This is a genomic window from Oceanobacter sp. 5_MG-2023, assembly GCF_030548165.1.
In the GTDB taxonomy this organism is placed as follows: Bacteria; Pseudomonadota; Gammaproteobacteria; order Pseudomonadales; family Oceanobacteraceae; genus Oceanobacter.
In genome coordinates, this window is record NZ_JAUORS010000027.1 from 1 (window position 1) to 43,138 (window position 43,138).

Here is a 43,138-nt window from a genome sequence, read left to right on the forward strand (position 1 = left end):
GACTCGTCATTTCGCTGCATTCGTCGCCTTGCCCTGAACAACGGCAACACTCGCGCAGAGCCGTGCAGGATTAAATATATGTCCCCACAGCATTCACAGAACAAGGGCGTTCCATGAAGTATCTCGTACTACTTGCCGGCCTGTTGATAACGATGGCAACCCGGGCAGAGCTGGTTATCTTGCAATACCATCACGTTTCCACCAGCACACCGGCTGCCACCAGTATCAGCCCGGCGGATTTCAAACGGCATTTGCTATTGTTGGCGTCACTGAACAAAACCATTGTCGATTTGCCAAGCGCCATTCAGACCTTGCGCCAAGGTGGCACTCTGCCGGACAACGCCGTTGCCATTACCTTTGATGATGCCTACGAATCTATTTATCACAACGCCTTCCCGTTGCTGGCCCAACGTCGCTGGCCTTTCACTGTTTTTGTGAACCCGGGAACGATCGATGCAGAACACGAGGGGATCATGCCCTGGCAACAGTTGCGCGAGATGCAACAGCAAGGGGCGACCATTGCCAATCACACCCAGGACCACCCTTATCTGATTCAGCGCCCGGATAACCTGACGCTGGATGCATGGCTGACCCAGCAAGTCGATAACGCCGAACAACGAATCAAGCAGGAAATGGGGCAATCCAACCGCTTGCTGGCCTACCCTTATGGTGAGTATTCACTGGCAATCGCGGAGTGGCTCCAAGATCACGATTACCTGGCATTTGGGCAACATTCCGGGGCTGTATCCAGCCAATCATTCTGGCAAGCGATTCCACGCTACCCGGTCGCGGGTGCCTATGCCGACCCTGATACGCTCAATAACAAACTCCAGACCCTGGCATTACCCGTTGCCAGCAACTCTCTGGTCGACCCGGCACTGGGGAGCGATAACCCGCCAGAGCTGCGGCTAACCCTGCACTCCCAGGATCTTGATCCTGACCATTTGCGCTGTTTTGCCAGCGGTGAAGGCCAGATTGATCACCAGGTCGATGTCACTGGCACCACCATCACCCTGACAACCCAAGCCACCCAACCCATTACCCAGGGCCGCAGCCGCTACAACTGCACCGCCCCCAGCCTCAGCAAACCCGGCTATTTTTACTGGTATTCGCAATTATGGATCAATACGAGCGTAGAAAACCGTTGAGGTGGTACTGATCCAATGTTTGCTCACGCAGGCGACAATCCGCCAGATGAAATGCCATCAGACGCCGAAAACCGGGGCCATGATCAAAATGCCGGATATGGCAAAGCTCATGTACCACCACCAGTTCAATCAGCGGTTCGGGCATATGAATCAGCGCCATATTCAGATTGATATACCCCTTGCGAGACAAGCTGCCCCAGCGGGTCCGCATTTTTTTCACCCGTAGCACCGGCCTCTCAACCCCATACTGCTGAAACCGGGGCCACCAGCAATCCAGCAGATCACTGAAGGTGCTGCGCGCCTGCTGCTTGAGCCAGTCATCCATCAGCGCCTGCCGCTGCCCTGCGGGCATGGCAGGCACAAGCAGCTGGTCATCACACACTTGCGGGATGGCCACATCGGTCTCCACCAGCGTCAGGGTGCGCCCCAGGTACTTCAGCACACATTCATTGCGACTCTGGTTTTCTTTCCACTCTCGACGACGCTGAATCAGCCAGGCTTGATGACCGTCGAGAAAACGGTTTACCTGGGCTTTACTGGCACCCAACGGAATACGCAGGTCGATTTCACCTGCCGGGTTCAGCACCAGTCGTAAACTTTTGCGTTTCATCGCCTGAATATGGAGTACAACATCCTCTCCATCCAGCGGAACAAGCAATTGTTGTTTGTAGCCTTTCATAAGCCTGCTAGCATTGGCTCCGACTTCAGGAGCACCCAAATGAATGATCTAAATAATATCCCAGCCATGACCGAGAACGAACTGGAAACTCTCGGGGTATTGCTGGAAGACGAAGCAGAACGCCAGGACAGTTTCGATTTTTTCGCCGTCCACGGCCTGATTACCTCGTTTTTGGCAGGGCCGATTGAGTTCGATATCCAGCGAGTCTGGGACTGTGCCTTTGACGAAAAACTGGGCTTCAGCAGCGCTGAAAAAGCCACCGTCACCGAGCTGCTTGGCAAAATGACTGCGGAAATCCAGGGCTGGCTCGATTCCGGCCAGGATTTCCCTGTACCTTGTGAGTTGACTCTGTCGGATGAAGAAGACGAGCCACCCATCGAAGGTTGGGCTATTGGTTTTATGACCGGTGTCATGCTGCACGAAGAGGACTGGTACCAGCGCGATGAAGAAAACGTCGCCGAGAGCCTGTTCCCGATCATGTACGCTTCTGGCCTGTTCGCAGACGAAGAAGAAATGGCCGACATCGATGATGACATCGAGCTGTCCGACCAGGTCTGTGGCGGTATTCCAGCAGCCGTCATCGACCTGTATCTGTTTTTCCATAGCCAGGGCTGAACCACAGGCAGCGTTATGCACCTGAGCCTGCCAGAACACAAAAAACCCGAAGCCTTTGCAGGCTTCGGGTTTTTCTTTGTCGCTTGGCAGCAGTCAGGCTCAAGTATTGTCCCTGAGCCACACCTCAACCCGGCGATTTTTCATTTTCCCTTCTGCCCGATTCACAGAAGCAACCGGTAAATACTCACCATACCCAACCGAGAGTTCAGGATAAATGCCGTTACGTACCAGTTCACGACGTACCGCCATGGCCCTCAGTTTGGACAACAGCTTGGAGCGTTTCTCGGTGCGTTTCTTGTCACCAAAGCCGATCAGCATCACTTCGGCATCGTTGCGGCCTTTCTGCTGCAGGTAATTAACCAGCCGCTCAATATCCTTCAGCGCTTTATTGTCCAGCGATGCGCTCCCGGCCCGAAAACGGAAATTAATCGTCAAACGCTTGGCATCATTGGTTATTTCACGAAAATCAGACGGTAACTCACTATAAAACTCCGGCACGACTTCTTTCAGTTCCTGTGAAATAAAACCAGAATCCGCGACCACCTGCTGTGCTTCATTGAGCTGAACAAAGCTCATAAACTCAACGACATACGGATTTTCCGGCACATCATCCGTGTACATGAACAAACGCCGGGACAAGGCATAATCTTCAGTGGCAACAGTCAGCTTGTTGGGTTTCAGTGCCTTGGCGCTGCCATCCGATACGGCCAGCAATTTGGCAGCACGGACCGATGACAAACCGACAAAACCGATTCCGTTATCATCCGCAGAGACCTCATCAGACAATACCGCATTGGATTCAAAACGCTTGGCCGATGCAATCAACGGCGTATTACCCAGCACCATGGATTTAAAACTGTCCCAGGTACCCGAGTTTTCATCACGGGCATACACATGAATGGCGCCAGGACGGCCGCCCACCTGCGACCAGTCGGTATAGCCTCCGGAGAAAATCTCGGAGATTTCATCAACACTGAGTTCACTGACCGGATTGGATGGGTGCACCACAATCGCCAAACCATCAATGCCGATGATATGTTCTGCCGATGGCCTGCTCATATCAGCGATGTGTTTTAACAGGCTGGCTTCCTTGGCCTTGATCGGACGGGATGAGGCGGCAATTTCTGATGAACCACTCGCAATCCCCTTGAAGCCGGTACCGGAACCATGTGCGGCGACGTCTATCGTCAAACGGGTACCAAGATCAGGCAAAAAACCACTGACCACTTTTTCATTATTAAACCGGGTATTACGAATTTGAACGTCTGTCGCCCCTTTTTCTTCCAGGTATTTTTTAGCCAGATTAGGTCCAAGTTCATCACCAATGGTATTGGAGCCCTGGATACCAAACAGACGTACTTCACCATTTTTTGGCAGGCCAGTGAAAGGAGATAAAATCCCGGCATTGGCGCTTGAAAAACCCAGAATGGCAAGCAGAGTCAAACAAACACGAATCGTAGTCATAATTCTGATTTCTGGTCGAGAGTTCGGCGCGAGTCTATGAATATTAAGTGACACTTTAGTTACAAAGTTGCCAACCTGACAGATCATTGCATGATGATATCGGCAGGAAATTGCGCACTTCCCGATCTGGTGGGGTCTTTTGGGGGTACAGCTGTTGGTGATTTGCGGCTTGTCCTATGGAATCAGGATTATGTCGCTGTTGCTCCGGGCCAGCCACCCGGACCAGCAGACTCGATCCAGCAGACCTGATGATGCATCAATCATCATCAGGTCATGATCAGTGTTGCCCGGCACATTGTGGCGACTCAGGTACAGCCGTCTGTGCCTGCCATTCCTGTGGCGAATACAAATGCAGCGCCAGAGCATGTACCGGATTTTGCAAAATATCAGCCACCAGGCCATACACCAGCTGATGCCGGGCCACCGGGCGCTTGCCCTCAAAAGCGTCGGATACCATCACCAGTTTGTAGTGGGACGTCGTCGCCGGGCCTGCGTGCATATGGCTTTCGTTCATCAATTCGAGATGAGATGGCGACAGTGATGCCATCTGCTCAACGATATACTCTTCTGGATACTCTTCAGGCTTCATAAAAACTCCGGTTACTCGCTCGGTAATGTCTGCGTATAATCCGCCGCCCCGAGGCATAACTCAAGCCCAGCCCTCTCTCCCGAGTGACCCGGAGCACTGCATGCACGAAAACGATAGTAACAACACCCAGAACCTGATCGACAGATATTATCAGGAAGAACAAGAGCGCCGTTTGCAAGAAAAAACCCAAGCTGAAATCAGCGTCAAGATCGAGCCAGCCGATCTTGCCATGCTGAATATGATTGCCCGTCGCTTCAACAAAAGCCGCGATGAAATCAGCCGCGACATCATGTCGACGGCGCTGATCGACCTGTTCAGCCATCTTGACGCTGGTGAACGCAAGTTACTGGCCCGCGATGCCGATGAAGCCACGCGCCAACTGGCAGAAGAAATTGCCGAAGAAAACGGCGTAACCGACGTGGATATCCGTCAGGGGCAATGGACCACGCATGAGAAACACTTCGTCAAACTGGAGCGTAAACGTGCCCGCGAGCAAGAAAAGCAGCAAGAATTATTAGCCAATGCCGAGCAAGTTCTGGCACAACAGCCAGTCGATACGCTTTCTGCAGAGGGTACGAATCCCTCCGATGAAGCAGAAGCAACATCAGTGTTTGCAGAAGCCTAGCGATTCCAGGGCGGCGCTTTCAGCGCCGCGCTATCACTCTATTTGCGCCAGAGACGCAATTCACGAAATTCTCCGGGGCCTGCTTCCATCCACAGCACCTCGGCCTGATCTGAAAAAACAAACTTATTGCCAACCAGGAAACCGGCGCGACGACGACCAGAAACCGTTGCCGAGGCCTGACGGCCCTGACGTTTGGCACTTCGAGCGAAATCTTCTTGCAAGACATCCATACATTGTCTCCAACTTGACCAATTCCACAGGAATTTTTCGACCACAGTCAGGTTATCGAGCAAATATGACATTCAAATAACGCCCAATTGCTCTCGGGCGGTTGCTCTCACCGGGCCGATCGATACAATGTGCCGCCCTAATTTATTCAGGTCAACCGGATTACACACAATGGCAGTCCAATGGTTCCCAGGGCATATGAACAAAGCCCGCAAGAAGATCAGTGAAGCCATGCCGGATATCGATCTGGTGATCGAGGTCATGGATGCACGTTTGCCGTTCTCCAGCACCAATCCCATGGTGGACGAGCTGTGTCGCAACAAGCCCGTTATCAAGCTGCTGAACAAGCAGGACCTGGCCGATCCTGATATCACCCGGGCCTGGGTCGACTATTTCAGCCAACAGGAAAACACCCAGGCATTGCCATTGGTTGCCGAAGACAAGTCGCAACTCAAGCGGCTGTTGGCCTTGTGTCAAAAAATGGGCCGTGTGCGTTCCGGACGTAACCAGGCCATGCGCCTGATGGTGATGGGTATCCCCAACGTCGGTAAATCCACTCTGATCAATGGCCTCGCAGGACGCTATATTGCCCGTACCGGCAATGAACCGGCAGTGACCAAGTCCAATCAGTTGATTGATTTGAAAAACGGCATGGTGCTCTCTGATACGCCAGGGATTCTCTGGCCCAAATTTGAAAATGAAAACAGTGGTTATCGCCTGGCTGCCAGTGGTGCCGTCAAGGATACTGCCATCGAATATCAGGATATTGCCAACCACACGCTGGGATTTTTATTGCTGCAATACCCTGACCTGCTGATGCAACGCTACAAGCTCAAGGAAAAACCCGCGTCAGCAGCCGAGGCACTGGAACACATTGGTCGCAAGCGTGGTTGTTTACGTCCGGGTGGCGTGATTGATTTGCACAAGGCAGCAGAGCTGGTACTACACGAATTACGTTCCGGTAAATTGGGGCGTATTTCTCTCGAAACACCGGAGATGGTCGCCATCGAACAAGCCTCAATCGAAGCTCGCCAACGCGAAGAACAGGAACGGCAAGAAGAAGCACAACGCTTGCAGCAAGAGCGGCGCCAGCGTCGGCCCCGTCCGGCATCCCATCCAGACGATGACGCGGAGTCGTAAGCCGTCACAAAGGAAAGGGGCTGGCGACTTGATCAATACCAAGCCAACCAAACCAGCCAAACCGATACAGCCGCGCCCGGCGCCGTGATTGATCGGCTCCCCGCCCGACTGAGCCAAGGGGCTAAAAGAGGTTCAACGGCAGTTTGAGATAGGACACACCGTTATCTTCTGCATCGGGCAGTGCCCCGGCGCGAATATTAATCTGCAACGATGGCAAAATCAGCCGTGGCATCGCCAACCCCGCATCTCTCGCGGTGCGCAAGGCCACAAATGCTGCCTGACTGATACCATCCCGAATATGAATATTGTGCTGGCGCTGCTCGGCGACCGTTGCCGAACTCATCGCTGGCCGTCCATCCGGGGGATAATCATGGCACAAATACAAGCGCACCCCATCGCCCAGGGCAAACAGTCGCTGGATCGAGTGATAAAGGGTATCGCTATCCCCTCCCGGAAAGTCACAGCGCGCCGTGCCGGTATCCGGTGCAAACAGCGTATCGCCAATAAAAGCCACCTGCTCATCCACCACATAACTGACGCAGGCGGGAGTATGCCCCGGAGTTGCCAACACCCGGATCTGGTGATCACCCAGTGTCAGGGTGTCGCCATCAGCAACCAGCACGTCAAACTGGTGCCCATCCGCAACAAACGTCGCAGGCTCATTGAATATCTTGCTGAACGTTCCCTGCACCTGCTTGATAGGCTGTCCAATCACAATTCTGGCCCCTGTCTGGCGGCGCAGATAATCTGCCGCCGACAAATGATCAGCATGGGCATGGGTTTCCAGCACATATACCAGGCGGCTGTTTTTCTCTGCCAGACGGTCCAGCACCGCATCGATAAAACCGGTACCGGTTCGGCCGGATTTCTGATCAAAATCCATCACCGGATCGACAATCAGCGATAGCTGCTGCTCGGTGTCTTCCAACCAATGGGTATAAGTAGATGTATCCTGATGGTAGAAACTCTGGATTTGCATGGCAACCTCCGCCTTATCTTGATCATTTCAAAACAACCCAACTATATTAGAATATTCTTATTTAGCAATATTTAATATACACTGCATCAGGTGACTTCCAGCAGCCTGATGAGATTGCGGTTATGCCTTCTTCTTTCGACACTCAACGCCAACCCGCCGTCCGTCTGCTCAAGGCGCTCGCCAATGAACATCGGCTGGCCATTCTCTGTTTACTCAGACAGGGGGAAATTTCCGTGGCCGACCTCGGGCGTCAGCTGCCACTCAGTCAATCGGCCCTGTCGCAGCATCTTGCCTGGCTCCGGGGAGAACATCTGGTGGTCAGCCGCCGCGAAGCCCAGTGCGTTTTTTATTGCCTTGCTGATCACAAGGTGGTTCGCGTTATTCGTTTGTTAAACGAGCTCTACGGAGAGAATACAAACCATGTTTAGTACCCTGCGCCACTACCAACGCGAGTGGTTCTCGGCGGATCTGACAGCGGGTCTGGTCGTTGCGATTTTACTGATTCCCCAGGGCATCGCCTATGCCTTTCTGGCGGGATTGCCGCCTCAGGCGGGTTTGTACGCTGCGCTGCTGCCCTTGTTTATTTATGCCGTGCTCGGCACCAGCCCCAGCCTTGCGGTTGGCCCAGCGGCCATTGTGTCCTTGATGACGCTGGAAGCCCTGCAACAGCTGTCGACGCCGGGCGGGGCTGAGTTCAGTCAGCTGGCTGCAGCTTTGGCGGCATTAACCGGGCTGTTTTTATTGCTGTTTTATCTGATTGGTCTGGGTCGCTGGACAACGTTTATCAGCCACTCGGTCATTTCCGGCTTTTCCAGCGCGGCTGCCATAGTCATTATTATTAACCAGAGCAAATCCCTGACCGGCATGTCAGTTCCCCGGCAGGACAGCCTGGCCGATACTCTTTGGTACGTACTGCAACATCTCGGGCAGGCCATTCCTGCAGTGGTTGTATTGTCTGTAGCAGCCATTCTGTTGCTCAAGTTATGGCCGCTTCTGTGCCGGGTATTGATTGCTGAACACTGGAAAATGTTACGTGAATTACTTGGCCGCAGCGGTCCTCTGGTACTGATTGTACTGGGCATTACGCTGGTGCCTGCGCTGCATTTACCCGCAGATATTGTAGGTGATATTCCTTCCGGTTTACCGGTATTGACGCTGCCTCAACAACTGACGATTGACCAATGGCAATCCTTGATTCCTTCTGCCTTGCTGATTGCGCTTATCGGTTATCTGGAAAGCCTGTCTGTGGCCACCGCCATGGCACGACGCGTCAAAACCTCCGGGCTGGATGCCAACCGCGAACTGTTGGCGCTAGGTATTGCCAACCTCGGGGCAGCGGTTTCACAAGCCTATCCGGTGGCGGGCGGATTTGGCCGCAGCATGGTGAATCAGGCGGCAGGTGCCCGCAGCCAATTGGCGGGGCTGATCACACTGGCCGGTATCGTACTGGTACTGGTGGTCGCCACCAGCTGGTTCACGGTGCTGCCCAAGGCGTTACTGGGTGCCATTATTGTGGTCGCGGTATTACCGCTGATCAACTTTCAGGATGGCTTGCATGCCTGGCGCTTTCAGAAAAGTGACGGCGTGGTCTGGCTGATGACATTTCTGGCGGTGTTGGCGACCAATGCAGAAATCGGTATTTCCCTTGGTATTTTACTGTCTCTGATCTTGTATTTACGCCGTTCCAGTGAGCCTCATATCGCCGAAATCGGTCGTTATAAAAACAGTGATCACTTCCGTAATATCCAGCGCCATGATGTCAGCACCTCACCACATGTATTGATGATTCGGGTTGATGAAAACCTGTATTTTGCCAACAGTCATTACCTGAATACTTTTATTATTCGTCGCCTCGAACAGTCGCCGGATATCCGCCACGTTGTGCTGGTAGGCAGTGCCATCAACCATATCGATTTTAACGGTTACGAAGGTCTGCTGGAGCTGCACGAGCAGCTGCAATCACTCAATATCCTGTTGCATATGGCGGAGTTCAAAGGGCCGGTGATGGACCTGTTGGAAAACACCGACTGGCTGGAGCGTATTCAGCCCGGACAAGTTTTTTTTACCGCCAGTGAAGCATTAAAGGAGCTGGGCCATGTCTGACCACACCAACTCACACTCTGAATCACACCCCGAGTCACATCCGGATCGGCTGCCACCATCGTTACCAGACCATCCGGTGAATAACCCGGCGCCCCCTGACCGTCCAATCTATACGGTCTCCAGCCATCGCTCTGGCCCCCGTTTTCGGGTGCGATACCGGGAGGGTACACCGCCAGCACCGGGGTGCCGATTGTGCTCTCCCGAGCGCCAGTCATAAAGCCAGTGCCAGAATGGGCTGTTGCCAATACACGCCTTAACTTTTGTGCTGAAATGTTTATCATCCCATCACACTCTTCTGCTGGCTGTTTTTTCCATGATGATACTGATCGCTGTCGTTGGCATTGCCATTATCGCCGCACTTTCTGCCTACGCCTGGCGCCTGACCCGTCAGGTCAAACGTATTGAGGCTGAACAACAGGCCGAAGCGGCTGCCGCAGAACAACAGCTGCGTGATTACCAGCACAGCCTGGTGCAGGATGTACGCTTTCTGGCGCGAGCAGTCTTGAGCGAACAATGTGATATCACCGAAGGGGTCTTACGCTTGCACCACACCATTAAAGGCCTCGATCCCACGGTCTGGCAGCATGAGAACCTGGCTGTATTACGTATGTTTCACGAGCAAGTGGCTGATATGCCGATCCTTGATGCCTATAAAAAACTCCCTCCCAAACAACAGTTCGCCATCGACAAGCGTCGCCTGACCCTGGAAGACGAACATAAGGCGGCGATTGAACATGCGCTGAAATGGCTGGTCGAATTCCGCTTTCCCGGTTTGACCTTGCTGCATTAAGACCGGGACGCTGCCATATACGCCATCATATCGGGGAAGTATTCCGCAGCCTGAAGCGGTTCCGCCGGTGGGCGGCAATCCGGGATATATTGTGATGTGCGGACAGTGGCGCTGCAGCAGAACCATCGACCAGCCTTCAACCGCTAATGACATGACTGACAATACACCCATGGATATCCAACATACCGTCAAGGAGTCTGTATGACTTTTCGCACCGCACTGATAGCCCCGCTGTTGTTGACCTGCTTACCCGTCCTGGCCGACTGGCAAGTCGACAATGATTCAGTGGTCGCCTTCCAGACCACCAAGAATATTAACAAGGTAGAAAATCATCACTTCAAACACGTGTCCGGGGTCGTTAGCAGCACCGGCGCTGCCACTATCAATATCGACCTGAGCAGTGTTGCCACCGGTATCGATATTCGTGACAGCCGCATGCAATCCATGCTGTTTGATACCAGCCGGTTTGCCACTGCCGTGCTGCAGGCCACGGTTCCTGCCAAGGTCATGACCTCGCTGGAACAGGGCAAACCAACACGCTTTACTCTGTCTGGCTCCCTGTCGTTACACGGCAAACAGGCGACGGTCACTACCGAGGTACTTGCCACTCCCGCAGCGGATGCCTCTTTGGTTGTCAGCAGCCTGGCGCCTGTCTTGATTGATGCCGCCGAGTTCGGGCTTGAGGGCGGTATCGAAGCATTACGCAATATCGCCAAACTGACATCCATTACCCAGGTCGTACCGGTAGAATTCACTCTGATCCTGAAGCCGCAGTAACCCGCCTGGCCGACCGTGTCAGGCGTATCGCTTACTGTTTGTACGCCTGACTTCACCAACCGTGGCGCGCGATCCAAACACGCAGCCACACCGGATGAAATTTGTTAAACTATCATCCTTCTGTTTCTATTATTGCTGGTAACTGTCTTTGATTCTGGTTTTTGACTCTGGTGTTGGTGGCCTTGGTGTTGTCAGGGAGATACACCAGTTACGCCCCGACCTGACAGTGCACTATCTGATGGATACGGCAGCCTTCCCTTACGGCATCCAGAATGATCAAATCCTGACCCGGCGGATTATCGCCTTGTGTCAGCAAGCAGTGGCAGCCCTGCCGGTCAAGTTGCTGGTTATCGCCTGTAATACCGCCAGCACGTTGGCGCTCGATTCATTACGGGCAGTACTGGATATTCCGGTAGTGGGTGTGGTTCCAGCCATCAAGACAGCGGCAGAGCAATCAGCCAATGGCGTGATCGGTTTGCTGGCAACACCGGCCACCATCAGTCGCTCTTATACCGACAAGCTGATAAACGATTTTGCCGCTCATTGTGATGTCAGGCGGCTGGGCAGTCGCCAACTGGTTGAATGGGCTGAAAGCCTGGTTCGTGCACCGGATCAATATCATCAAGGCTTGTCAGAGCGCATCCAACAACACCTGTCAGGCTGGATAGAACAAACACCCAGGCCCAGTCATATTGTGCTGGGCTGTACTCATTTCCCGCTGCTACGGCCGTATCTGAGTAAGCTTTGGCCAACGATTATCTGGGTTGACTCCGGTGCAGCCATTGCTCGACGAGTCAATCACTTACTCGGAGCCGCCCCTGCTGATACCAGGCTCGGACAGCTCTATCTGTATCAAACGAATGGCATCGCCGACGCCCGATATTTGAGCCAGTTCTGGTCCGCTGCCGCGTTGCCAGAGAGTATCAACCCTGATTGGGTAAAACTGAATTTGCCAGAAACCACTGGCAATACAGTCAACATAAGCTGTACAAGCAACCCTCTTGTATGAGTATTTTTTAATTTGAGTATAGTGCTCAGGTATTTTGGAAATCTGGATAAAACATGTCAAAACTCGAACACCTTTACAGTGAGGTTCTAACCGACCTGGGAGAGGACATCACCCGTGAAGGCTTGCTGGATACGCCCAAGCGCGCAGCCAAAGCCATGCAATTTCTGACCAGTGGTTATAACGCCAGTCTCGAAGAAGTAATCAACGGCGCGGTGTTCACCAGTGATAATGACGAGATGGTCGCGGTACAGGGCATCGAGTTTTACTCATTGTGTGAACACCATATGCTGCCCTTTATCGGACGCTGTCATATCGGCTATCTACCCAACGGCAAGGTACTCGGCCTATCCAAGTTTGCCCGAATAGTAGACCTCTTTGCCCGTCGCCTGCAGATCCAGGAAAACATGACCAAACAGATTGCTGAAGCCGTCGAAGAAGTGACTGGCTGCCGTGGTGTTGGCGTCATTCTGGAAGCACAACATATGTGTATGATGATGCGCGGTGTGCAAAAACAGAATTCATCCATGCGCACATCTGTTATGAAAGGGGACTTTCGCAGCAATCCGGCCACCCGTAGCGAGTTTATGCGTTTGGTCGGGATGTAACCCGATGACTTCGTGAGCTGCCAGTCTTTTTATACAGGGTATAAAATACCTGGCGCTCCGACAGACTGCTGATCAGATCTGAACGCGCTGCTCCGTAACGCTGCCCGACTCTTTACCAGAGTCCAGATGCTGGTCAGACAGCTTCATACCCACCCAACACCAGCAACCTCCCCCATAGCCATTCCCGCACTCCCTCTGTCATATCCGTATACCTGCATACTTTCTGATAACCATCAGACAGCCATTTAGTAGCCGTCTAATAGTAGCCGTCTAGCAGCCGCTGATTGCTACTTCCAGAAACACATTATTCGGCTTTCTGTACCCAGCCAATGACCACGGTGTCACCCTCTGTAACAGCTACCAATAAAGCCATGTCTCTCCCCTATTTATCATTGCGATCCAGTATTACTGAGCGTAGATTCAAGGAAGGAAAAGGAGAAAAGAACCAACAAAAGAGGTAATGGATTATGAAAAATACCTGGTTAGTCACCACCTTGGTGTCGTTGCTTTCAGCGACCAGTCTGACGACTCATGCCCTGACGACTCCGCTTCCAGAGCGGTTACTGTCATTAAATGGCCACCATACCCTGCAACTGGCTGATTCATTATCCCGGGATTATTTTTATATCCGCGATGCCTATACCAGCGCTCTCTATCATGCCCCTTCCCGCACCGGTATACAGCGCCTTGAACTGACGGTTCAATCCGAGCGAATCAGCGGTCGTGGGGTTGGCTTGTCACTGTACGATACCATTGCCATCACGTCGGAATGGGAACAGATGGCCACACTGGAAGCACGCCTGAATGCGCTGGTCAAAATGATGGATACCCGTCTGATACAGGGTGACCGTATTGTTATTGAGTACACCCCCGGCCGTGGCTCGGAAGTAATGGTCAAGAATGAATATATGGGTATTATCCGTGGACAGGACTGGTTTCAGGCGCTGATCCAGGCCTCGATGGCACCCGCTGTTCCCGCTGTTCTTGTTGATGCTCCTGCGTTGCAAGTACAGCCACCACAAACCAGTAACAGTATCTCAGCAGTGTTTTTGTAGGGGGCTTTTTGTAAGTCTGGTTTCGGGTGTTGACCTTGATTATGTGACACGTCAACACATCGTAACCAGCAGATATAAAAAAAGCGGCTTGCGCCGCTTTTTTTATATCAAACCCAAGTAATCAGAACTTGTAACCAGCACCAACAAAATAAACCAGCGGATCAATTTCTACATCAAGGCCATCAGCTGCACCGCCTTTGATTTTTGTATCGATATCCATTTTCCAAGCCGCAGCATTCACCAGCCAATGATCATTCAGGGCATAGTCAACACCTACGGAGTAAGTCAAACCCCAGCTGGTTTCCAGCCCTTTGGTACCAAGATCCGCATCATCTTCTTCATCAAAGAAGAAGGTATGGTTAACACCCAGGCCCACATAGGGTTGCAGTTTGGAATCGGCTCCCATTGGGTAATATTGTACAGAAACAGTAGGTGGCAAGTGTTTGGTTGTCGCAATCGTAGCGCCATCAATAGCACCACCATCACCTTCGACTTCGTGTTCAAAAGGCGTCGCTGCCAGCAGTTCCACACCGATCTGGGAGGTCACCATATAAACACCGGTCAAACCCAATTGGGTATCTGACAAGACATCCAGTTCACTGCCTGCAACAAGACCACTGCTATCGGCATTACCGTCTTTCGGAGAAACCGTCACAGCACCCGCCTTGACGATAATGTCACCCGCTTCGTAGGCCATAGCCGGGATAGCAGATACTGCAACAACAGTAGCCAGCAGAGTTTTGATCAGTTTCATTTTGCACTCCTTGATTCCGTGCTTTTGGTAGATGAGTGCAGGGTACCCGGCTTGATCTGCACAATTTTGATGCAAATCAAGCATTTAATGCCCCAAAATAAAGACACCAGACAATCTTGTGATAGGTCAATTTGTGTCAACCCTACAAGCTGTCCAACAGCGCTATGGCATGCTTCTTTCATTCAAAGGCAGCAAAAAAACGTTAGCTGAGATACAGTTAGCCATCCCTGATATTATTGTCACCGGATTCAGGCTGAAGTGTGACTACCATCGTGAGTGACACTGCCGTCTGACATGATCAGACCCTCTTCATTGAGGCTGATCCACTGGCCATCGTTTTCCTGTCCACCATGTGAACAACATCCGGAGAAAATCATGGAGTTGACGTTTGATTGAGCAGTTTTCTGCGGCATTCGCTACCCGGATCGGAAGACGATTGCTTTCATACTTGCTATTGGCCAATTTCCTTATCGCCACCTTGTCTTATGGCTGGATGCTGATCGACGACTACCAGCATGGTACGCAACGCCTGCAAAATAACCTGGTCAAGCTGGAGGACAGTTATCACGACAGTCTTGTCATCAGCCTCTGGAATTTCAATTCCGAGCAGCTGCGCACACAGCTGAAAGGCATGCTCAACTTTGACGGCGTTGAGTACATCATGGTCGACAGTACCGACTTTGGTTACGTCGAAACTGGCCTCAAGCCAAACAAGGTTGATATTCGCCACCAATTCAATCTCTATTACGAAGATCAGGACAATAACCGCACCTTTCTGGCAACCCTGACCATTCTGGGCAGTTATGCACAGCTCTACCAACAACTGGAAACCCGCGCATTGAATATGCTGCTGGTACTGCTCTGCCAGACCATTACCATATCCCTGGTATTACTGCTGCTGATCCACCACCTGATTACCCGTCATATTCGCTCATTGTCAGAGTGGGCCAATGCCTTTTCCATTCAAACACCCGATCACCCAGTCACACTTGAGCACCGCACCACCAATACCATGCACAAGCAAGATGAGCTGGACGCCCTGGCCTCTGCCATCGAGAAAATGCGTCTGTCATTACTCAATGACATGCACCTGCGTGACCAGGCCAGAATGGAATTGGAAGATACCCACAATCACCTCAATATGGCGATTGAGAACACCACCATGGGCTTCTGCCGCTATCTGGTTCGTGAAGATCACATGGAAACCAACCGCAACTTTTGTTACCAGCTACGAACCGATCAAGAAACCCTGAACGGTATGGAAAACCCGTTACATGCTATTTTGGAACGTATGAATTCAGACACCAGTGCAGAGCAACGGGAACGTATTTACCAGTTACTGCAAGGACGGATCAAACGGGTCCAGGGCAAATTTTCCATTCTCAAATTCAATGGTCAGGAAGGTGTATTCGATATCAGCTTTCAGGCCATCCGTTTTCATAACAACCGCCCGAACGAAGTGCTGATCTGCAGCGTTGACCACACCAGTGAATATTATGCTCACAAGCAATTGCAAGATCTGAATCTGCGTATGGAAGCCTCTTTACGCCAGCAACAAGACGAATTCCAGCATATGGCAATGGTGCAAAGCAGCGACCTTGAACGCTTGCAGCGGGAATGTGATCACTTGCGCCATCAGGTAACCAACCGGCAACGACCCTCATTACTGGCACTGGTTGCTCCCACACTGGAACAAGCCTCCCAGGCGACAGAGCCAGATCTGGCGATACCACTGGCGCTGGCAACGCGATCATTTAATGTATTGACCGGGCCAGCCAAACAATCGGTAGATCTGGTGCAGTTTATCCAGCATCACTTGTCACAATCCCGATTATCTGTCGCCCTGACCACACCGCTCTCGCTGATTATCGACGTCAAACTGGTACTGATTGAATTCCTGCTCGATCACTTGCTGGTCATGCCCGCCAAAGATAACGCCATCGATCCAGCCCTGACGCTCTCATTACAAGAGCAGGCCCTGACCCTGACGGTGGTACTTGGCAGTCATGCCGATAAACCCCTGCCACTACTCTGGACCCCGTTGTTACGGAATATTTGTGAAGAAATCGTCAATATGGAAGTCAATGGCCACATTCTCTGGAGCGATGACCAGAGCTCGGTGACGGCTGTTATTAAATTACAACTGGAAGACCTTTGATCTGTTACTCAGGCAGCCAGCCGTCAGCAACACATGAATTCTGTTGCTGAACAGCGCTGCAAAACGTACATTCCATTTCCCCATTTCCAGATAAGAGGCAGCTGTGTCCTACCCACATTTTATTGCTGTTGATGCCAGTTCCTACGAAGAAGAAGCACATCCTATTGCGATTGCCTGGTCAATGGCCGATGGCATGATCAAAACCACCCTGCTCCAGCCCGATGATGGTTGGGATGACTGGGATTACGCCCTCGAGGACATTCACGGCATCAGCCAGGATACGCTCTATCAGCGCGGCGAAACCACCTGGGCCGTCGTGCGAGAGCTGGAAAACGATCTGGAACAAACCTTCCTGATGACCGACGATCCCGAGCGCATAGAACCCTTGCTGGCCAAAATCTATGAGGCCTGCAACCGTGAACTCAGTATCGAAGTCGGTAATCATGGTGAAGACATCACCGATCAAGCCGCTCTGGCAGAAGCCACAGAACAGCTGTTTCATCACCAGCTCACCTGTGATGAACGGGTGCTGATCATGCTGCAACTATGGGCTCAACAACATGGCATGATTGAAAAGTTACCGGTACAGGATCTGGAAGAAGACTGACACAGGCGTGTCAGTTCTGGTAAGCCGTATCGATCAACCGCACCGCGAGCCACCGTTATCTGGTGAATCGCAAGGCACGGTCAATCAAGTGACCACTCAGCCTATGATGATTGTTAACGCCGGAAAGACGTTAACAATGGGTCGATATTTGTAACAGCCTAATGAACGCAACACTCCTGTGCAGCAAGCGTCTTTTCCTGCTCTGGCAGGCTTTCTACCAAGCCGTCAATATCATCCGCCAGCAAGCCATTCTGGTTGATTTTGCCTTCCCACTGCTGACGCAGGGTCTGTGCAACCCGCACCATTTCTCGTAATGATGGCTCCACTTCTTCCCAGCGGCGGGTTTTCAAACCACAGTCCGGGTTGACCCACAGATGACGCAAAGGAACCACTCTTGCCGCCGCTCGCAGTATCGAGGCCATGGCACCGGCATAAGGTACATTCGGGCTATGGATGTCATAAACCCCCGGGCCAATACCATTGTGATACGGATGCTGTGCCAGACCATCCAGTAATTTACTCGCTGACCGGGCGGTTTCCAGCGTGATCACATCCGCATCCATGGCTTCAATCGCAGGCAGGATGTCATCAAAATCGGCGTAACACATATGGGTATGAATCTGGGTGTCGGCCGCCACATCGGTAGTGGCATAACGGAAACTGTTCACCGCCCAGGCCAGATAGCCAGCCCGATCAGCCTGTTTCAACGGCAGAGCCTCACGTAATGCCGGTTCATCCACCTGAATCATGCCAATACCCGCCGACTCCAGTTCGGCAATCTCAGTCCGCAACGCCGCAGCCAATTGATAAGCAGTTTGTGACAAGGGCTGGTCGTCCCGTACAAAGGACCATTTCAGCAGGGTCACAGGGCCGGTCAACATGCCTTTTACCGGGCGAGTGCTCAGACTGGCAGCATAACGGCTCCACTCGACCGTCATTGCTTGCGGGCGTTCGATATCCCCAAAAATCAGCGGTGGCTTGACACAACGAGAGCCATAACTCTGCACCCAGCCATGACTGGATACCGCAACACCCTCCAGCAACTCACCAAAGTATTCCACCATGTCGTTACGTTCTGCTTCGCCATGCACCAATACATCCAGACCAATATTTTCCTGGATACGGATGCAGTACTCCACCTCAGCCAGCAAACCCGAATGATACTCAGCAGGACTGATCTCTCCCTGACGGAAACGGCGGCGCAGCTGACGGATTTCCGTTGTTTGAGGGAAAGACCCAATCGTGGTGGTTGGCAACAACGGCAACTGCCAGCGCGCCTGTTGGCGCTCAGCCCGCTGCTCATATGGCAAATCGCGTTGCCACTCCTGGCTGGCTGCCGTTTGTGCAACCAGCTTGACTGCCGGCTTGTGCACAATGGCCGATTCGCGACGACCAGTAATTCGGGACGCTTGCTGGAGCCAGACAGCGCTGCTCAGGGTAGCCTCCGTGTTCAAGGCATCGGCTAGCAACCGCCCTTCTCCCAGCTTCTGCTGGGCAAAAGCCAACCAGGGCAGTACTGCCGGAGTGATGCGGCCGCTAGCAGACTCCTCTTTCACATCATAAGGAACGTGCAACAAGGAACAGGACGTTGATACCCAAAGACGGTCATCCAGCCGTGTTGTGATCGGTTTTAACAATTGATAACAGGCATCCAGATCGGTACGCCAAATATTACGCCCGGAAATCGCACCAACCGACAACACCTTGTAAGGCCCAAGCTGGTCGACCAGGGTATCGAGATTTTCAGTTCCAGCCACCTGATCGATATGTAACCCTTGTACCGGCAACGACAAGGCCAGTGCCCGGTTACTGTCGAGGCCACCAAAATAGCTTGCCAGCAATACATTCACGCCACTAAAACGCAGACTATGGTAAGCCGGTTCAAAGGCCTGACGCCAATCGTCCGGTAGATCCAGCGCCAGAATCGGCTCATCCAGCTGCACCCAGTCGATGTCTTGCTCACGTAACAAGCGGAACAACTCGCTGTATACCGGCAACAGTTTTGGCAGCAGAGCCAGACGGTCCACTTCCTTTTCACTTTTGGCCAGGAAGAGATACGTCAACGGACCAATAATGACCGGCTTAACGTTATTCGACCGTGATTTGGCTGCTGCGATCTCTTCCAGCAACCATTCAGGCTGCAGATTAAACGTATCGTCGGCGTGGCATTCCGGTACCAGATAATGGTAATTGGTATCGAACCACTTGGTCATCTCAGCGGCATGGCAAGGTGTGCCAGAGGGCGCGCGACCCCGCGCAGCCAGAAACATCTGATCAATCAGGTTATCGGTGGTTTTGACCCGTTCTGGTAAATGCCCCAGCAGAACCGAGGTATTCAGTACCTGATCGTACAAGGCAAAATCACCAACGGTCAGAAAATCAACACCAGCGTCCAATTGACGTTGCCAGTTGGACTCACGAATCTCCGCCGCCAGCGTCAACAACTCTGGCTGACTGATATCGCCCGCCCAATAGCTTTCCAAACCACGTTTGAGCTGACGTTGATCGCCAATACGAGGAAACCCAAGAATATGAAACTTTGTCATGCTTTTTCTCTACATCATGAAATTATCACGCATTGTTGCAAACTTCATACATGAGAAAAAACGAAAAATATTGTACTTACATTGAGAAATATTAATTCAAAAGACAACGATGGCCAGTCGCAAAGCAAGACCCACGCAGTGCTCAAAACCTGGAGTCGTCAGGTCAGGTCAGAGAGGAAGAGAGGAAGAGAGGAAGAGAGGAAAAGAACAGAAAAGCACTCACCGTGCACACCACCAGCATGCACGGTAAATATATCCATAAGCCGAAGAAAATTACGCCACCCGACGCTCTTGCTTCTGCAAACTATCCATGGTGCCGACCAGCAACGCCAACAACATCGCCACCACAACAACAGCGATCAATACCGCCAACACACCAGGGTTCAGCGTCGCCTGATACTTCAAGAGTGACAATTCACTCGCAGGGGCCGCAATATAACTGATGTGCATCGCTGCCATACCGGTGTAGTGCATGCCACAGACAGCCACCGCCATAATGATGGAACTGATGCTTCTCATCATAAAGGTATGGATATTAAACGACAGCCAGAATGCGCAAATCGCAGCCCCAACCGCAATCAGAACCGAGGCACCCACCAAGGCAGGGTCATAAATCATGTCACCTGGCATAACCATCGCTTCCATACCGGTGTAATGCATTGAAGCGACACCCAACCCGGTAACCAGCCCGGCACCCAGCAATCGAGGCAAACTGTCCGGATTACGCCCGACAATAAGCAACCCCAGACCAACAACAACAACAGCCAATAGCAGGGATACCAGCGTCATACCCAGCTCATACCCATAATTGGCATCGGTGTCGAAAGCCAACATGCCAACAAAATGCATCGCCCAGACACCACCACCACCCAAGGCAAGAGCCGCTCCCACCACCCAGAACAGCACGCTTTCCTTTTGTGATGTAATCATGCCCTGCACAAGTCTTAATGCTGTATATGATCCCAATACAGAAATGCAGAACGAGAGCAAAACCATTGCCCAGTTGTATTCAGAAGCCATTAATATCACCTCAAAATCAGATAAGCGTACGCATTTTCCAGCGCACACTGATCCCATATAAAAATTTGGAAAAACACAGCCAAACCATCCTCTGGCCGCATTTAAATTGATAGAATTATCATCAATGAATAACTTCTGCATAAAGTTTGAACAAGGAGTACAAACAAGCAAAAGATCATAATCATCTGATGGATAGCTGGCAATATAGTCTATTTTTGATACAAATCAACTTCAATGACGTGAAATATCCGAAAAACCCAATAGTTTTCTATTGACTTTATTGTAAATTAACAAAACGTTACAGATAATTAACAAATAATAGCTTACAATAATTAGTTAAAAATAAAACTTATACAAAAACAATACATGCTGAAAAACCATCAATAATCCACAACAACAACAACAACAACAACAACAACAACAACAACAACAACAACAACAACAACAACAACAACAACAACAACAACAGGAATGCATTAAACCAACCTGGTTAAAAATCATTTAATAAGTGTTATATCAATATAAAAATCAATCACTCCGAAAAACAGAAAACCAATCGGCCACCCACGACAACATCCGAATAAACAATAACGCTGTGAAATGGCACGCTTCGGCCACCCCAAGCGAGCCGTGCAGGATTAAATAGATATCCCCTAAAGCGAAGCCGCCAGAATACTCGCCGTACGGATTGCCCGCTTGGCATCCAGCTCACCGGCAAACTCAGCCCCGCCCACCAGATGAACACCGCAGGAACCATCCACCAACAGGGCTTGCAAATCATGGTAAAGCTGATTCACCGATTCCTGCCCGGTACACACCACAACATGATCCACTTCCAACACACGTTCTTCGGTCTCCTCTCCCTTCACGATGCGGATATGCAACCCCTGATCGTCAATACGGTCGTACTGCACCCCGGCAATCATTTCGACCTGCTTCATTTTCATCGTCGCCCGGTGTACCCAGCCCGTGGTTTTGTTCAGTCCCTTGCCCAGCGCGGATGACTTGCGTTGCAGCAGGTAGACCTGGCGCGGTGACGCTTCAACATCAGGAGTCACCAGACCACCCCGCACCTGACTGCGAACATCCACTCCCCACTCCGAGCGCCAGTGTTCGGCATTTAATGTCGTTGACTCTCCTTCCTGAGTCAGATATTCAGCCACATCAAAACCAATTCCCCCGGCTCCCATAATGGCCACCCGAGCGCCAACTGTTACTGCATTACTCAACAACTGCTGGTACGTCATCACACTGGCATGGTCGATACCATCAACCTGAGGCAGACGAGGTTCAACACCAGTGGCCACCACCACTTCATCAAAACCGGACTGACGTAACCCGTCGGCACTGACACGTGTCGAAAGACGCAAATCAATGCCCAGTTTGGTAATCATGGTCTGGTAATAACGAATGGTTTCCTGAAATTCTTCTTTACCCGGAATACGCGATGCCAGATTAAACTGCCCGCCGATAAAGTCCCGCCCTTCAAACAGCGTTACTTGATGGCCACGCTGGGCCGCCACCACCGCACACGCCAATCCCGCCGGGCCGGCCCCAACAACCGCCACCCGCTTCACCGTCGTGGCAGGTTGCCAAACCAGTCCCGTTTCATGACAAGCCCGTGGATTCACCAAACAGCTGGCGCGTTTATTGGCAAAGGTATGATCCAGACACGCCTGATTACAGGCAATACAGGTATTGATCTCATCTTCACGGCCCTGCTCGGCTTTAATAACCCATTCCGGGTCCGCCAGAAACGGTCGCGCCATGGCCACCATATCCGCCTGACCTTGCGCCACAATGGCCTCTGCCGTGGCTGGCATATTGATACGGTTGGACGCCACCACCGGAATCGATACCGCCTGCTTGACCTGCGCAGTCGCCTCGACAAAAGCCCCCCGAGGCACCGACGTTACAATGGTCGGTACCCGGGCTTCATGCCAGCCAATCCCGGTATTAAGCAGGTTCACCCCGGCTTTCTCCAACTCGAGAGCCAATTCGATAATCTCTTCTGCAGTAGAGCCACCATCCACCAGATCCAGCATCGACAGCCGGAACATCACAATAAAATGGTCCCCGGCCTGCGCCCGGATTTCACGGATCACTTCCAGCGCAAAGCGCATGCGGTTGTGATAACTACCGCCCCACTCATCCGTACGCTGGTTGGTACGCTGATTCAGCATCTGGGTAATAAAATAACCTTCCGACCCCATCACTTCGACGCCGTCATAACCCGCTTGCTGAGCCAGACTGGCCGCCCGACCAAAGTGTTTGATCGTGGTACGGATCTGGCTGGCGCTCAGTTCACGCGGTTTAAAAGGAGTAATCGGCGACTGAATGGCACTGGGAGCCACACTGAATGGCGTATAGCCATAACGCCCGGCATGGAGGATTTGCATCAGAATCTTGCCATCATGCCGATGCACCGCCGCCGTTACCTTGCGGTGAAACGGCACCTGCCAGGCACTGATCAACTTGGAACCAAACGGCAACAAATCACCCGCCCGGTTAGGAGCAAAACCACCGGTCACAATCAGCCCAACGCCGCCTTTGGCCCGCTCTTCAAAATACGCTGCCAACTCAGAGAAGTGCCAGGGCCGGTCTTCCAGACCCGTGTGCATGGACCCCATCACTACCCGGTTTTTAAGTTGTGTAAAACCAAGATCAAGGGGCTGAAAAAGATGAGGATAGCGGCTCATGGATGCATGCTCTGATTATTATCGTTACCTTCAGTGTAGTGGCTGGCAGCCAGCAAACAATAACCAGACAGAGCAAATAAGAAACCCAATGGAACATTAATCCCTTAATACCAATAGACTTATAACATCAAGCAGGTGGCCATCATCATCAGGGGTTAGATGGAGGAATTATGAGGTTATACAGAGCCACCCACTCTCAGCATATTCAGTTCGGTGGCTTTTTGAGCTTCGTAACGCCCCAGCTCCAGGACGCAGGCGACGATGTCGACCCATTGTTATTGCTTGGATTGGTCATCGACAACTGGTTACTGTCGATCAGGGCAATGGGGCGCTGAAACAGTCCGCCAGTTGGCAGTGATACACCAGATCAGAGAGGCTTTCGGCCAGTTCGGTGTCGATATAGCTGTCGTGCGGCAGGGCCAGTAAGTCGGTATCCAGCGCTTGCAACACCGGCTCCGGGGTAATAAGGCATAAAATCCAGCGCCACGGCGTGGTTTTCCATGGCGCTGCGGAAGAAGCGGTCGTGGGGATTATGTGGCTTATGGGGAGGCCCGGTCATGGGCGCAGGCCGGCTCAGATGTGCAGGTGCGCGCAAGTATAGCGGATATCGGGTTGCGCTCACCCATCGGGTACCACGCCGAGCGCAGGAGCTGCTTACGTTTCCCCTAACGAACCAGAACCCACAGCCCCGCCACAATAAAGAAAATGGCCGTCACATAACGAACAGTATTCATTGGCAACCGCTGCAACAAGGCCTGACCAAACCAAATCACAGGCACATTGGCGATCAACATACCCAGTGTGGTTCCGAGTGTCACCGGTAAGGGCTGTTGCCATTCCGCTGCGAGTAATACCGTCGCGATCTGGGTTTTATCCCCCAGCTCTGCCAGCGAAAACAGTATCAGCGTGGCAACAAATGCACCCAGGGCCAGAAAGCGGGATTCATCTTCATCGTCTTTGTCAGGTACCAGAATCCACAATCCCATCACCACAAAACTGCCAGACAACAGACCGTCGACCCAGCCATTGCTTAGCCATATTGCCAGGCCGTCCCCCAGCCAACTCCCAAACCAGGCCGACAAGCCATGATTTACCAGAGTCGCCAGAATAATCGCCAGTACAATGGCCCATTTATTACGGAATTTGAGTGTCAGAAACAGCGTCAGCAGTTGGGTTTTATCGCCGATTTCAGCCAGTGCAACCGCGACAGAAGAGGATAAAAAAGCCGAGGAAAACAGCTCGGAAAAGAAAAACGACTCGGGCGTTGTGATCATCTAACGTTACCGGGCGGCAAGACACCAAAGACAAATCCTGGCAGCCACCCATGGAACCAGTATTCGTCTCAGGTCTTGTCCAGCACAGTGTACTTCCGGTGCCATGAGCATGAGGCTCAAGTATGTTGACACAGGATACGAACGTGATTGTTTGTAACAAACAACTAACGCCCGTCAGACTACTCCCCCAAGAGAGGCTGCAATCTAACGCGGAAGGCCGATATTGTCAAAAATATGGGCGAGTCCGGCTTAGTAGCCCATGGTGCGGGATGCACGCTGGCGAGAGTGCTCTGGCTCTGGCAACGCATTAACAAACATATCTATGCAATCGAGGGTTTTCAGTACCGCCAGCAAGTTGGATAAGCTGACACTGTCGGTGCCACCTTCCAGTCGTTTGATCGTCGAACGGCTGACCCTTGCTTCACGCGCTAATTGCTCCTGACTGAGGTTGACCATCAACCTGGCTGCCCGCACCCGCACACCCACTTCGGCCAACAGGTCCGGCATATCCAACTCTTGAAAGTTCATAACAAAACGCGCCCTTAATCTCTGTAATGCCCTGGCTCACCGCCCATGGCAATCACGGTTAAATACAGCCGAATACATCAGGAAACCAGCAGGTTTCTCTGTTCGTCTGTCTGATTCATATAATGTAGGTATAGCTGAAACCTGAAGATTCTCCAGAAAATCGCAGGGCGCAGTACAAATCGTGCTATTGAACAAACGCCAAGGTAAACTCACGGCCCGATATTCAGCTGCTGGAACCTCCATGGCCATCAAGGCAACCATTTGTAAAATCGAGCTGGCTGTATCCGATATGGATCGCCACCATTATCAGACGTACAACCTGACCGTGGCGCAGCACCCTTCTGAGACACTGACCCGTTTAATGACCCGCATTGCGGTATTTGCTTTGAATGCCAGCGATACGCTGGAATTTACCCGTGGACTCAGCACTGATGACGAACCGGAACTGTGGGAAAAAGACTACAGTGATCAAACCCTGCTCTGGATTGAATTGGGACAGCCAGACGAAAAACGCATCCGTAAAGCCTGCCAGAAAGCCCAGCAAGTGCGTATTTATGAATACCATGGTCGTACCGCTCTGCCCTGGTGGGACAGCCTCAAAAATAGCTGCGCCCGCTTTGACAACCTCAGCGTTTACAACCTCGATGCCGATGCTATCGCACAACTGACTTTACTCTACGACCGCACCATGCGCCTGCAAGCCAGTATCCAGGACGCTACCCTGTGGCTCGGTAACGACCAGGGCAGTATCGAAATACAACCACAGCGATTACATCCGCACGATAGCTGACTGTTACGAGCCAGCGCATCGCGGGAACGGATGTCCCCACTAGCTACCAACGCTGTTCATCAACCAGCCGATCAACAGTACCTGCGGCACCGTGATCAACGGCAAAAACAGCGCGATCTTCCAGCTCCGTGTCGTGTCTTTAAGCGACATGATCTCGGTGTAATCCGTTGCAGCACCCGCCATCAGAAAGGTAAAACTGTTACCTGGTGCTGCAGCACGTGTCACCAGATCGGCAGCGATTGGGCTGGAGCCTTCCGAGCACACTTCAATCACGGTGGCCGCCAGCAAGGTCATAAACATCCCGGCGGCCGTTGCGCCAAACCAGGTATTAAAGCTTTCTTCCGGCACAAAGGCCCGCACCAGCGCAACCAGCACCACGCCCAGAAATACCCAGCGCAACACCGACCGCGATTCTTTTAATCCTTGCCAGAACATGGCTGCCAGGCCTGGCAAGCTCCAGTCTTCATCGCGCCAGACCTGCTTCAATATGGCTTTGGCATTTACTGGCTGTGGCTCTTGATGGTGGGGATTGGCAGGTAACACACCCTTCACGACCAGCCGATCAAATATCAGCCCGCTGATCCAGGCAATCACTAACGACGCGGCGATAAAGGTTAATGTCCATTGCAGGCCGATCAGGCCAACCAGAATGAGCGTCAGGGTTAATGAGTTCCATGGGCTGGCAATCAAAAATGCCATTACCTGACCAATACTGGCGCCGCGCTCATACAACTTCATACCAATCATCAAAATGCCGTGATTACAGAGATCGAGCATCAGCCCGGCCAGAGTGGCGCGAAAAATACCCTGCTGCGTCCCTGCCTGTCCCAGTACCGACATCACCAGCTCACGCGGAATCCTCCCGAGCAGACCAACAAAGACAGATGCCGAAATAATCCCCCACCACATGGCGTTGACCATTTCGAATGAGGTGTGCATCAGGGTGGATACCCAGGTTAATCCGACATCGCCCAGTGACAACCAGCCCAGATAACCGGCAACGACAAACAGGCCGCTGCCCCACAATACCCAGTCAAACGAGGCACTCGGGGCACAGCAATCGGCGCCATCTGTCGATTCATCACCGCCGCCACAGCAACTGGAAGATGTGGCCCTGGCCGCTGTTGCAGCCGCCGCAGGTACAAACACAACAGGGCCAGCCGCCACTGCCGGGGCACCACCACAGCAACTGCCTGCCGATACTGCAGCAGGTTCGGTATTGGCTATACCCGATTCACTTAAACAAGATGACTTGCTACTGTCACTGCTACCGCAACAGCGCCCGGATTCACTCATTGTCGACTCCACCATGCCATATATTCAAATGACTATTATTCGCAGCCTGTATAGTGCCGAAAAAGTTAGCCTGAACACAATACTTTCGTCGGGGATACAGCAAGGGAATGGATTTGAACAGAACATACAAGTTCTGCCAGAGCAGCGGCAAATCGATAATTGCCGCGGTGCTTTGATTCTGAGGTGGCTGGCCACTGGCCAGCCACCAACAACTAACAACCAACAACCAACAACCAACAACCAACAACCAACAACTGACAATAACTACAAACTGACCACGACCGCATCAGCGCTGCGTTTGGCCTTGTTGCGAGCTTGTTCCTCTGACTCAGCCCGAGCCAACGCCACACCGAGACGTCGCTTGCCCTGTACTTCCGGTTTGCCAAACAGACGCAGCTGGGTATCGGCTTCCATCATGGCGGTAAACAGGTTGCCGTATTGCATCGTACCTGACTGCCCCTCCACCAGCACTACCGCTGATGCCGACGGCCCGAACTGGCGAATCGACGGAATCGGCAATCCGAGAATCGCCCGAGCGTGCAAGGCAAACTCTGACAGGTCTTGTGAAATCAGCGTTACCAGCCCGGTATCGTGTGGGCGTGGTGAGACCTCACTGAAAATCACCTCGTCACCTTTCACAAACAATTCAACGCCATACAGCCCCCAACCACCCAGCTCACTGGTCACCGTGGTCGCAATGGCTTGCGCCTGTTGTAACGCGGCAGCGGTCATTTGCTGTGGCTGCCAGGATTCCTGGTAGTCGCCGTCTTGCTGGCGATGCCCAATCGGCTCACAGAAACTGGTCAATGTACCGCCTGCACCATCACTATGACGGATAGTTAACAAGGTGATTTCAAAGTCAAAATCGACAAAGCCTTCAACAATCACCTTGCCCTGCCCGGCACGCCCACCTTCCTGGGCATAACGCCAGGCCGCAGCCAGCTCGTCGGCCGTGCGGACAAAACTTTGTCCTTTACCTGAGGAGCTCATGATGGGCTTGATCAGACAGGGTAAACCGATCGTTTCCACCGCGGCGTAAAATTCACTTTCTGAGGCAGCAAAACGATAACTTGATGTGGGCACCCCCAAGGTTTCTGCCGCCAGACAACGGATACCTTCCCGGTTCATGGTCAGCTGGGTTGCCCGCGCCGTCGGCACTACGTGAAAACCTTCGCTTTCCAGTTCGGCCAGGGTTGCCGTTGCAATGGCTTCGATTTCCGGCACGATCAGAGCCGGTTGCTCCTGCTGGATCACCGCACGCAAGGCCTGACCATCAAGCATATTGATCACATGACAGCGATCTGCAACCTGCATCGCCGGCGCATTGGCGTAACGATCAACGGCAATCACTTCACAACCCAGGCGCTGCAGTTCAATCACCACTTCCTTGCCGAGCTCGCCCGAGCCACACAACAGCACCCGGGTTGCTGTCGCAGAAAAAGGAGTACCGATAACCGGTGGATTCAGGGCAGCAGTCACATCAGACATAATCAGATTCTCTAGCAGATTATCAGGCAAACAGGCCAGCAAGAGAGCTGCCACAGCAGCCGTCACTCATGGCAATAAAAAACAAACCAAACAACAATGAATAAAATCGACACATCAGGGTGCCGTATGCAAAAGACTCAGGAAGGGGGCGTGATAACAAATACGTTGCCGGATGCTTGCTCTCGCTGTTGACACAGGGCCAGCACATCACGCTTTTCAGGATTGGTCATTCGTCCCCAGCGACTGATTTCCAGTCCGGTACGATAACAGCCCTGACAAATGTCCTGGTTATCCAGCACACACACGTGCACACAAGGGGATTTGACCGGTAAACCAGTTCCGGCAGATGGCGTCGTATCCGTAGACAAGTACGGCCTCCAGCAGCAGTCAGCAAAACGTGAATGCTACCTGCTGGGCCAGATCAGAACAAGACGATTGAATTACACGTCTTCAGGATCTTCTGCGGTGGCGGGCGCCACGCTCCCCAAAGCGATGTTCGAGGAGAAATAACGGTTCATCATTTCAGCGGTGATATAGGCCGTCAGCCCCCAGATCTGGAAACGCTCATACATCCAGGTAGGCATACGGATCCCTTCACGATGAAAATAATCAGAGGGCGGTTGATTAAAAAAGGTCAGCGGCACATGGAACAAGCAATCCAGCTCACGAGGGTCGGCTGTCAATGCCACATCATGTGGGATAACGGCCAATACCGGTGTCACCAGAAAGCCGAACTTGGAGACTACCTGATCCAGTATACCCACCACTTTGACATGCTCTGGAGCCAGCCCGACTTCTTCGTGAGCTTCACGCAGTGCCGTCGCGATCAGATCAGTATCTACCTCATCCCGTTTGCCTCCAGGAAAAGCCACTTCACCCTGATGGGTTGGCATGCCCTGTGCGCGACGGGTTAATAATAATGATGGCTGATGGGGATGATCGGTAACAGCAACCAGAACCGCTGCTTCACGCAGACCGGCACGGGAGAAGTGTCGGGGTTCATGGTCCTGCCACTCCTGGGATAATCGTAAAAAAAGGTCGTATTGATTCATGTTTAACAGTTTAGTAGGGCGATCTTGTAATCGCCAAAAAAAGAGCCAGAAATTATTCCAGCACCGGACAACCGGCTAAAGCAGATTATATGCCAAAACATTCCCTATGATGAGTAAATATAGTCATTTTTTAAAAAATCAACTAGACGTCAGTCCAAACCGATGGGCACCTGATCACTCAGTATCCCGCTCCTTCACTGCGGCAGAGATACCGGAAGAAATACCGGACAACCACCGCAGCGGGATGCGCGGTTTCCGCAGCCGGGCAGGAATGAACAAGGTATACTCACGACAAGTGTCTGATTGACCGGCCAGACCATCACCAGAGCATCGGCAAATCACAATGAGGACGGGATGAAATACTGCAGCGAGTGCGCCAATATCATCGAGCGACGCATCCCCGAAGGGGACAACCATGAACGCGATGTATGCAGCGTTTGCGATACCATATTCTACAGCAACCCCCGGATTGTCGCTGGCACATTACCTGTGTATCAAGGCAAGATTTTGCTCTGCAAACGCGCTATTGAACCCCGGTTGGGCTACTGGACCTTGCCCGGTGGTTTTATGGAAAACGACGAAGGTACCGAGCAGGCAGCCTTGCGGGAAACCTGGGAAGAAGCCTACGCCAAGGTTAATATCACGTCGCTGTTCAGCATGATTTCCGTCACCCATATCAGTCAGGTGCATCTGTTTTTTCTGGCAGATTTACCTACGCCCGAGTTTTCATCCGGCCCGGAAAGTCTGGAAGTTGCCCTATTCGCTCCCGAAGATATTCCCTGGCAGTCGCTGGCATTCGCTACCGTCGAACAGACATTACGACGCTATCTCGACAATCCACATCCAGCTCAACCACACATTTTCAATATCAGCCGCAACCGGCTGAGCAGCGAGCCGGAGTAATCCGGCACCTTGGCGCAAGAGTCAGGGTAATTCAGACTCATCCACCAGCCTGACCAGATCAAATGCCGGCTCTTCGTACGGGTGTGCCAGCCGCAAGGCTGCCAGCACCGCCCGGACAGAATCGTCGGCAGAGACCAGTTCAACCCGGTATTCATCAACCCGGGTCAACTGCCCGGACTGGCCGAGATAAGGGTTAGCCGCAGTGGACGGACAAAATTGCCCGGTTCCCAGCACTTGCCAGCAACATTGGCTGTATTCCCCCAACTGGCCACCACCAGCGGCAAACACCGCTTGCTTCACCGATGCCAGATGGCTGACTGGCACGTAAAACCCCACTTTGTACATATACTTCTCCTGTCGGTTTCAACTCAGCTATCGGTCAGTTGCTCCAACCCCGTCAAGATGATGAGTGCCTGTTCACGGCTGTCGCCACAAAAATCGGCTTCCGCCTGAAACTGCCCGCACACCTGCGGCCGTTCCGGTGAAGCAAAGATACGGCAGAGATTATCATCTGCCAGCTGAATACAACGTTCCCCTGCCCGTTTGCCATCAGGCATACCGGGGATCGGCGCACTGATCGACGGTGCGATACAGCAAGCTCCACAACCAAGTCGACATTCCAAATACCATGCTCCTATCAACAACGATCAACAATCAGACCAACACATTACCAGGCCACTCAACCAGGCCACTCAAGCTCATACCATCCGGAAACGATACGCCACACTGACTCCCATACCAGAGGTCGAGGCAATTCACACAACGCAACAAAGCGCGGCAGCAACACCCGGCATGGCCGTTTCATACCCTTGCCATCCAGCGCCCTGTGGTTTAGCCTTCCGGCACTATTTATGTATCCAGGACGTCAATCCATGAAGGCTATTGCTTTTCGCCCGGTTTGTACGCTAGCGCTGCTGGCTTCCAGTCAACTGGCCTTTGCAGCAGACAGCAGTGAGGACGACCACACCAACTTTCGGGTTGGTCTGGCAGCCACTACGCTGGATATTGATCCTGGGGCGGATTACTTCACGGATGCTGGCGACACAGGCATGTCGCTGTTTGCTGAATACCCCCAGTCGGATCACACCGCCACACGTTTTTTAGTCTACCGCATACATCAGGATGGCAAGGATGTTACCGGCTTTGAGACCCAATTAATGTGGGGGTGGGGTTTGTCCCAACCCGGCTTTCGTCTTTATACCGGCCCGGCCTGGCACCGTGAAAAGATTGCCTTGCAGGGTAACAACGGCCGCCGAACCGGCGTATTTAATGGCTGGGGCTGGCAAATCGGCACCGGCTATCAGCTCGGGGCTGTCACGCTCGATATTGCCGGTACTTTCCGTGACGACCAGGATTATCGCAACCAGAATCGACGCACAGGCGCTTCCGGGCAACGCCCGAACGTCTGGCTGACCAGTGCCCTGATCAGCTATCGCTTTTAATTCAGATCCGTTTACTTGAAGCGCTTGGCCCCAGGCGCTTGCCATTTGGGAATGTTATGACCAACCCTGTCACCGTCCGCTATATGTCCCGCTCCGAAATTGAAAGCCTGATGTACAGCCTGACGGCTGATTCCGATAATGAGCAGGCCCAGTTGTTTGAGGCCATTACTCGCCGGTTACTGGAAATTCTGGAGTCAGAGAATCGCTAGCGAGCCTCTGATTCCATCCAATACTTACTCTTTGCCTTTGCCTTTGACACCCAGTCGCTGTTCCAGCTGCTGACACAGTATTTTCAGTGCCTTGATTCTGGCAAAACGTTTGCTGTTGGCTTCAATCAGGTGCCATGGTGCAACCTCGGTACTGGTGCGCTCCACCATATCATTTACTGCCTGCTCATAATCAACCCAGCGCTCCCGGTTACGGTAGTCTTCGTCAGTAATCTTATGGCGCTTGTAGCTGATGGTTTCGCGTTCCTTGAAACGCTTGAGCTGTTCGTCCGCATCGATATGCAGCCAGAATTTCACCACGACCGTTCCGTGCTCAACCAGCTGTGATTCAAAATCATTGATCTCACTGTAGGCCCGCAACCATTCAGATCGGCTGGCCAGGCCCTCTACCCGTTCAACCAGTACTCGCCCATACCAGCTGCGATCGTACATGGTTACTCGTCCATCACGGGGAATATGACGCCAGAACCGCCAGAGATAATGATGGGCGTTTTCTTCATCCGTTGGAGCCGCAATCGGTATGATCTGATAATTACGGGCATCCAGCGCAGGGACAATACGGCGAATCAGACCGCCTTTGCCTGCGGCATCCCATCCTTCCAGCACAATCACCATGGAGACCTGCTGCTCATAGGCTCGCCGTGCCAGTAACGACAACTTGCCTTGCCAGTGCTCCAGCTTCTGACGATAGGTGCTTTTGTCGAGTGACTGATCCATATCCAGATTCCCCAGCAGGGTTTTCTGACGGTGAATCAGTGCCACAGTCTCGCTGTTTTCGTCGTCCTGGGCGGCATCGCTATGGGCATGTAACGTCAGATGCTGCTGTATCCGCTCCAGCAAATGGTTGGCCACCGTGATATCGCGATAGTTGGGGTCCGCGCTTTCAATCACCACCCAGGGGGCTTCGGCGGTGCTGGTCTGGCGCAGGGTATGTTCTGCCGTTGAGCGAAAGTCGTCATACAGGGCCAGGTGAAGCTTGTCTTTTTCAGTAACACGCCAGGCCGTTGCCGGGTCCGATGCCAGTTGCTGCAAGCGCAATTGCTGCTGGTCTTTCGACAAATGCAGCCAGAGCTTGATAACCAGTGCGCCATCCTCAACCAACATACGCTCAAAGATGCGAATGTGCGCCAGATAACCATCCAGCTCAATGTCGTTCAGAGTCTTGTCGACCCGCAAGGCAATCGGGTCGCTGTACCAGGAGCCGATATACAGCCCGATACGACCCTTCTGCGGCAGAGCCTGCCAGAAGCGCCAGTAATCCGGACGTTCGCGCTCATCCTGGGTTTTATCATCAAATGCCAGCGTGCGCAGATAACGAGGATCCAGCCATTCGTTCAGACGATTGACCAACACCCCCTTGCCGGCACCATCACTGCCGGAGACCAGCACAATAACCGGAAAATCGGCCTGGCTCAGTGTCCGCTGCATTTCCAGTAACTGGGTGCGTAATTCCGGAACCCGTTTATCAAATTCCTCACGAGACAGTGCCTGCCCCAGTTCTGCAACCTCAAACATAGTCTCTCCATTCCAGTGTCTATCGAGCGAATAGTGTGCGCGCAATCCAGGCAAGCACAATGTCTTATTTTTGCAGCATTCAGCAGAACTGCAATGATCAGCATCAGCAGCCGATAACGACGATGAACCCGGGTTGGCACTGGTTACAGTGATATTTTCAGCGCGGAAAAATCATTGCAAGGCAGAACAGGACGACCGCAGAACGAGACAGCCAGGCATAAAAAAGCCCCGGTTGGGCCAAATCCAACCGAGGCAATCTTCTTCCTGAGCACAGAAGACGTGAAGCTTATTCGTCAGAACCCAACACACCAAAGATTTGCAGCAGGCTGACGAACAAGTTGTACAAAGAGACATACAAAGAAACGGTTGCCATGATGTAGTTGGTTTCACCACCATGCAGAATATTACTGGTTTCGTAAGCAATCAGGCCGCTCATCAGAATGACAAACATGCCAGAGACCGCCAGTGACAAGGCCGGCAACTCAAACAGGAAAGCACCCAATGCCAGCACAAACGCCATGATAATACCGACCATCAGGGTTTTTCCCCAACCGGACAGGTCTTTACCAGTCGACAGCACCCAGCCAGACATACCAAAGAAAATCAGACCGGTTGTACCCAGTGCACTCATGATAATGCCGCTACCACCAGGAATGCTGGCGTACATCGACAGAATAGGTCCCAGGGTGTAACCCATAAACCCGGTCAGGGCGAACACAGACAAGATACCGACCGCGCTTTCCTTGGTTTTGTGTACCAGGAACAGCAAACCAAAATAACCAACCAGCGTCAGAATAAAGCCAGGGTGTGGCCAGCCCATCGACATGGAGGTACCCGCCACCGCCGCACTGAACAACAGCGTCATGGACAGCAGCATATAGGTATTACGCAGAACCTTGCGGCCAGCAGCCTGATCCTGAAAATCTTCCATCGGTACAGCGGTAGCGTCAGCTCGCGATGGTTTGGTGTAATAATCTGGACGACTCATACAGTTTCTCCTGATGAATACTAGTTAGAGCGTGTTTGGAGCGGTTTTCATTGTAGAAAGCATTGTACGGAGCAGCAATAAAAAATAATATTCGAATTATCTTTTACTCATTGCTCGGTTTTTTCGATCTATGCACCGCATAAACTACAAGCATTTACAGTACTTTCATAGTGTTGCGACGGAAGGCAGCATTCAGCTGGCAGCGATACGGCTGAGCGTCACTCCTCAAACCATCAGCGGCCAGTTAAAAATACTGGAAGATGACCTCGGCGTCGCCCTGTTTGCCAAGTCTGGCCGTGGCCTGGAATTGACCGACGCCGGTCGGGTGGCACTGGATTACAGCCGACAAATATTCCAGCTCGGGGATGAGTTACAAGAAGTGATGAATCTTGGCATCACCGAACGGCCTTCCGAATTTCGAGTGGGTATTGTCGATGCGTTACCCAAATCCATCGCTCACCGGCTGCTGAGCCCGGCCATGTTGTTGCCCGGCACCATGCGGATTGTCTGCCATGAAGAACAAATGTCGTCGCTATTGGGAGAATTGGCGGTACACCGGCTGGATTTGATATTGGCCGACAGCCCAATTCCTCCGGGTATGAACATCCGCTGCTTTAACCACCTGCTCGGTCGCAGCCGACTAGCCTGCTTCGCCACCCCGGAGCTGGTACAACAGCAGCAAGGTAAACGGACTTTTCCCGATATGCTGAACGAAGCCCCGGTTCTGCTGCCCACCGACACCGCCTCCGGCTTACGTACCGACCTGCTGAGCTGGTTTAACCATACCGGTATCGCCGTCAGAATTGCCGGAGAATTTGACGACTCGGCACTGTTAAAAGCCTTTGGTAGCCAGGGTCATGGCTACTTTTTTGCGCCCGATGTCATTCGCGAAGAAATTTGCGCCAAATACCAGGTGCGCTGCGTCGGCACAGTCAAAGAACTGATGCAGGAGTTTTATGCAATTTCAGCAGAACGCCGTATCAGTCATCAGGCGGTCGCTGCCATCACCCGGCAAACACCGCTCGGTGAAATCGGCTGAGATACCAGAATAATCAATACTCTACTCTGCTACCAGGACTTCCGCCCGCCAGTTGCCTGTCTCACCGCCCAGAGTGTGGGCCAGGCGTGGCAACAGCGCTTCCATCCGTGCTTTCAGGGTATAAGGCGGGTTGATCAGAATCATGCCGGAAGCGGTCATGCCCCGCTCCTCGGTATCCGCCGCAATGCCCAGTTCAAACAACTGGATATTACGTATCCTCGAAGACTGGAATGCCCGTTCCAACTGGTCGATACGGTGCCGTTCCACAACCGGATACCACAACGCATAGGTTGCCGTTGCCATGCGGCGGTACGCTGCGACCAGGGTCTCAACCACAGTGTGATAATCGGTTTTGATTTCATACGGTGGGTCCATCAATACCAGACCGCGCTTGATATGGGTCGGTAACAGCGCGATCAACCCTGCGAATCCGTCTTCTCCCCGTACCTGAACACGGCGATCCCGTTGCATCATTTGTTCCAGAATAGCCAGATCCTGAGGATGTAGTTCATACAAGAATGCCCGGTCCTGCGGCCGTAAATAATGCTGCCCAAACCAGGGAGAACCCGGATAGACAGGTTCTTCTGCGGCTTGCTGGCACTGACCGACCGCGTCCAGATAAGCACCCAGCTCAGGCCAGTCGGCTGCCGCCAAGCGGCCAATTCCAGTGCGATATTCTTCATTTTTTATCGCTTCGACTGATTCCAGCAAATAAACACCAGCCGCTGCATGGGTATCGATATAAACAAACGGCTTGTCCTTGCGCTGCAGATACTCCAGCACTTCAACCTGAATCAGATGTTTGAGTACATCGGCAAAATTACCCGCATGAAACGAATGGCGATAACTGAGCATAAACACTCCGGTTGGTTAACAATCACTGCGTCCTGCTCCGTTACAAGCAAACGCCATAGTCATAAAACAAGAATGCCGCGGCCTCCATAAGAAACCGCGGCATTTAGCAGATCAGACCCCGATCAAGGACGGTCGTCGACCTCTTCTTCTGTTTCCGGTGGAATCAGATCTTCACGGCTGAGTTTCATCAACACCAGAATATTCACCGCGACATAGATCGACGAATAAGTACCCACCAACACACCGATCATCAGTGCCAGGGCAAAGTTATGGATCAGCTCGCCCCCGACTACCAGCAACGCCAGCAGTACCAATGCCGTCGTGATCGATGTCATCAGCGTCCGGTCCAGCGTCTGGTTCAGGGATTCGTTCATGATACCCAGAGCATCACTGCGGCGCAGAATGCGGAAATTTTCCCGAATCCGGTCAGCCACCACAATGGTATCGTTCAAGGAATAACCAATCACCGCCAGCACTGCTGCCAGTACCGTCAGGTCAAACTCCCACTGGAACAGCGAGAACAGCCCCAGAATGATCATCACATCATGGAACAGGGCAAATACTGCCCCCACCGAGAATTTGAACTGAAAGCGGGCCGCAACGTAAATCATTACAACCGTCAGAGCCAGCAGTAATGCCAGCCCGCCCTGATCACGCAATTCTTCACCGACATTAGCCCCCACAAACTCACTACGCTTCAGGGTCAGGGAATTACCCTCTGCGGAAGCCTGCAGTATATCCAGCACCTCGTTACCGAGATTGTCCCGGAAGGCTTCTGACATCCGCACCAGAATGTCGGTCTCAGAACCAAAGTTCTGCACCGTCACACCACTGTAGCCGGCCTCATCCAGTGCCGCGGAAATATCATCCAGCGGCTGAGGCGTTGCATACTGGACTTCCAGCAAGGTACCGCCGGTAAAATCCAGGCCAAAGTTCAAGCCCTGTACTGCCAATGAACCAATCGATACCACCAGCAACAAGCCGGACAGCACCATGGCTCCCATACGCAAGCGCATAAAATCGAAGGATTTTTTCATCAGACCTTACCTCCGATAGACAGGGACTCAAGACGGCGGCCACCATAAATAGCGTTGGCCAGTGCCCGCGTCAGCATGATAGCGGTAAACATGGAAGTGATGATCCCGAACGACAGGGTTACGGCAAAACCCTTCACCGGCCCAGTGCCTGCGGCAAACAGAATGACCGCCACAATCAGCGTGGTCAGGTTGGCATCAAGAATTGTTACAAAAGCCCGGTTATAGCCTTCATGAATGGCTTGCTGCGGTGATCGTCCAGCCCGTAATTCTTCACGAATACGAGAGAAAATCAGCACATTGGCATCCACCGCCATACCCACCGTCAAGACGATACCGGCAATCCCCGGCAAGGTCAGCGTCGCACCGACAATGCTCATCATGGCAATCAATACGACTACGTTTGCCATCAGCGCCACATTGGCAATCATGCCAAACGCCCGGTAGTACACCACCATCAGTACCAGCACCATAGCCAGGCCAAGAATGACCGAGTTAACACCCATCTCGATATTTTCTTTACCCAGGCTTGGGCCAACCGTGCGTTCTTCAACGAAGTACATCGGTGCCGCCAGTGCCCCTGCCCGTAACAGCAAGGCCAGTTCAGAGGCTTCGGCAGACTCCAGGCCGGTAATCCGGAAACTGGAACCCAGCGTGCTCTGAATGGTTGCCAGAGAAATAATTGATTTCTCGACCACCTGGATGGTTTTTGTCATTTCGACACCATCGACCATTTCATAACTGGTTTGTGGCTTGCGCTCAACAAACAGCACGGCCATACGACGCTTGATCGACTTGCGGGTCACCTGGGTCATGATCGCGCCACCCTTGGAGTCCAGGTCGATATTCACTTGCGGGAAGCCGTTTTCATCAAAGGATGACTGTGCATTGGTCACATGATCACCCGTGGCAATCACGGTCTTTTCCAAACGCGCAGTACGGAACTGATCCGTGCGGAACAAATATTCTTCTGTTGTAAACCGGTTGGCACCCGGATCGGCTTCAAGACGGAACTCCAGGTTGGCAGCCTTGCCAAGAATTTTCTTCGCTTCGGCAGTATCCTGAACACCCGGCAACTCCACCACAATACGGTTACGACCCTGACGTTGTACCAGTGGCTCGGCAACCCCCAGCTCATTCACCCGATTACGTAATGTGGTCAGGTTTTGCTTGAGGGCGTAATCTTCCATTTCCTTGATTTTCTGTTCGCTGATGGTCAGTTCCAGACCATACTGATCAGCAACTTTGATTTCTTCGCGCCAGAATTCCGGGTACTCACGAATCAGAAAGCTGTTTGCCTCATCCCGAACAGCGACATCCACAAACTGCAGTACCAGCTTGTCGCCATTCACCAGCACCCGGCGATACTTGATCCCCTCTTCGCGCAAACGGGTGCGTAATTCTTCACGATAATTTTTTACACGGCTCGCCAGGTAGTCATCCATGTCCACTTCCATCAGGAAATGCACACCACCACTCAGATCCAGCCCCAGTGTCATCGGGCCAGCCCCCAGCGACAGCAACCAGTCAGGGGTTGTCGGAGCCAGGTTCAGCGCCACGATATAGTCATCACCCAGTTCCCGTTGTACCAGGTCCTTGGCAGCCAACTGCTGACCCGAACTGCCAATCCGGAACAACGCACTGCTGCCATTCACTTCATCGCCCAGTACATCAACACTGTTGTCTGCCAGGATAGTACGGACTCGGGACATCAGGCTGGCGGACATTTCGGCACCGGCACGGGTAGGTGTGACCTGTACAGCCGGGTCCGGCGGATACAGGTTAGGTGCGGCATAAACCGCCGCAAGCGCCAATACCACCAGTATCAGCAAGTTTTTCCAGAGGGGATACTTATTGAGCATAATCTGCCCTTATGAAAACTCGATTCGGATGTGCCAGCAGTTGTAACACCACCACTGACAGCATCAGGAAAGATCAGCCCAAAACGTCTTTGATCGTGCCTTTTGGCAGCACCATGGTGACGGCTACTTTTTGTACCGGCAATTCAATGCCGTTCGCCACTTCCATGACCACAAAATCTTCTGTGACCTTGGTTACTTTACCCAGCATGCCACCAGCCATAACCACTTCATCGCCCTTGGTCAGGTTGGTAATCAGGTTTTTGTGTTCTTTCTGACGCTTGCTTTGTGGACGCCATAGCAAGAAGTAGAAAATCAGCAGGAAACCACCCAGGAACACCAGCTGACCAGTAATACCCATTGGTGCTTCCGCACCTTCTGCCATCGCAAACCCGGAAAAGGTCAACGCCATCACAGCAAACAAAGCTTTCATGAAATACATTCTCCAAAAACAACCGACGCTCCCAACAGGGTAAAGCGACATGATTTTTATGATGTGCGCAATTCCGGGCTGACAAATCCTGAGCCTGCGCATGAAGATACCCGCCAGTATCCAAACCGGTCAGCCAGTTTGCGATATGGGGCTAAAAGCCGTACACCACAAGTCTGACCACCAGGATTATTTTTCCAGCGCTGGCGTTGTGCCACCACGTTTGGCGTAGAAATCATCAACAAAGGCCGCAAATGTACCTTCTTCGAGGGAGCGGCGCAAACCGTCCATCAATGTCTGGTAATAATGAAGATTATGAATACTGTTTAACGTAGCCCCTTGTATTTCCCTACATTTATCAAGGTGATACAGATAAGCGCGGCTATAATTCCGACAGGTGTAGCACTGGCATTCCGGATCAATCGGACCGGTATCATTACGATTGGCAGCGTTCCGCAATTTCACCACACCAAACGACGTAAACAGATGGCCATTACGGGCATTACGGGTTGGCATCACGCAATCAAACATATCCACACCACGACGCACCCCTTCGACCAGGTCTTCCGGCTTGCCAACGCCCATCAAATAGCGTGGTTTGTCCTGTGGCATTTTGGGGGCAACATGGGCCAGCACCCGCATCATATCGGGTTTGGGTTCCCCGACACTCAGGCCACCAATGGCATAACCGTCGAAATCAATGTCGAGCAAGCCTTGCAAGGATTCATCCCGCAACGATTCGTACATGCCGCCCTGAATAATGCCAAACAGGGCCGACGGATTATCACCATGGGCTGCCTTGGAGCGTTTTGCCCAACGTAATGACAACCGCATGGAATCCGCAGCTTCCTGTTCCGTGGCAGGGTACGGCGTGCATTCGTCAAAAATCATCACAATGTCGGAGCCAAGATCACGCTGCACTGCCATCGAGCTTTCCGGTGTCATCAAGACGCGATCGCCATTCACCGGCGACTGGAAGGTCACACCTTCTTCCGTGATTTTGCGCATATCGCCGAGGCTGAATACCTGAAAACCGCCTGAGTCCGTCAGGATCGGTTTTTTCCAGCCCATAAAACCATGCAGACCGCCATGCTGCTTGATCACTTCCGTGCCGGGACGCAACATCAAGTGAAACGTATTACCCAGAATAATTTCGGCGCCGAGGTCTTCGACCTGATCTGGATTCAACCCCTTGACCGAGCCATAAGTGCCAACCGGCATAAACGCTGGAGTCTGGATATCCCCCCGAGGAAATGACACGGTGCCACGGCGGGCGTGACTGTGCTCATCGGAGGCGTGCAGGGTAAAGCTCATGGCGCACTGGCGCGCTGGGGTCTCGGATGTCATTCAGACTCCTGTGGGGCAATAGAATCAGCGGGAAAATGGGTAGCAGCGATCGCTTGCGATGTATTCTGAGCCGCCACGAATGGTCGCGACAGAAACATGGCATCGCCATAGCTGTAAAAACGATAACCGGCAGTCACGGCATGCCGATAGGCGTCGAGTGTGTGTTGCTGTCCGGCAAACGCCGATACCAGCATAATAAGTGTGGATTCTGGCAAGTGAAAATTGGTGACGATTGCATCCACCGAACGGAACTGATAACCAGGATAGATAAAGATCCGGCTATCGCCATAAAACGGCGCTATTTCTCCGCTTTGGCTGGCACTTTCCAGACTGCGCACCGAAGTCGTACCGACCGCAATCACTCGCTTGCCAGCTGCTCGCGTCGCCTTCACCGCTGCCACGACATGCTCATCAACTTCGATGTACTCGGCGTGCATCTGGTGTTCCAGCACATTATCTACCTTGACCGGCTGAAAAGTACCCGCCCCGACATGCAGCGTAACAAACGCCAACTGCACGCCTTTCTCACGCAAAGCGGCCAGCATTGGCTCATCAAAATGTAACCCGGCCGTCGGAGCCGCTACCGCTCCAGGCTTTTCGGCATACACGGTCTGGTAACGCTGGCGGTCAAAATCATTGTCTTCCCGCTCCATATAATGGGGTAACGGAATATGCCCGGCCCGTTCCAGTAATGCCAACAAGGTCTCGTCGGTAACAAAGTGCAGATGGAACAGATTGGCTTCCCGGCCGATTACCTCCACAACGCACCCGGCAATCAACAGCGTCTGGCCAGGTTTGGGGGAACGTGATGCCCGGACATGAGCCAGCACGTTTGTACCTTCGAGCAGACGCTCGACAAGCACTTCGACTTTACCGCCCGAGCTTTTTTCACCAAAAAGCCGCGCCGGAATCACCTGGGTATTGTTAAAGACCAGTAGATCACCTGCTTCCACCTGCTCCAACAGGTCGGTAAAACAGGCATCGGTGGTCTGACCACTGACACCATCAAGCATCAGCAAACGGGATCCACTGCGTTGCTCGGTCGGATAACGAGCAATCAGCTCGTCCGGGAGTTCAAAACTGAAATCGCTGGTTTTCATGATGTCTATCGATTGCAAGAAAGAGGGATTGCCCGCCGCTGCACGCTATCATGCACTTTCGTTCGGGCAATAATGACCTCAAGGTTACCCAACAAGTCCGGCTAAGTTAAGAAATAACTTAAAATAATATTTGACAGAAAAATTTTCGACTGTAATATACGCGGCCACTGACAACTACTAAGCCAGAGTGGCGAAATTGGTAGACGCAGGGGATTCAAAATCCCCCGCCCTAGCGGGTGTGCCGGTTCGAGTCCGGCCTCTGGTACCAGAATGATTGTAGTTGTCAGCGGATTGCAAAATCCAAGCCCAGGTGGTGGAATTGGTAGACACGCTGTGTTCAGGTCGCAGTGAGCTATGCTCGTGGGAGTTCGAGTCTCCCCC

The 43,138-nt window shown here is 52.5% G+C and carries 44 protein-coding genes, 1 tRNA gene and 1 riboswitch; of the genes, 19 read left to right on the forward strand and 26 right to left on the reverse strand.

Going from position 1 to position 43,138, the window contains the following annotated elements:
- The first annotated feature begins 113 nt into the window (after positions 1-113).
- Positions 114-1,148: a polysaccharide deacetylase family protein gene (locus tag Q4551_RS14535; protein ID WP_303434595.1), complete on the forward strand. Its 1,035-nt coding sequence runs from the start codon at positions 114-116 to the stop codon at positions 1,146-1,148.
- Here the strand turns inward: Q4551_RS14535 and Q4551_RS14540 are convergent.
- A complete protein-coding gene (locus tag Q4551_RS14540; RefSeq protein WP_303434596.1) occupies positions 1,123-1,827 on the reverse strand; it encodes a M48 family metallopeptidase in 705 nt (234 codons plus the stop codon). The genes Q4551_RS14535 and Q4551_RS14540 overlap by 26 nt on opposite strands.
- 39 nt (positions 1,828-1,866) lie before the next feature.
- Here Q4551_RS14540 and Q4551_RS14545 point away from each other — a divergent pair, with 39 nt between their 5' ends.
- Entirely contained in the window at positions 1,867-2,442 is a 576-nt protein-coding gene (locus Q4551_RS14545) for a YecA family protein (protein WP_303434597.1), read from the forward strand.
- A 99-nt stretch (positions 2,443-2,541) separates the two neighbouring features.
- Here the strand turns inward: Q4551_RS14545 and Q4551_RS14550 are convergent, their stop codons facing one another.
- Together Q4551_RS14550 and Q4551_RS14555 are read right to left on the reverse strand one after the other, a co-directional pair.
- Positions 2,542-3,906 (reverse strand): phosphate ABC transporter substrate-binding/OmpA family protein, encoded by a 1,365-nt coding sequence (locus Q4551_RS14550; protein WP_303434598.1) that lies wholly within the window; start codon positions 3,904-3,906, stop codon positions 2,542-2,544.
- 277 nt (positions 3,907-4,183) lie between these two features.
- Entirely contained in the window at positions 4,184-4,495 is a 312-nt protein-coding gene (locus tag Q4551_RS14555; protein ID WP_303434599.1) for a BolA family transcriptional regulator, read from the reverse strand.
- A gap of 100 nt (positions 4,496-4,595) precedes the next feature.
- Between Q4551_RS14555 and Q4551_RS14560 the strand changes: the two genes are divergently transcribed.
- Positions 4,596-5,120, forward strand: a complete 525-nt coding sequence (locus Q4551_RS14560; protein ID WP_303434600.1) for a hypothetical protein — start codon at positions 4,596-4,598, stop codon at positions 5,118-5,120.
- A gap of 38 nt (positions 5,121-5,158) precedes the next feature.
- Here the strand turns inward: Q4551_RS14560 and Q4551_RS14565 are convergent, their stop codons facing one another.
- Complete coding sequence (locus Q4551_RS14565; RefSeq protein ID WP_303434601.1) at positions 5,159-5,350, reverse strand: hypothetical protein; 192 nt, start codon at positions 5,348-5,350, stop codon at positions 5,159-5,161.
- A gap of 169 nt (positions 5,351-5,519) precedes the next feature.
- Between Q4551_RS14565 and ylqF the strand changes: the two genes are divergently transcribed.
- Positions 5,520-6,488 carry a ribosome biogenesis GTPase YlqF gene (ylqF, locus tag Q4551_RS14570; RefSeq protein WP_303434602.1) on the forward strand — a complete coding sequence of 323 codons (969 nt, stop codon included), beginning with the start codon at positions 5,520-5,522 and terminating at the stop codon, positions 6,486-6,488.
- 121 nt (positions 6,489-6,609) lie between these two features.
- Here ylqF and Q4551_RS14575 read toward each other — a convergent pair whose 3' ends face one another.
- Positions 6,610-7,467 (reverse strand): MBL fold metallo-hydrolase, encoded by an 858-nt coding sequence (locus Q4551_RS14575; protein WP_303434603.1) that lies wholly within the window; start codon positions 7,465-7,467, stop codon positions 6,610-6,612.
- A 122-nt stretch (positions 7,468-7,589) separates the two neighbouring features.
- Between Q4551_RS14575 and Q4551_RS14580 the strand changes: the two genes are divergently transcribed.
- The 7 genes from Q4551_RS14580 to Q4551_RS14610 all read left to right on the forward strand — a co-directional run bounded on the left by Q4551_RS14580 (position 7,590) and on the right by Q4551_RS14610 (position 13,806).
- Entirely contained in the window at positions 7,590-7,895 is a 306-nt protein-coding gene (locus Q4551_RS14580) for a helix-turn-helix transcriptional regulator (RefSeq protein WP_303434604.1), read from the forward strand.
- On the forward strand, positions 7,888-9,570 hold the full coding sequence (locus Q4551_RS14585) for a SulP family inorganic anion transporter (RefSeq protein WP_303434605.1): 1,683 nt from the start codon (positions 7,888-7,890) through the stop codon (positions 9,568-9,570). The genes Q4551_RS14580 and Q4551_RS14585 overlap by 8 nt, the downstream gene beginning before the upstream one ends.
- A gap of 313 nt (positions 9,571-9,883) precedes the next feature.
- Entirely contained in the window at positions 9,884-10,360 is a 477-nt protein-coding gene (locus Q4551_RS14590) for a DUF2489 domain-containing protein (RefSeq protein WP_303434606.1), read from the forward strand.
- A 201-nt stretch (positions 10,361-10,561) separates the two neighbouring features.
- The gene (locus Q4551_RS14595) at positions 10,562-11,137 is read left to right on the forward strand and encodes a YceI family protein (protein WP_303434607.1); all 576 of its coding nucleotides are present in this window, start codon (positions 10,562-10,564) and stop codon (positions 11,135-11,137) included.
- Between the two features lie 148 nt (positions 11,138-11,285).
- Positions 11,286-12,146: a glutamate racemase gene (gene murI, locus Q4551_RS14600; protein ID WP_303434608.1), complete on the forward strand. Its 861-nt coding sequence runs from the start codon at positions 11,286-11,288 to the stop codon at positions 12,144-12,146.
- Between the two features lie 53 nt (positions 12,147-12,199).
- A complete protein-coding gene (folE, locus tag Q4551_RS14605; RefSeq protein WP_303434609.1) occupies positions 12,200-12,751 on the forward strand; it encodes a GTP cyclohydrolase I FolE in 552 nt (183 codons plus the stop codon).
- 467 nt (positions 12,752-13,218) lie between these two features.
- Positions 13,219-13,806, forward strand: a complete 588-nt coding sequence (locus Q4551_RS14610; RefSeq protein WP_303434610.1) for a chalcone isomerase family protein — start codon at positions 13,219-13,221, stop codon at positions 13,804-13,806.
- A 121-nt stretch (positions 13,807-13,927) separates the two neighbouring features.
- On the opposite strand, the gene Q4551_RS14615 is transcribed toward Q4551_RS14610, so the two are convergent.
- On the reverse strand, positions 13,928-14,560 hold the full coding sequence (locus Q4551_RS14615; RefSeq protein WP_303434611.1) for an OmpW family protein: 633 nt from the start codon (positions 14,558-14,560) through the stop codon (positions 13,928-13,930).
- 436 nt (positions 14,561-14,996) lie between these two features.
- On the opposite strand from Q4551_RS14615, the gene Q4551_RS14620 reads away from it, so the two are divergent.
- Positions 14,997-16,718, forward strand: a complete 1,722-nt coding sequence (locus Q4551_RS14620; protein ID WP_303434612.1) for a hypothetical protein — start codon at positions 14,997-14,999, stop codon at positions 16,716-16,718.
- A gap of 103 nt (positions 16,719-16,821) precedes the next feature.
- Entirely contained in the window at positions 16,822-17,325 is a 504-nt protein-coding gene (locus Q4551_RS14625) for a hypothetical protein (RefSeq protein ID WP_303434613.1), read from the forward strand.
- Between the two features lie 158 nt (positions 17,326-17,483).
- On the opposite strand, the gene metE is transcribed toward Q4551_RS14625, so the two are convergent.
- From metE to Q4551_RS14655, 6 genes are all read right to left on the reverse strand, one after another.
- Positions 17,484-19,871 (reverse strand): 5-methyltetrahydropteroyltriglutamate--homocysteine S-methyltransferase, encoded by a 2,388-nt coding sequence (gene metE / locus Q4551_RS14630; RefSeq protein WP_303434614.1) that lies wholly within the window; start codon positions 19,869-19,871, stop codon positions 17,484-17,486.
- A gap of 273 nt (positions 19,872-20,144) precedes the next feature.
- Positions 20,145-20,801, reverse strand: coding sequence for an MHYT domain-containing protein (locus Q4551_RS14635; protein ID WP_303434615.1), 657 nt, complete (start codon positions 20,799-20,801; stop codon positions 20,145-20,147).
- Positions 20,802-21,544: 743 nt separating this feature from the next.
- Positions 21,545-23,590, reverse strand: a complete 2,046-nt coding sequence (locus tag Q4551_RS14640; protein ID WP_303434616.1) for an NADPH-dependent 2,4-dienoyl-CoA reductase — start codon at positions 23,588-23,590, stop codon at positions 21,545-21,547.
- 315 nt (positions 23,591-23,905) lie between these two features.
- Positions 23,906-24,133, reverse strand: coding sequence for an Rpn family recombination-promoting nuclease/putative transposase (locus Q4551_RS14645; protein ID WP_368501408.1), 228 nt, complete (start codon positions 24,131-24,133; stop codon positions 23,906-23,908).
- A 122-nt stretch (positions 24,134-24,255) separates the two neighbouring features.
- Positions 24,256-24,864 carry a TMEM165/GDT1 family protein gene (locus Q4551_RS14650; protein ID WP_303434617.1) on the reverse strand — a complete coding sequence of 203 codons (609 nt, stop codon included), beginning with the start codon at positions 24,862-24,864 and terminating at the stop codon, positions 24,256-24,258.
- Between the two features lie 9 nt (positions 24,865-24,873).
- Positions 24,874-25,064: riboswitch (yybP-ykoY riboswitch) on the reverse strand.
- A gap of 49 nt (positions 25,065-25,113) precedes the next feature.
- Complete coding sequence (locus tag Q4551_RS14655) at positions 25,114-25,371, reverse strand: helix-turn-helix domain-containing protein (RefSeq protein ID WP_303434618.1); 258 nt, start codon at positions 25,369-25,371, stop codon at positions 25,114-25,116.
- A gap of 262 nt (positions 25,372-25,633) precedes the next feature.
- On the opposite strand from Q4551_RS14655, the gene Q4551_RS14660 reads away from it, so the two are divergent.
- Positions 25,634-26,182, forward strand: a complete 549-nt coding sequence (locus Q4551_RS14660) for a YaeQ family protein (RefSeq protein WP_303434619.1) — start codon at positions 25,634-25,636, stop codon at positions 26,180-26,182.
- 39 nt (positions 26,183-26,221) lie between these two features.
- On the opposite strand, the gene Q4551_RS14665 is transcribed toward Q4551_RS14660, so the two are convergent.
- The 4 genes from Q4551_RS14665 to Q4551_RS14680 all read right to left on the reverse strand — a co-directional run bounded on the left by Q4551_RS14665 (position 26,222) and on the right by Q4551_RS14680 (position 30,018).
- Positions 26,222-27,478, reverse strand: a complete 1,257-nt coding sequence (locus tag Q4551_RS14665; protein ID WP_303434620.1) for a permease — start codon at positions 27,476-27,478, stop codon at positions 26,222-26,224.
- A 264-nt stretch (positions 27,479-27,742) separates the two neighbouring features.
- A complete protein-coding gene (purT, locus tag Q4551_RS14670) occupies positions 27,743-28,966 on the reverse strand; it encodes a formate-dependent phosphoribosylglycinamide formyltransferase (RefSeq protein WP_303434621.1) in 1,224 nt (407 codons plus the stop codon).
- Positions 28,967-29,103: 137 nt separating this feature from the next.
- Positions 29,104-29,334 carry a DUF1289 domain-containing protein gene (locus tag Q4551_RS14675; RefSeq protein WP_303434622.1) on the reverse strand — a complete coding sequence of 77 codons (231 nt, stop codon included), beginning with the start codon at positions 29,332-29,334 and terminating at the stop codon, positions 29,104-29,106.
- 72 nt (positions 29,335-29,406) lie between these two features.
- Positions 29,407-30,018 (reverse strand): CoA pyrophosphatase, encoded by a 612-nt coding sequence (locus Q4551_RS14680; RefSeq protein ID WP_303434623.1) that lies wholly within the window; start codon positions 30,016-30,018, stop codon positions 29,407-29,409.
- A 354-nt stretch (positions 30,019-30,372) separates the two neighbouring features.
- On the opposite strand from Q4551_RS14680, the gene Q4551_RS14685 reads away from it, so the two are divergent.
- Entirely contained in the window at positions 30,373-30,921 is a 549-nt protein-coding gene (locus Q4551_RS14685) for an NUDIX hydrolase (protein WP_303434624.1), read from the forward strand.
- A 21-nt stretch (positions 30,922-30,942) separates the two neighbouring features.
- Here Q4551_RS14685 and Q4551_RS14690 read toward each other — a convergent pair whose 3' ends face one another.
- Entirely contained in the window at positions 30,943-31,266 is a 324-nt protein-coding gene (locus Q4551_RS14690) for an NGG1p interacting factor NIF3 (protein ID WP_303434625.1), read from the reverse strand.
- Between the two features lie 23 nt (positions 31,267-31,289).
- Positions 31,290-31,544: a YkgJ family cysteine cluster protein gene (locus Q4551_RS14695; protein WP_303434626.1), complete on the reverse strand. Its 255-nt coding sequence runs from the start codon at positions 31,542-31,544 to the stop codon at positions 31,290-31,292.
- A 249-nt stretch (positions 31,545-31,793) separates the two neighbouring features.
- Between Q4551_RS14695 and Q4551_RS14700 the strand changes: the two genes are divergently transcribed.
- Positions 31,794-32,363 (forward strand): hypothetical protein, encoded by a 570-nt coding sequence (locus tag Q4551_RS14700; protein ID WP_303434627.1) that lies wholly within the window; start codon positions 31,794-31,796, stop codon positions 32,361-32,363.
- A gap of 56 nt (positions 32,364-32,419) precedes the next feature.
- Positions 32,420-32,572: a cell developmental protein SirA gene (locus tag Q4551_RS14705; RefSeq protein WP_303434628.1), complete on the forward strand. Its 153-nt coding sequence runs from the start codon at positions 32,420-32,422 to the stop codon at positions 32,570-32,572.
- Positions 32,573-32,596: 24 nt separating this feature from the next.
- On the opposite strand, the gene pap is transcribed toward Q4551_RS14705, so the two are convergent.
- Both pap and Q4551_RS14715 read right to left on the reverse strand, forming a co-directional pair.
- Positions 32,597-34,105 (reverse strand): polyphosphate:AMP phosphotransferase, encoded by a 1,509-nt coding sequence (gene pap, locus Q4551_RS14710; protein ID WP_303434629.1) that lies wholly within the window; start codon positions 34,103-34,105, stop codon positions 32,597-32,599.
- Between the two features lie 286 nt (positions 34,106-34,391).
- Positions 34,392-35,093, reverse strand: coding sequence for a Bax inhibitor-1/YccA family protein (locus Q4551_RS14715; RefSeq protein WP_368501406.1), 702 nt, complete (start codon positions 35,091-35,093; stop codon positions 34,392-34,394).
- Positions 35,094-35,223: 130 nt separating this feature from the next.
- On the opposite strand from Q4551_RS14715, the gene nhaR reads away from it, so the two are divergent.
- Positions 35,224-36,132: a transcriptional activator NhaR gene (gene nhaR, locus Q4551_RS14720; RefSeq protein WP_303434630.1), complete on the forward strand. Its 909-nt coding sequence runs from the start codon at positions 35,224-35,226 to the stop codon at positions 36,130-36,132.
- A 21-nt stretch (positions 36,133-36,153) separates the two neighbouring features.
- On the opposite strand, the gene Q4551_RS14725 is transcribed toward nhaR, so the two are convergent.
- From Q4551_RS14725 to queA, 6 genes are all read right to left on the reverse strand, one after another.
- On the reverse strand, positions 36,154-36,987 hold the full coding sequence (locus Q4551_RS14725; protein ID WP_303434631.1) for a 23S rRNA (adenine(2030)-N(6))-methyltransferase RlmJ: 834 nt from the start codon (positions 36,985-36,987) through the stop codon (positions 36,154-36,156).
- Between the two features lie 122 nt (positions 36,988-37,109).
- A complete protein-coding gene (secF, locus tag Q4551_RS14730) occupies positions 37,110-38,024 on the reverse strand; it encodes a protein translocase subunit SecF (protein ID WP_303434632.1) in 915 nt (304 codons plus the stop codon).
- Positions 38,024-39,883, reverse strand: coding sequence for a protein translocase subunit SecD (secD, locus tag Q4551_RS14735; protein WP_303434633.1), 1,860 nt, complete (start codon positions 39,881-39,883; stop codon positions 38,024-38,026). Before secD ends, secF begins: the two co-directional genes overlap by 1 nt.
- 73 nt (positions 39,884-39,956) lie before the next feature.
- On the reverse strand, positions 39,957-40,313 hold the full coding sequence (gene yajC / locus Q4551_RS14740) for a preprotein translocase subunit YajC (protein ID WP_303434634.1): 357 nt from the start codon (positions 40,311-40,313) through the stop codon (positions 39,957-39,959).
- 186 nt (positions 40,314-40,499) lie between these two features.
- Complete coding sequence (gene tgt / locus Q4551_RS14745; protein WP_303434638.1) at positions 40,500-41,624, reverse strand: tRNA guanosine(34) transglycosylase Tgt; 1,125 nt, start codon at positions 41,622-41,624, stop codon at positions 40,500-40,502.
- Between the two features lie 29 nt (positions 41,625-41,653).
- On the reverse strand, positions 41,654-42,757 hold the full coding sequence (gene queA, locus Q4551_RS14750) for a tRNA preQ1(34) S-adenosylmethionine ribosyltransferase-isomerase QueA (protein WP_303434635.1): 1,104 nt from the start codon (positions 42,755-42,757) through the stop codon (positions 41,654-41,656).
- A 181-nt stretch (positions 42,758-42,938) separates the two neighbouring features.
- Between queA and Q4551_RS14755 the strand changes: the two genes are divergently transcribed.
- Positions 42,939-43,025, forward strand: a tRNA-Leu gene (locus tag Q4551_RS14755).
- Positions 43,026-43,138 lie beyond the last annotated feature (113 nt).

Bases quoted from the DNA above. Each gene is read 5' to 3' on its own strand.
- Q4551_RS14535 (WP_303434595.1), top strand. From the start codon at position 114: ATGAAGTATCTCGTACTACTTGCCGGCCTGTTGATAACGATGGCAACC.
- Q4551_RS14540 (WP_303434596.1), bottom strand. From the start codon at position 1,827: ATGAAAGGCTACAAACAACAATTGCTTGTTCCGCTGGATGGAGAGGAT.
- Q4551_RS14545 (WP_303434597.1), top strand. From the start codon at position 1,867: ATGAATGATCTAAATAATATCCCAGCCATGACCGAGAACGAACTGGAA.
- Q4551_RS14550 (WP_303434598.1), bottom strand. From the start codon at position 3,906: ATGACTACGATTCGTGTTTGTTTGACTCTGCTTGCCATTCTGGGTTTT.
- Q4551_RS14555 (WP_303434599.1), bottom strand. From the start codon at position 4,495: ATGAAGCCTGAAGAGTATCCAGAAGAGTATATCGTTGAGCAGATGGCA.
- Q4551_RS14560 (WP_303434600.1), top strand. From the start codon at position 4,596: ATGCACGAAAACGATAGTAACAACACCCAGAACCTGATCGACAGATAT.
- Q4551_RS14565 (WP_303434601.1), bottom strand. From the start codon at position 5,350: ATGGATGTCTTGCAAGAAGATTTCGCTCGAAGTGCCAAACGTCAGGGC.
- ylqF (WP_303434602.1), top strand. From the start codon at position 5,520: ATGGCAGTCCAATGGTTCCCAGGGCATATGAACAAAGCCCGCAAGAAG.
- Q4551_RS14575 (WP_303434603.1), bottom strand. From the start codon at position 7,467: ATGCAAATCCAGAGTTTCTACCATCAGGATACATCTACTTATACCCAT.
- Q4551_RS14580 (WP_303434604.1), top strand. From the start codon at position 7,590: ATGCCTTCTTCTTTCGACACTCAACGCCAACCCGCCGTCCGTCTGCTC.
- Q4551_RS14585 (WP_303434605.1), top strand. From the start codon at position 7,888: ATGTTTAGTACCCTGCGCCACTACCAACGCGAGTGGTTCTCGGCGGAT.
- Q4551_RS14590 (WP_303434606.1), top strand. From the start codon at position 9,884: ATGATGATACTGATCGCTGTCGTTGGCATTGCCATTATCGCCGCACTT.
- Q4551_RS14595 (WP_303434607.1), top strand. From the start codon at position 10,562: ATGACTTTTCGCACCGCACTGATAGCCCCGCTGTTGTTGACCTGCTTA.
- folE (WP_303434609.1), top strand. From the start codon at position 12,200: ATGTCAAAACTCGAACACCTTTACAGTGAGGTTCTAACCGACCTGGGA.
- Q4551_RS14610 (WP_303434610.1), top strand. From the start codon at position 13,219: ATGAAAAATACCTGGTTAGTCACCACCTTGGTGTCGTTGCTTTCAGCG.
- Q4551_RS14615 (WP_303434611.1), bottom strand. From the start codon at position 14,560: ATGAAACTGATCAAAACTCTGCTGGCTACTGTTGTTGCAGTATCTGCT.
- metE (WP_303434614.1), bottom strand. From the start codon at position 19,871: ATGACAAAGTTTCATATTCTTGGGTTTCCTCGTATTGGCGATCAACGT.
- Q4551_RS14635 (WP_303434615.1), bottom strand. From the start codon at position 20,801: ATGATTACATCACAAAAGGAAAGCGTGCTGTTCTGGGTGGTGGGAGCG.
- Q4551_RS14640 (WP_303434616.1), bottom strand. From the start codon at position 23,590: ATGAGCCGCTATCCTCATCTTTTTCAGCCCCTTGATCTTGGTTTTACA.
- Q4551_RS14650 (WP_303434617.1), bottom strand. From the start codon at position 24,864: ATGATCACAACGCCCGAGTCGTTTTTCTTTTCCGAGCTGTTTTCCTCG.
- Q4551_RS14655 (WP_303434618.1), bottom strand. From the start codon at position 25,371: ATGCCGGACCTGTTGGCCGAAGTGGGTGTGCGGGTGCGGGCAGCCAGG.
- Q4551_RS14660 (WP_303434619.1), top strand. From the start codon at position 25,634: ATGGCCATCAAGGCAACCATTTGTAAAATCGAGCTGGCTGTATCCGAT.
- Q4551_RS14665 (WP_303434620.1), bottom strand. From the start codon at position 27,478: ATGAGTGAATCCGGGCGCTGTTGCGGTAGCAGTGACAGTAGCAAGTCA.
- purT (WP_303434621.1), bottom strand. From the start codon at position 28,966: ATGTCTGATGTGACTGCTGCCCTGAATCCACCGGTTATCGGTACTCCT.
- Q4551_RS14680 (WP_303434623.1), bottom strand. From the start codon at position 30,018: ATGAATCAATACGACCTTTTTTTACGATTATCCCAGGAGTGGCAGGAC.
- Q4551_RS14685 (WP_303434624.1), top strand. From the start codon at position 30,373: ATGAAATACTGCAGCGAGTGCGCCAATATCATCGAGCGACGCATCCCC.
- Q4551_RS14690 (WP_303434625.1), bottom strand. From the start codon at position 31,266: ATGTACAAAGTGGGGTTTTACGTGCCAGTCAGCCATCTGGCATCGGTG.
- Q4551_RS14700 (WP_303434627.1), top strand. From the start codon at position 31,794: ATGAAGGCTATTGCTTTTCGCCCGGTTTGTACGCTAGCGCTGCTGGCT.
- Q4551_RS14705 (WP_303434628.1), top strand. From the start codon at position 32,420: ATGACCAACCCTGTCACCGTCCGCTATATGTCCCGCTCCGAAATTGAA.
- pap (WP_303434629.1), bottom strand. From the start codon at position 34,105: ATGTTTGAGGTTGCAGAACTGGGGCAGGCACTGTCTCGTGAGGAATTT.
- Q4551_RS14715 (WP_368501406.1), bottom strand. From the start codon at position 35,093: ATGAGTCGTCCAGATTATTACACCAAACCATCGCGAGCTGACGCTACC.
- nhaR (WP_303434630.1), top strand. From the start codon at position 35,224: ATGCACCGCATAAACTACAAGCATTTACAGTACTTTCATAGTGTTGCG.
- Q4551_RS14725 (WP_303434631.1), bottom strand. From the start codon at position 36,987: ATGCTCAGTTATCGCCATTCGTTTCATGCGGGTAATTTTGCCGATGTA.
- secF (WP_303434632.1), bottom strand. From the start codon at position 38,024: ATGAAAAAATCCTTCGATTTTATGCGCTTGCGTATGGGAGCCATGGTG.
- secD (WP_303434633.1), bottom strand. From the start codon at position 39,883: ATGCTCAATAAGTATCCCCTCTGGAAAAACTTGCTGATACTGGTGGTA.
- yajC (WP_303434634.1), bottom strand. From the start codon at position 40,313: ATGAAAGCTTTGTTTGCTGTGATGGCGTTGACCTTTTCCGGGTTTGCG.
- tgt (WP_303434638.1), bottom strand. From the start codon at position 41,624: ATGAGCTTTACCCTGCACGCCTCCGATGAGCACAGTCACGCCCGCCGT.
- queA (WP_303434635.1), bottom strand. From the start codon at position 42,757: ATGAAAACCAGCGATTTCAGTTTTGAACTCCCGGACGAGCTGATTGCT.